Annotated in this window: 54 protein-coding genes and 1 riboswitch (2 of these 55 only partly in view); of the genes, 33 read left to right on the top strand and 21 right to left on the bottom strand. The window is 70.4% G+C overall.

The annotated features are described in order from the left end of the window. A protein-coding gene (locus IEY82_RS02085) for an SAM-dependent methyltransferase (protein ID WP_189122195.1) crosses the window boundary here: on the bottom strand, positions 1–903 show its 5' portion. It extends 60 nt beyond the left edge of the window; 903 of the gene's 963 nt are visible here — the first part of the coding sequence; its start codon is at positions 901–903; its stop codon lies off the left edge, out of view. 404 nt (positions 904–1,307) lie between these two features. Here IEY82_RS02085 and IEY82_RS02080 point away from each other — a divergent pair, with 404 nt between their 5' ends. The 5 genes from IEY82_RS02080 (at position 1,308) to lysX (ending at position 8,068) form a co-directional block, all read left to right on the top strand. After that, entirely contained in the window at positions 1,308–2,198 is an 891-nt protein-coding gene (locus IEY82_RS02080; protein WP_189122194.1) for a Rossmann-like and DUF2520 domain-containing protein, read from the top strand. A 48-nt stretch (positions 2,199–2,246) separates the two neighbouring features. After that, positions 2,247–3,080 carry a pantoate--beta-alanine ligase gene (gene panC, locus IEY82_RS02075; protein WP_189122193.1) on the top strand — a complete coding sequence of 278 codons (834 nt, stop codon included), beginning with the start codon at positions 2,247–2,249 and terminating at the stop codon, positions 3,078–3,080. A gap of 71 nt (positions 3,081–3,151) precedes the next feature. Continuing rightward, the gene (locus tag IEY82_RS02070; RefSeq protein ID WP_189122192.1) at positions 3,152–5,665 is read left to right on the top strand and encodes an L-aspartate oxidase; all 2,514 of its coding nucleotides are present in this window, start codon (positions 3,152–3,154) and stop codon (positions 5,663–5,665) included. Between the two features lie 3 nt (positions 5,666–5,668). Further along, complete coding sequence (locus IEY82_RS02065; protein WP_189122191.1) at positions 5,669–6,451, top strand: type III pantothenate kinase; 783 nt, start codon at positions 5,669–5,671, stop codon at positions 6,449–6,451. A 135-nt stretch (positions 6,452–6,586) separates the two neighbouring features. Beyond that, positions 6,587–8,068 (top strand): bifunctional lysylphosphatidylglycerol synthetase/lysine--tRNA ligase LysX, encoded by a 1,482-nt coding sequence (lysX, locus tag IEY82_RS02060; RefSeq protein WP_225262016.1) that lies wholly within the window; start codon positions 6,587–6,589, stop codon positions 8,066–8,068. Positions 8,069–8,090: 22 nt separating this feature from the next. Here the strand turns inward: lysX and IEY82_RS02055 are convergent, their stop codons facing one another. Then, a complete protein-coding gene (locus tag IEY82_RS02055; RefSeq protein WP_229697519.1) occupies positions 8,091–9,173 on the bottom strand; it encodes a cytochrome P450 in 1,083 nt (360 codons plus the stop codon). Positions 9,174–9,456: 283 nt separating this feature from the next. Here IEY82_RS02055 and IEY82_RS02050 point away from each other — a divergent pair, with 283 nt between their 5' ends. Further along, entirely contained in the window at positions 9,457–9,669 is a 213-nt protein-coding gene (locus IEY82_RS02050) for a LuxR C-terminal-related transcriptional regulator (protein WP_043615366.1), read from the top strand. Between the two features lie 63 nt (positions 9,670–9,732). Here the strand turns inward: IEY82_RS02050 and IEY82_RS02045 are convergent, their stop codons facing one another. After that, a complete protein-coding gene (locus IEY82_RS02045) occupies positions 9,733–10,773 on the bottom strand; it encodes a C40 family peptidase (protein ID WP_189122189.1) in 1,041 nt (346 codons plus the stop codon). Between the two features lie 5 nt (positions 10,774–10,778). After that, positions 10,779–10,927, bottom strand: a riboswitch (cyclic di-AMP (ydaO/yuaA leader). A gap of 257 nt (positions 10,928–11,184) precedes the next feature. Here IEY82_RS02045 and IEY82_RS02040 point away from each other — a divergent pair. The 6 genes from IEY82_RS02040 (at position 11,185) to IEY82_RS02015 (ending at position 19,161) form a co-directional block, all read left to right on the top strand. Next, entirely contained in the window at positions 11,185–11,742 is a 558-nt protein-coding gene (locus tag IEY82_RS02040) for an amino-acid N-acetyltransferase (protein WP_189122188.1), read from the top strand. 97 nt (positions 11,743–11,839) lie between these two features. After that, a complete protein-coding gene (locus IEY82_RS02035) occupies positions 11,840–13,192 on the top strand; it encodes an RDD family protein (protein ID WP_225262012.1) in 1,353 nt (450 codons plus the stop codon). Between the two features lie 108 nt (positions 13,193–13,300). Beyond that, entirely contained in the window at positions 13,301–13,783 is a 483-nt protein-coding gene (locus tag IEY82_RS02030) for an RDD family protein (protein WP_189122187.1), read from the top strand. Positions 13,784–14,302: 519 nt separating this feature from the next. Further along, positions 14,303–14,635, top strand: a complete 333-nt coding sequence (locus IEY82_RS02025) for a histone-like nucleoid-structuring protein Lsr2 (RefSeq protein WP_189122186.1) — start codon at positions 14,303–14,305, stop codon at positions 14,633–14,635. Between the two features lie 754 nt (positions 14,636–15,389). Next, a complete protein-coding gene (locus tag IEY82_RS02020) occupies positions 15,390–17,894 on the top strand; it encodes an ATP-dependent Clp protease ATP-binding subunit (protein WP_189122185.1) in 2,505 nt (834 codons plus the stop codon). Positions 17,895–18,228: 334 nt separating this feature from the next. After that, entirely contained in the window at positions 18,229–19,161 is a 933-nt protein-coding gene (locus IEY82_RS02015) for a TIM barrel protein (RefSeq protein WP_189122184.1), read from the top strand. Between the two features lie 48 nt (positions 19,162–19,209). On the opposite strand, the gene IEY82_RS02010 is transcribed toward IEY82_RS02015, so the two are convergent. Further along, positions 19,210–19,680 carry a MarR family winged helix-turn-helix transcriptional regulator gene (locus tag IEY82_RS02010; RefSeq protein WP_189122183.1) on the bottom strand — a complete coding sequence of 157 codons (471 nt, stop codon included), beginning with the start codon at positions 19,678–19,680 and terminating at the stop codon, positions 19,210–19,212. A 59-nt stretch (positions 19,681–19,739) separates the two neighbouring features. On the opposite strand from IEY82_RS02010, the gene IEY82_RS02005 reads away from it, so the two are divergent. After that, positions 19,740–20,156 carry a cupin domain-containing protein gene (locus IEY82_RS02005; RefSeq protein ID WP_189122182.1) on the top strand — a complete coding sequence of 139 codons (417 nt, stop codon included), beginning with the start codon at positions 19,740–19,742 and terminating at the stop codon, positions 20,154–20,156. On the opposite strand, the gene IEY82_RS02000 is transcribed toward IEY82_RS02005, so the two are convergent. Then, positions 20,150–21,025, bottom strand: a complete 876-nt coding sequence (locus tag IEY82_RS02000) for an HhH-GPD family protein (protein ID WP_189122181.1) — start codon at positions 21,023–21,025, stop codon at positions 20,150–20,152. The genes IEY82_RS02005 and IEY82_RS02000 overlap by 7 nt on opposite strands. Before the next feature lie 78 nt (positions 21,026–21,103). Between IEY82_RS02000 and IEY82_RS01995 the strand changes: the two genes are divergently transcribed. Next, positions 21,104–21,790, top strand: coding sequence for a hypothetical protein (locus IEY82_RS01995; protein WP_189122180.1), 687 nt, complete (start codon positions 21,104–21,106; stop codon positions 21,788–21,790). 11 nt (positions 21,791–21,801) lie between these two features. Here IEY82_RS01995 and disA read toward each other — a convergent pair whose 3' ends face one another. The 6 genes from disA to IEY82_RS01965 form a co-directional block, all read right to left on the bottom strand. Next, positions 21,802–22,884 (bottom strand): DNA integrity scanning diadenylate cyclase DisA, encoded by a 1,083-nt coding sequence (disA, locus tag IEY82_RS01990; protein ID WP_189122179.1) that lies wholly within the window; start codon positions 22,882–22,884, stop codon positions 21,802–21,804. Positions 22,885–22,925: 41 nt separating this feature from the next. Continuing rightward, on the bottom strand, positions 22,926–24,332 hold the full coding sequence (gene radA, locus IEY82_RS01985; protein ID WP_189122178.1) for a DNA repair protein RadA: 1,407 nt from the start codon (positions 24,330–24,332) through the stop codon (positions 22,926–22,928). A gap of 57 nt (positions 24,333–24,389) precedes the next feature. Continuing rightward, on the bottom strand, positions 24,390–26,639 hold the full coding sequence (locus IEY82_RS01980) for a M20/M25/M40 family metallo-hydrolase (protein WP_189122177.1): 2,250 nt from the start codon (positions 26,637–26,639) through the stop codon (positions 24,390–24,392). A 165-nt stretch (positions 26,640–26,804) separates the two neighbouring features. After that, positions 26,805–27,110 (bottom strand): thioredoxin, encoded by a 306-nt coding sequence (gene trxA / locus IEY82_RS01975; RefSeq protein ID WP_189122176.1) that lies wholly within the window; start codon positions 27,108–27,110, stop codon positions 26,805–26,807. After that, positions 27,107–27,481, bottom strand: a complete 375-nt coding sequence (locus tag IEY82_RS01970) for a MerR family transcriptional regulator (protein ID WP_189122175.1) — start codon at positions 27,479–27,481, stop codon at positions 27,107–27,109. Before IEY82_RS01970 ends, trxA begins: the two co-directional genes overlap by 4 nt. A gap of 34 nt (positions 27,482–27,515) precedes the next feature. Next, positions 27,516–28,340: a class I SAM-dependent methyltransferase gene (locus IEY82_RS01965; RefSeq protein WP_189122174.1), complete on the bottom strand. Its 825-nt coding sequence runs from the start codon at positions 28,338–28,340 to the stop codon at positions 27,516–27,518. Between the two features lie 56 nt (positions 28,341–28,396). On the opposite strand from IEY82_RS01965, the gene IEY82_RS01960 reads away from it, so the two are divergent. The 6 genes from IEY82_RS01960 (at position 28,397) to IEY82_RS01935 (ending at position 34,417) form a co-directional block, all read left to right on the top strand. After that, a complete protein-coding gene (locus tag IEY82_RS01960; RefSeq protein ID WP_189122173.1) occupies positions 28,397–29,206 on the top strand; it encodes a sugar phosphate isomerase/epimerase family protein in 810 nt (269 codons plus the stop codon). 28 nt (positions 29,207–29,234) lie between these two features. Then, positions 29,235–29,819: a TetR/AcrR family transcriptional regulator gene (locus IEY82_RS01955; RefSeq protein ID WP_189122172.1), complete on the top strand. Its 585-nt coding sequence runs from the start codon at positions 29,235–29,237 to the stop codon at positions 29,817–29,819. A 150-nt stretch (positions 29,820–29,969) separates the two neighbouring features. After that, positions 29,970–32,093 (top strand): (Fe-S)-binding protein, encoded by a 2,124-nt coding sequence (locus IEY82_RS01950; RefSeq protein ID WP_189122171.1) that lies wholly within the window; start codon positions 29,970–29,972, stop codon positions 32,091–32,093. Positions 32,094–32,241: 148 nt separating this feature from the next. Then, positions 32,242–33,039: a hypothetical protein gene (locus IEY82_RS01945; RefSeq protein ID WP_189122170.1), complete on the top strand. Its 798-nt coding sequence runs from the start codon at positions 32,242–32,244 to the stop codon at positions 33,037–33,039. Then, positions 33,036–34,106, top strand: a complete 1,071-nt coding sequence (locus tag IEY82_RS01940; RefSeq protein WP_189122169.1) for a glycosyltransferase — start codon at positions 33,036–33,038, stop codon at positions 34,104–34,106. The genes IEY82_RS01945 and IEY82_RS01940 overlap by 4 nt, the downstream gene beginning before the upstream one ends. A gap of 29 nt (positions 34,107–34,135) precedes the next feature. After that, positions 34,136–34,417: a metal-sensitive transcriptional regulator gene (locus IEY82_RS01935; protein WP_189122168.1), complete on the top strand. Its 282-nt coding sequence runs from the start codon at positions 34,136–34,138 to the stop codon at positions 34,415–34,417. Positions 34,418–34,899: 482 nt separating this feature from the next. On the opposite strand, the gene IEY82_RS01930 is transcribed toward IEY82_RS01935, so the two are convergent. After that, the gene (locus IEY82_RS01930; protein WP_372459671.1) at positions 34,900–36,306 is read right to left on the bottom strand and encodes a hypothetical protein; all 1,407 of its coding nucleotides are present in this window, start codon (positions 36,304–36,306) and stop codon (positions 34,900–34,902) included. A 151-nt stretch (positions 36,307–36,457) separates the two neighbouring features. Between IEY82_RS01930 and IEY82_RS01925 the strand changes: the two genes are divergently transcribed. Next, entirely contained in the window at positions 36,458–37,264 is an 807-nt protein-coding gene (locus IEY82_RS01925; RefSeq protein ID WP_189122166.1) for a hypothetical protein, read from the top strand. Here the strand turns inward: IEY82_RS01925 and IEY82_RS01920 are convergent. Further along, complete coding sequence (locus IEY82_RS01920) at positions 37,236–37,766, bottom strand: gamma carbonic anhydrase family protein (protein WP_189122165.1); 531 nt, start codon at positions 37,764–37,766, stop codon at positions 37,236–37,238. The two genes, IEY82_RS01925 and IEY82_RS01920, sit on opposite strands and share 29 nt — an antisense overlap. Before the next feature lie 137 nt (positions 37,767–37,903). On the opposite strand from IEY82_RS01920, the gene IEY82_RS01915 reads away from it, so the two are divergent. Beyond that, a complete protein-coding gene (locus IEY82_RS01915) occupies positions 37,904–39,163 on the top strand; it encodes a coiled-coil domain-containing protein (RefSeq protein ID WP_189122164.1) in 1,260 nt (419 codons plus the stop codon). 193 nt (positions 39,164–39,356) lie between these two features. Here IEY82_RS01915 and IEY82_RS01910 read toward each other — a convergent pair whose 3' ends face one another. From IEY82_RS01910 to IEY82_RS01895, 4 genes are all read right to left on the bottom strand, one after another. Continuing rightward, on the bottom strand, positions 39,357–39,605 hold the full coding sequence (locus IEY82_RS01910; protein ID WP_189122163.1) for a hypothetical protein: 249 nt from the start codon (positions 39,603–39,605) through the stop codon (positions 39,357–39,359). Between the two features lie 162 nt (positions 39,606–39,767). Continuing rightward, the gene (locus tag IEY82_RS01905; RefSeq protein ID WP_189122162.1) at positions 39,768–40,520 is read right to left on the bottom strand and encodes a GntR family transcriptional regulator; all 753 of its coding nucleotides are present in this window, start codon (positions 40,518–40,520) and stop codon (positions 39,768–39,770) included. A 151-nt stretch (positions 40,521–40,671) separates the two neighbouring features. After that, positions 40,672–40,932 (bottom strand): hypothetical protein, encoded by a 261-nt coding sequence (locus IEY82_RS01900; protein ID WP_189122161.1) that lies wholly within the window; start codon positions 40,930–40,932, stop codon positions 40,672–40,674. Next, complete coding sequence (locus IEY82_RS01895; protein WP_189122160.1) at positions 40,929–41,633, bottom strand: dienelactone hydrolase family protein; 705 nt, start codon at positions 41,631–41,633, stop codon at positions 40,929–40,931. Before IEY82_RS01895 ends, IEY82_RS01900 begins: the two co-directional genes overlap by 4 nt. A gap of 146 nt (positions 41,634–41,779) precedes the next feature. Here IEY82_RS01895 and IEY82_RS01890 point away from each other — a divergent pair, with 146 nt between their 5' ends. The 5 genes from IEY82_RS01890 to kynU all read left to right on the top strand — a co-directional run bounded on the left by IEY82_RS01890 (position 41,780) and on the right by kynU (position 45,776). Next, a complete protein-coding gene (locus IEY82_RS01890; RefSeq protein WP_189122159.1) occupies positions 41,780–42,586 on the top strand; it encodes a 2-keto-4-pentenoate hydratase in 807 nt (268 codons plus the stop codon). Beyond that, positions 42,583–43,014: a RidA family protein gene (locus IEY82_RS01885; RefSeq protein WP_189122158.1), complete on the top strand. Its 432-nt coding sequence runs from the start codon at positions 42,583–42,585 to the stop codon at positions 43,012–43,014. The genes IEY82_RS01890 and IEY82_RS01885 overlap by 4 nt, the downstream gene beginning before the upstream one ends. Continuing rightward, positions 43,011–43,526 (top strand): 3-hydroxyanthranilate 3,4-dioxygenase, encoded by a 516-nt coding sequence (locus tag IEY82_RS01880; RefSeq protein WP_189122157.1) that lies wholly within the window; start codon positions 43,011–43,013, stop codon positions 43,524–43,526. Before IEY82_RS01885 ends, IEY82_RS01880 begins: the two co-directional genes overlap by 4 nt. A 3-nt stretch (positions 43,527–43,529) precedes the next feature. Next, positions 43,530–44,498 (top strand): amidohydrolase family protein, encoded by a 969-nt coding sequence (locus tag IEY82_RS01875; RefSeq protein WP_189122156.1) that lies wholly within the window; start codon positions 43,530–43,532, stop codon positions 44,496–44,498. 81 nt (positions 44,499–44,579) lie between these two features. Beyond that, positions 44,580–45,776 (top strand): kynureninase, encoded by a 1,197-nt coding sequence (kynU, locus tag IEY82_RS01870; RefSeq protein ID WP_189122155.1) that lies wholly within the window; start codon positions 44,580–44,582, stop codon positions 45,774–45,776. Here the strand turns inward: kynU and IEY82_RS01865 are convergent. Next, the gene (locus IEY82_RS01865) at positions 45,769–46,146 is read right to left on the bottom strand and encodes an MmcQ/YjbR family DNA-binding protein (protein ID WP_189122154.1); all 378 of its coding nucleotides are present in this window, start codon (positions 46,144–46,146) and stop codon (positions 45,769–45,771) included. The genes kynU and IEY82_RS01865 overlap by 8 nt on opposite strands. After that, positions 46,143–47,261, bottom strand: coding sequence for a DUF2293 domain-containing protein (locus IEY82_RS01860; RefSeq protein ID WP_189122153.1), 1,119 nt, complete (start codon positions 47,259–47,261; stop codon positions 46,143–46,145). The genes IEY82_RS01865 and IEY82_RS01860 overlap by 4 nt, the downstream gene beginning before the upstream one ends. Positions 47,262–47,380: 119 nt before the next feature. Between IEY82_RS01860 and IEY82_RS01855 the strand changes: the two genes are divergently transcribed. After that, positions 47,381–48,163 (top strand): FKBP-type peptidyl-prolyl cis-trans isomerase, encoded by a 783-nt coding sequence (locus tag IEY82_RS01855; RefSeq protein WP_189122152.1) that lies wholly within the window; start codon positions 47,381–47,383, stop codon positions 48,161–48,163. 73 nt (positions 48,164–48,236) lie between these two features. Here the strand turns inward: IEY82_RS01855 and IEY82_RS01850 are convergent, their stop codons facing one another. Continuing rightward, positions 48,237–49,292 carry an N-acetylmuramoyl-L-alanine amidase gene (locus IEY82_RS01850; protein WP_225262006.1) on the bottom strand — a complete coding sequence of 352 codons (1,056 nt, stop codon included), beginning with the start codon at positions 49,290–49,292 and terminating at the stop codon, positions 48,237–48,239. Between IEY82_RS01850 and IEY82_RS01845 the strand changes: the two genes are divergently transcribed. Beyond that, complete coding sequence (locus tag IEY82_RS01845; RefSeq protein ID WP_225262139.1) at positions 49,200–51,206, top strand: tetratricopeptide repeat protein; 2,007 nt, start codon at positions 49,200–49,202, stop codon at positions 51,204–51,206. The two genes, IEY82_RS01850 and IEY82_RS01845, sit on opposite strands and share 93 nt — an antisense overlap. Here the strand turns inward: IEY82_RS01845 and mads6 are convergent. Next, on the bottom strand, positions 51,195–52,538 hold the full coding sequence (gene mads6 / locus IEY82_RS01840) for a methylation-associated defense system protein kinase MAD6 (protein WP_189122150.1): 1,344 nt from the start codon (positions 52,536–52,538) through the stop codon (positions 51,195–51,197). The two genes, IEY82_RS01845 and mads6, sit on opposite strands and share 12 nt — an antisense overlap. Before the next feature lie 60 nt (positions 52,539–52,598). Between mads6 and IEY82_RS01835 the strand changes: the two genes are divergently transcribed. The 4 genes from IEY82_RS01835 to IEY82_RS01820 form a co-directional block, all read left to right on the top strand. Further along, complete coding sequence (locus tag IEY82_RS01835) at positions 52,599–52,994, top strand: DJ-1/PfpI family protein (protein WP_189122149.1); 396 nt, start codon at positions 52,599–52,601, stop codon at positions 52,992–52,994. Beyond that, positions 52,991–53,464: a MarR family winged helix-turn-helix transcriptional regulator gene (locus IEY82_RS01830; RefSeq protein WP_189122148.1), complete on the top strand. Its 474-nt coding sequence runs from the start codon at positions 52,991–52,993 to the stop codon at positions 53,462–53,464. Before IEY82_RS01835 ends, IEY82_RS01830 begins: the two co-directional genes overlap by 4 nt. 401 nt (positions 53,465–53,865) lie before the next feature. Continuing rightward, on the top strand, positions 53,866–54,111 hold the full coding sequence (locus IEY82_RS01825; protein WP_189122147.1) for a hypothetical protein: 246 nt from the start codon (positions 53,866–53,868) through the stop codon (positions 54,109–54,111). 1,417 nt (positions 54,112–55,528) lie between these two features. Continuing rightward, positions 55,529–56,075: the 5' portion of a hypothetical protein gene (locus tag IEY82_RS01820; protein ID WP_189122146.1), read on the top strand. It continues 95 nt past the right edge of the window; 547 of the gene's 642 nt are visible here — the first part of the coding sequence; the start codon lies at positions 55,529–55,531; its stop codon lies beyond the right edge, outside the window.

Below are 56,075 nucleotides of genomic sequence, written 5' to 3'. Positions count from 1 at the left end.
CTCCTCGGAGGCCCGGGCCAGCGCCCGGAGGTAGCCGCGCGGATCGTGCTTGGCCAGGTCGAGTGGCGGTCGCGCGCCGGTGACCCCGAGCGAGCGCAGCTCGTCGCGCTGTGTGGACAAGGCTGTGGATATCGCGCCGGCCCGCTCACCGGCCTCGGCGCACGCGTCGAGGGCGACGTGGGCGGTGATGTCGCAGGTGCCGTCAGGGATGGGCGTCACGACGGAGCCGTCGCGGTATCCGGTGAGCGTGCCATGGGTCGGACGGTTATCCACAGGGTGTGCATAATCGACGGCGACCGCCCGGCCGTGTGCGAGCCGCCGCATCACCGCCGCCCAGGCCGCGTCGCGGGGGTGGCCGATCTCGGCGCGGGACCCCACACAGGACAGCGGCCACCACCGGTCGATCCACTCGCGGTCGGCGGCCCCGACCGGCTCGCCCAGCCGCTCGGCGCCGGTGCGGAGGTCGACCATGACCAGCCGCGGCCCGTCGGGGGTCTGCTCGGCCACGTCGAGCGGGATGTTGTCGAGCCACTCGTTCGCGATCGCCAGGCCGATGATCCCGGACGGGATGGCGGCGGTCCAGCTGATCGAGTCGTCCAGCCCGGCGGGCCGGGGGGAGAGGTCGACGGCCGTGATGCGCAGCCTGTCGCGCAGGGCGGGCTCGGCGGCGTCGAGAACGTGGCCGACCAGGAGGCCCTCGCCGGCGCCGAGATCGACGAGATCGAGGACGGGCGGCGTCTTCAGCTCGGCGTCGACCTCGGTCAGCAGCGCCAGGACCGCCTCGGCGAACACCGACGAGGCGGCGACCGAGGTGCGGAAGTGGCCCGATGGCCGTTCGCGGAGGTAGAAGCCGCCCTCGCCGTAGAGCGCGTGCTGTGTCGCGGCGCGCCAGGTGAGCCACATTCCTGGACTATCTCATGACCGGTCGTTGGAGACGTGAAGTTAACGAGCGAACACTCTTGGTCACGCCGTTGCGCTACCGTGTACGCGTTCGTGAGAGCTCGGGCGGCCCTGTCCAGCCTGCCCGAGCTCCCATTCCCGGCCGGTCAGTCGGCGGCTGGCCGGCCCAGGTGCGCACCTCCAAGGGGGTCGCACGACGCGGGCGTCGGGTCCGGTTCGGGGACTCGGCGCCCGCTCCTCCGCGATGCCCCCTCTCCTCATCTCTTCCGACAGGGGTGCACCGTTTTGTCTGCCCTTGTGTGATATGTCACTAACTCAACATGCGGCAAAACCCCAGTCACGTACGCAACTCCCCACAGTGGTTACGCTGGTCGGCAGTGCCATCGGGTCGACAGGGGTGGGACGTCATGGACGCAGGTGATCGCCCGGCACGGCTGGCCGTCGGCGTGCTGGGGGCAGGAAAGGTGGGCTCCGCGCTGGGCGCGGCGCTCGCGCAGGCGGGGCACCGGATCGTCGCCGCGAGCGGGGTGTCCGACGCCTCGCATCGTTGGGCCACCGACCGGCTGGGCGTCACACCGACGCGCCCCGAGGAGGTCGTCACCGCCGCGGAGCTGATCCTGCTGACCGTGCCCGACGACGCGCTGCCCGATCTCGTCAACGGGCTGGCCACGACCGGTGCCGATCTCAAGGGCAAGCTCCTGGTGCACACCAGCGGGGCCTACGGGCTGTCGGTGCTCGATCCGGCCGCCAGGGCCGGCGCCCTGCCGCTGGCCCTGCATCCCGTGATGACGTTCACCGGCAGGGACGACGACCTCAACCGCATCACCGGCTGCTCGTTCGGGGTGACCGCGCCCGATCCGCTCCGGCCGATCGCCGAGGCGCTGGTCATCGAGATGGGCGGCGAGCCGGTCTGGATCGCCGACTCCGACCGGGCGCTCTACCACGCGGCGCTGGCCGGGGCCGCCAACCACATGGTCACCCTGATCGCGGAGTCCTCCGAGCTGCTGCAGCGCATCGGCGTGGACCATCCGGGCCGGATGCTCGGCCCGCTGCTCGGCGCCGCGCTCGACAACGTGCTCAGGCTCGGCATCGCCGCGCTCAGCGGTCCCGTCGTGCGCGGCGACGCGGGCACCGTACGCAAGCACGTCGACGCCCTCATCCTGGCGGCTCCCGAGGCGGCCGACGCCTACATCGCGCTGGCCAGGCTCACCGCCGACCGCGCGCTCGCGGCGGGGCTGCTCAAGCCGGAGGAGGCCGAACGCCTGCTCGACGCGCTGGGTGGCAACATATGGACCTGACCGTGACCCGCATGGCACGGATCCGACCGCCGCCTCCGGAGGCACCACATGGCCCTGATCGTCGCCCGCAACCGCGCCGACCTGCGTAAAGCACGCGGTGACGGACCTGTCGCCCTGGTCCCCACCATGGGGGCGCTGCACGAGGGGCACCGCTCGCTGATCCGCGACGCCCGGGCCCGGGCCGCCCAGGTGGTGGTCAGCATCTTCGTCAACCCGCTGCAGTTCGGCCCGCACGAGGACTTCTCGCGATACCCGCGCACCTTCGAGGCCGACCTGGCCGTCTGCGAGGCCGAAGGAGCCGACGTGGTCTTCGCCCCGTCGGCCGAGGACATGTACGCTCCCGACCGCCAGGTCAGCCTTCACTCCGGCGAAATGGGGCGGATCGTCGAGGGCGCCGCCAGGCCGGGCCACTTCGACGGCATGCTCACGGTCGTGCTCAAGCTGTTCAACCTGGTCCAGCCCGACCTCGCGGTCTTCGGCCAGAAGGACGCCCAGCAGCTCGCGATGATCCGGCGGATGGTCGCCGACCTCGACCTGGACATCGAGATCGTCGGCGCACCCACGGTCCGCGAGCCCGACGGCCTGGCCCTGTCGAGTCGCAACCGCTACCTGTCGGCGGCCGACCGCCAGGTCGCGCTCGTGCTCTCCCGGGCCCTGCGCGCCGGGGCGGCACAGGCCGCGGCGCCGAAGATCCTGGGGGCCGCGCGGGCGGTGCTCGACGCGGCTGCGCCGGCGCTCGACCTCGACTACCTGGTGCTCGTCGATCCGTCCACCTTCGCCGAGGTGGGGGAGTCCTACTCCGGCGCCGCGGTGCTCGCGGTCGCCGCCAGGGTCGGCGCCACCCGGCTGATCGACAACGTCGTCGTGTCCGTCGGCGGATGACCCCGGGCATGCCCCATGAGTCGGCAGGCGTTATCGTCATAGTGACGAAATCGCCTCGATGAGGAGACTCCATGAGCGCACCGGCGATTCCCCTGCGGCTGACGGCCCCGGCACCGGGCTGGATCGTCGAGGCGGACGTGGTCGTCGTGGGTTCCGGCATCGCCGGGCTGACGGTGGCCCTGCGTCATGCCGAGCTCGACCCCACGGCCAAGATCCTGGTCGTCACCAAGGACGTGCTCTCGTCCGGCTCGACCAGGTGGGCGCAGGGGGGCATCGCCGCGGTGCTCGCGCCCGACGACTCGACCGACGAGCACCTGAACGACACCCTGGTCGCCGGGGTCGGCCTGTGCGACGTGGGGGCCGTGCGCACGCTGGTGACCGAGGGCCCAGGCGCGCTGCGGCGGCTGATGGACCGCGGCGCGCTGTTCGACCGGACCGCCGGCGGAGAGCTCCAGCTCACCAGGGAGGGCGGCCACCGCCGCGACCGCATCGTGCACGCGGGCGGCGACGCCACGGGCGCCGAGGTGCAGCGCGCGCTGGTCGAGGCGGTGCGGGCCACCACCGCGATCGAGGTGATCGAGCACGCGCTCGTCCTCGACCTGCTCAAGGACGCCCGAGGCCGGGCCCGTGGCGTGACGCTGCACGTCATGGGCGAGGGCGCGCGTGACGGCGTCGGCGCGGTGCACGCCAGGGCGGTGGTGCTCGCCACCGGCGGCATGGGGCAGGTCTACGCGGCCACGACCAACCCCGTCGTCTCCACGGGCGACGGCGTGGCGCTCGCGCTGCGGGCCGGCGCCGAGCTGCGCGACCTCGAGTTCGTCCAGTTCCATCCCACGGTGCTCTGGCTCGGCGAGGGCTCGACCGGCCAGCAGCCGCTGATCTCCGAGGCGGTCAGGGGCGAGGGCGCGTTCCTGGTCGACCACGAGGGCAACGCGTTCATGCGCGACGCGCACGAGCTGGCCGACCTGGCCCCGCGTGACGTCGTGGCCAAGGCGATCATGCGGACGATGCGGGCGACCGGGCGGGACCACGTCCACCTCGACGGCCGCCACTTCGGCGAGCACAGGTGGCGGACCAGATTCCCCACCATCTACGCGATCTGCCGCGACAACGGCATCGACCCGGTGACCGAGCCGATCCCCGTCGCCCCGGCGGCCCACTACGCCAGCGGCGGCATCCGTACGGACCTGAGGGGCCGTACGTCCATCGAGGGCCTCTACGCGTGCGGCGAGGTCGCCTGCACCGGCGTGCACGGCGCCAACCGGCTCGCGTCCAACTCCCTGCTCGAAGGGCTCGTCTTCGCCGAGCGCATCGCCGAGGACATCCACGCCGTACGGCCCGCGCCCGGCGAGCCGGTGGCCGGCCGGACGACCTCCGGCCTGGTCGACCCACGGGCGCGGACCCGGATCCAGGCCCACATGAGCACGGGAGCGGGCGTGCTGCGCGGCCGCGAGTCGCTCACGGCCACTGCCAGGGCGCTGCGCGACGCCCGCTGGACCCCCGTCCACGTGCCCCCGTGCACCGAGTCCTGGGAGGCGACCAACCTGCTCACGGTCGCCACCGTCCTCACCGGGGCGGCCCTGGCGCGGCTGGAGACGCGCGGCTCGCACTGGCGCGAGGACTTCCCCGATCGCGACGACAATGACTGGCTGGGGCACCTGGACGTGACCCTGACGGAGGAGGGCCTGACGATGACCTACACGCCGCACGGCGACGCCACGCCGCCGCGCCTGGCCCAGGAGCTCACCGCGTCGGGGCTGGATCCGGCCGAGGTCGGCGCGGTCGTCGACCGGGCGCTCGCCGAGGACCTCACCGAGGCCGGTGACGTCACGAGTGAGGCGACCATTCCGGCCGGGCAGCGCTCCACGGGCGACGTGGTGGCCCGCAGGGACGGCGTCGTCGCGGGCCTGGGCGTGGCCGAGGTGGTGTTCCTCCGGTTCGGGGTCCGCGCCGAGCGCAGGGCCAAGGACGGTGAGCGGGTCCGGGCGGGTGACGTGCTGATGACGGTCGAGGGGCCGACGCGCGGCCTGCTGACGGCCGAGCGCACCGCCCTCAACCTGCTCACCCATCTGTCCGGCATCGCCACCCTGACCGGCAGGTGGGTGGAGGCGGTCAGCGGCACCGGCGCGCGGGTGCGCGACAGCCGCAAGACGCTGCCGGGCCTGCGGGCGCTGGAGAAGTACGCGGTGCGCTGCGGAGGCGGCGTCAACCACCGGATGTCCCTGTCGGACGCGGCCCTGATCAAGGACAACCACGTGGTGGCGGCGGGCGGCGTGGCCGAGGCGTTCCGCGCGGTGCGCGAGCGCTTTCCGGAGCTGCCGATCGAGGTGGAGGTCGACCGGATCGACCAGCTCGAGCCGGTGCTCGACGAGGGGGCCGAGTTGATCCTGCTGGACAACTTCACGATCGAGCAGACCGCGCTGGCCGTACAAATTGTGAAAAACCGGGCGAAACTGGAGGCGAGCGGTGGGCTGACCTTGGAATCGGCCCGGGCTGTGGCTGAAACTGGCGTTGACTACCTTGCGGTGGGAGCGCTTACGCACTCGGCGTCGGCCCTGGACATCGCACTTGATCTACGGGGGTAACCGATGCTGCTCACGATCGACGTCGGCAACACGCACACGGTGCTCGGCCTGTTCGAGGGCGAGGAGGTCATCGAGCACTGGCGGCTGGCCACCGATGCCCGCCGCACCGCCGACGAGCTCGCGGTCGTGCTTCAGGGGTTGCTCGCCCAGTCACCGTTGCTCAAGGGAGCCGACGTCAGCGGCATCGCGATCTGCTCGACGGTGCCCAGCGTGCTCAACGAGATGCGCGAGATGTGCCGCCGCTACTACGGCGACGTGACCGCGGTGATCGTGGAGCCCGGTGTGCGCACAGGTGTGCCGGTCCGGATGGACAACCCCAAGGAGGTCGGCAGCGACCGCATCGTCAACGCGCTGGCCGCCATCGACCAGTACGGCGGCCCCTGCATCATCGTTGACTTCGGCACCGCGACCTCGTTCGACGCGGTGTCGGCCAAGGGCGAGTACATAGGGGCGGTCACCGCGCCCGGCATCGAGATCTCGGTCGACGCGCTGGCCGCGGCGGGCGCCCAGTTGCACAAGGTCGAGCTGGTCAGGCCCCGTTCGGTGATCGCCAAGAACACCGTCGAAGCACTCCAGGCCGGCATCATCTACGGTTTCGCGGGCCAGGTCGACGGCATCGTCGAGCGGATGGCGGCCGAGCTGGCCGAGGACCCCGACGAGGTGACCGTGGTGGCCACCGGCGGCCACGCGGCGCTCGTGGTGGGCGAGTCGCGCTCGATCGACGTGCACGAGCCGTGGTTGACGCTGATCGGCCTGCGGCTCGTCTACCACCGCAACGCCGCCTGAGACCGAACAAGCGGCCCCCGCTCGGGAAGGGGCCGCTTGAGCTCGTGGAACATGGGTAACGGAGAGTTCTTGCGGCGTTCCTGCAGCGACCCGACGAGTCCTTGCAGTTCGCCATATCCCCTACGCTTTGATGCTGTGAGCGACGAACTTCCCGAGCAGATGCGCATCCGGAGGGAGAAGCTCGACCGCCTTCGCAGCGAGGGCGTCGACCCTTACCCGGTGAACTACCCGCGTACGGCCACCAATGCCGAGGTCAGGGCCCGATACCAGGGGCTGGAGGCCGACACGGCGACCGGTGACGAGGTGGCGGTCGCGGGCCGCGTCATGCTCAACCGCGTGGGCGGCAAGCTGTGCTTCGCCACGCTCCGCGACGGCAGCGGCGATCTGCAGGTCATGATCTCGCTCGATAAGGTGGGCGAGGAGTCGCTGGCCGCCTGGAAGCGCGACGTCGACCTCGGCGACCACGTGGGCGTGACGGGCGAGGTCATCACCTCCCGGCGCGGCGAGCTGTCCATCCTGGCCGACGCCTGGCAGATCACCGCCAAGTGCCTGCGCCCGCTGCCGGAGAAGCACGTCGGCCTCACCGACCCCGAGGCGCGGGTGCGCCAGCGCTACGTCGACCTCATCGTCAACGACGAGGCCCGCGAGATGGCCCGCGTCCGCAGCGCCACCGTGCGCGCGGTGCGCGACTTCTGGCACGAGGAGGGCTACCTCGAGGTCGAGACCCCGATGCTGCAGCCGATCCACGGCGGCGCCGCGGCACGGCCGTTCAGGACCCACATCAACGCCTACGACATGGAGCTCTACCTCCGCATCGCGATCGAGCTCTACCTGAAGCGGCTCGTGGTCGGCGGCATCGAGAAGGTCTTCGAGATCAACCGCACCTTCCGCAACGAAGGCGCCGACTCCACGCACAACCCCGAGTTCACCATGCTCGAGGCCTACGGCACCTACCTCGACTACAACGACATGGCCGACCTGACCCAGCGGATGTACCAGAAGGCCGTGGTGGCGGCGCTGGGCACCAGCGTGGTCGTGCACGAGGGCGTCGAGGTCGACCTGGGCATCTCCGAGTGGCCGCGGGTCACCCTCTACGGCTCGGTGTCCGAGGCGGTGGGCGAGGAGATCACCACCGAGACCCCGCTGGAGCGGGTCCGCGCGCTGGCCGACAAGCACGACGTCCACTGGGACGCCAAGTGGGGCCAGGGCAAGCTCGTCCAGGAGCTGTTCGAGGGGCTCGTCGAGCACACGATCATCCAGCCCACGTTCGTCATGGACTACCCGCTGGAGACCTCCCCGCTGACCCGCCAGCACCGCGACAACCCGCTGCTGACCGAGAAGTGGGACCTCATCGGCTTCGGCAGCGAGCTCGGCACCGCCTACTCCGAGCTCATCGACCCGATCGAGCAGCGCCGCCGCCTGGTCGAGCAGTCGCTGCTGGCGGCGGGCGGCGACCCCGAGGCCATGCAGCTCGACGAGGACTTCCTGCAGGCCCTCGAATACGGCATGCCGCCCACCGGCGGCATGGGCGCGGGCATCGACCGGATGATCATGGCCTTCACCGGCCGCAACATCCGCGAGACCATCCTGTTCCCCCTGGTCAAGCCCACGCGCTGAGCGTCAAGCCCAGCGTTGAGCGTCAGGCCCGCACGCTGAGCGCCCGCACCGGCAGGCTCGCGAGGCCGCGCAACACCAGGTTCGCCTTGTACGGCGGGTCAGGGTCGACGAGCTCCAGCTTGGGCGCCGCCCGGGCCAGGGCCCGCAGCGCGATCTCGCCCTCCAGCCGGGCCAGCGTCGCGCCGAGGCAGAAGTGGATGCCGAGCCCGAAGGCCAGGTGCCTGCCCGGGCCGCGCGTGGGGTCGAACCGGTCGGGGGCCGCGTACTCCGCCGGGTCCCGGTTGGCGGCGCCGATCAGCGCGAGTACGGGGGTGCCCGCCGGTGTCGGCGTGCCGCCCAGCTCCGTGTCCCGCAGCGCGGACCTGAGCGTCAGCTGAACCGGCGGGTCGTACCTCAGCACCTCCTCGACGACCTCCCGGGGGTGTTCGGCGGCCAGGGGCAGCGCGCCGTGCCGCAGCAGGGCGAGCACGCCGTTGGCGATGAGGTTGACGGTCGTCTCGTGACCGGCGACGAGGAGCAGAACACAGGTGGCGAGCAGCTCGGCCTCGGTCAGCTCCTCGACCCGGGCGAGCGCGCTGAGCAGGTCGTCGCCCGGCCGGCTGCGCCTCTCCTTGATGAGCCCCCGGAAGTAGTCGCCGAACTCCAGCCGGGCGCGCTCGCTCTCCGACATCAGCTCGGTGGACAGCAGCGGGTCCAGGCCGCGGGCCAGCGCCTCGCTCCAGGCCTGGAAGCGTTCGTGATCCTCGGCGGGCACACCGAGCATCTCGGTGATCACCATGACCGGCAGCGGGTAGGCGAACCCGGAGACCAGGTCGCCCTCCTCGGGCAGCGCGGTGATCAGCTCGGCGGTGATCGCCTCGATCCGCGGCCGCAGCCGTTCGATCATTCGCGGGGTGAAGGCCCTGCTGACCAGGCCGCGAAGGCGCGTGTGGTCGGGCGGGTCCATGCGCAGGAACGACGGCACGCGCTGCTCCGGATCGGCCGTCCTGAGCGGATTGGAGTCGTGGCCGAAGGCCGGGTGGCGCAGCAGGGTCGAGCAGTGCTCGTACGTGGTCGCCACCAGGAGCCCGCCCCGGGTGCGGAGCAGCGCGCCCTGCTGCCGCATTTCCCGATAGTGCGAGTAGGGATCGCGTAGAAACTCCGGATCGAACGGATCAAAACCCAGGAGGTCGGTCGCGCTCGCCGACGAGCTGTAAGGGTCACTGTGGCCGCTCATCGCGCTCCGAAGTGTAGCGACATATCACGAGTACTTCATATATAACGGATCATGTCAATGTATAGGTCAAGTGCAGGGATTATCGCGCTTGACGACCTTTCAGATATGCGTTTACCGTCTGCGGGACGAGCAGGTGGTTCGGGGAGAATCGCTGTTGGGGGGAGGGCTCCCGATGGATGTGCTCACCGAGGGTGTTGAGCTGAGCCATGCCGACTTAGCGTTGCTGGCGGAGCTTGCCAAGGGAGTCACGGTCGATCGGGTCGGCAGACGGCTGGATATCAGCGGCCGTACGGTCCGCCGCAGGCTGCGAGGGATCTGCGACCGCATCGGGGTGGCCACGGCGATCGAGGCAGTGGCCTGGGCGGCGCGCCGCCAGCTGATCTAGCGGAGAACCGGCGCCCGGCCGCCGGAGCCTCGCCGTGAGATCGGGCGCCCTGGGCGAAGGCGCTCAGTCGGCGATGCGTACGGCGCCGGCGAACGGCCGCCGGGCGATCGACGCGATGCGCACGACGTCGCCGGTGCGGGGCGCGTGGACCATCATGCCGCCGCCGAGATAGATGCCGACATGGTGCAGGTCGCTGTAGAAGAACACCAGGTCGCCCGGCCGCATCTCCTCTTTGGAGACATGCCGGCCGGCGGTCCACTGGCTGCCCGTGTAGTGCGGCAGCGAGATGCCGACTCGCTGGTAGGCGGCCATGACCAGGCCGGAGCAGTCGTAGCCGCTCGGCCCCTCGGCGCCCCAGACGTAGGGCTTGAGTTGCTGCGTCAGCGCCCACCTGGCGGCCTCGGCGGCCTTGCCGCTGCCCGCGATCGGCAGGTTGACCCGCACGGCGCGGGTGCCGGGACGGCCGGCCTCGCCGAGCGCGCGGTTGAACAGGTTGCTCTCGACCTTGGCGACCAGCGTCACGATCTTGTCGCGTTTGGCGCCGAGGTCATCGACGAGCTTCCGCACCTCGTCGATGCGCGAAGCCGCACTGTCCCTGGCCTGCTCGGCCGTCGCCCTGGCCCGGTTGACCTGGTTGACCTGCTCGCCCTGCTGCTGCTCCAGGGCGTAGGTGGTGGCGGCGCGGTCGAGGAACCGCTCGGGGTCGTCGGAGCTGATCAGGGCCATGGCCCGGCCGAGGCCGCCGGTCATGTACTCGTTCTGGGCCAGCAGGCTGGCCTTGGCGCGCTTGGTGGCCAGGTCGGTCTCGCTGGCGGCCAGTGTCTTCTTCGCGGCCGCGGCCGACTTCTGGGCGGTCTTGAGCTTCTCGCGCTGGCCGTTGTACTCCTCGGTCAGCGTCGCGATCCGCGTGTGCATCTCCTCGACCTGCTTGGACAGCTCGCTGAGGGATGGCGTGGGATCGGCGGCGACCGGAGCCGCGGGGAGGGCGAAGACGAGCGCGGCGATGGCGGCGCCGAGGACGGCGAACCGGCGGGGCCCGGAATGTTCCGGGGGGCGGGCGTGCTCGCCCGCGATCTTCCTCCCGCGATCGCGCGTGCGCTTCACCGACCAGCTCCTCTCATCGACGCCTACCGGGTTAGCTGACGGGTTCGGGCCGGAGCAGCCCTACCGAGCGTCGCGCTCGGATTCACCCCAGTGGTGGTTGGCGGCCACCGGCGGGTCCCCGGCTCCCCCGTGGGGGATTGGGCGCGTCTCCACGCGGCGATCGCATGGGTGACATCGTCGCTGGACATTAGTGCACCTTGGGTTCTTGCTCAACCAGAACTGCCAACTCGGTTGAGATTGCGCCACCGATGGGTCACAAGGTGATGTCGGGCCCAGGCGACCCTGACTGATTTTATGCCGTGTTTGCCCCTGCTTGAGCTGGCCTTGTCCTTCTGGGAGTGACATGTCGGGAGAAGGGCAAGAGGAGAGATTTACGGGCGAGCCCTAATGCGATCTGTACTCTGGAGAGCCATGGAACAGGCCACCGAAGTGACGGTCCAGGACACCGGCATTCTCGTGCGCCGTGCCCGCACCGCCGATGTCAGGACCATCGGACGCCTGGTCGCCACCTACGCGGGCGCCGGGCCCCGCCTGCTGCGGAAGGCCACGGTCACGCTGTACGAGGACGTCCAGGAGTTCTGGGTGGCCGAGCGGTCAGGAGAGGTCGTCGGCTGCGGGGCGCTGCACGTGCTCTGGGAGGACCTCGCCGAGATCCGCACGGTGGCCGTGGACCCCGAACACCGCGGGCTCGGGATCGGTCACCGCATCGTCTCCGCGCTGCTGGGCACGGCCCGGGAGCTCGGCCTGCAGCGGGTCTTCTGTCTCACATTCGAAGTCGACTTCTTCGGCAGGCACGGATTCCATCCCATCCAGGGCACGCCTGTCTCCCCTGAGGTCTATGCCGAACTCCTGGCCTCGTACGACGAGGGTGTGGCGGAGTTCCTTGATCTCGAACATGTCAAGCCGAACACCTTGGGCAACACCCGCATGCTGCTCCACTTGACATCAGGTGACTCGGGTCTTGACTAAGGCGAAAGGTGATTGTTGATACCTATGTCGATACGTTGGGCGACACAGGCATGTGTCCTGACACGTGCCACATGCGCACTCGAAGCGAGGTGACACGGTGAGCACAGGACAGCCACCGTATCCTCAGGACGAATCCGGCGAGAATCCTGGATCTCCTGAATACGGACAGCAGTACCAGGGTCGTCCCCATGGCGAGCCCGACCCCGATGTGACGGTCGTCGGCTACCGTGCCGACGACTACGGCCAGCAGCAGGGCCAGCCCCAGTACGGCCAGCAGGGCCAGTCCCAGCCGGGCTATGGTCAGCAGCCCCAGTACGGCCAGCAGCCCGACTACGGTCAGCAGGGCTATGGCCAGCAGGGGCAGCCCGGCTACGGCCAGCAGCCCCAGTACGGCCAGCAGGGTTACGGGCAGCAGAGCCAGTCCCAGCCCGGTTACGGTCAGCAAGGTCAGTCCCAGCCTGGTTACGGTCAGCAGGGCCAGTCCCAGCCCGGCTATGGTCAGCAGCCCCAGTACGGCCAGCAGCCGCAGTACGGCCAGCAGCCCGAATACGGTCAGCAGGGCTATGGCCAGCAGCAGGGGCAGCCCGAATACGGCCAGCCTGGTTACGCCCAGCAGCCGGAGTACGGCCAGCAGCAGCCTTCGGGCCAGCAGGGCTACGGTCAGCAGGGGCAGTCGCAGCCCGGCTACGGCCAGCAGCCGCCCTCGGGCCAGCAGTACGGCCAGCAGCCCGGTTATGGTCAGCAGCCGCCCTCCCAGCCGGAGTACGGTCAGCAGCAGTACGGCGGGCAGCCCGGCTACGCGCAGCCCCAGCAGGGCTACGGCCAGCCCGGTTACGGCCAGCAGCAGTACGGCCAGCCGCAGCAGGCCTACGGTCAGCCCGGTTACGGCCAGCAGGGCTACGGTCAGCCCGGTTACGGCCAGCCGGTGGGCGTGCAGCCGCCGGGCGCGCCGGCGCCGCTCGCGGAGTGGTGGCAGCGGTTGGTGGCGAGGCTGATCGACGGCGTCATCTTCGGCGTGACCTCGACCGTGTTGTCGCTGATCATGGGAGGCCTCTTCCTCGCCAGCTACAACTGGACCACCGGCCAGACGACGGGCCTGATGGGGCCCTTCGTGTTCGGCCTCATGATGGCCATCGTCATGACCGCCCTGTACGTCGCCTACGAGTTCTTCCTGACGAAGGCCAAGGGGCAGACGGTCGGCAAGATGGTCATGGGCATCAAGATCGCTCAGGTGGGCGGCCCGGTGCCGCTGGAGGGCATCCCCAATGAGGTGGCCCTCAAGCGGGCCGGCGTGACGTGGGGCGGCTACCTCCTCACCTTCATCCCGTTCGGGACTCTGCTCGCCGCGGTCGCCGTGGGTCTGAACGGCGCGTCCCAGCTGTGGGACAAGCCACTGCAGCAGACCTTCGCCGACAAGGTGGCCGGCACCGTGGTGGTGAAGATCAAGTAGTCGTCGTCCACGTCAACAGAGGCCGGCCTCTGGCCGGCCTCTGTTTTGCGTGCACCTCCCGTACCAATATGGGAGTCGACCGGATCGCCGATGGGGCGAGGTGGGGTTATGGCGGGGACGTCGGCGGGCGCGAAGCCCGCGGAATGGTGGGAACGACTCGTAGCCCGACTCATTGAAGGCCTCGTCTTCGGGGTCTTCTATTACATTCTGTTCATTACGTTGTGGGGCGCCTTCCGGACTGTCGGGGTCTTGGACGCCCTCGACGGCCGTCTGCCGGGGGTGTTCGCCTGGTTACTGGCAGGTCTGGGATATACGGTCTATGACTGGGTCGCGCATTGCACGCGCGGTCGCACGTTCGGCAAGGCGATCATGAAGATTCACGTGACGCCGGACGACCTTCCTCGCAGGGCCCTGCTGAAACGCGCCCTGGTCTATCCCGGGCCGGTCATGCTGATGGGCATTCCGGTGGTCAATGTGCTCGCCGGAATCTTCGTGTTCGCTGTGGGGTTGCTGATCCTGGTGGACAAACCGCTCGAACGCGGTCCGCACGACAGGCTGGGACGAACCCGGGTGGCCAAAGATCTTGGTTGACCCGGCCGGGGCCCTCGGCTGAAGCCTTTCCGCAAAGTTTTCCCTTGATCCGGTAAGGAGCCTGGAGAGACTGCCATTAGGCTATGGGCGTCCCTGATGTCGGACGTTGGTGCCCCTGACACGCCGAGTGCGTCTCTGTGCCGCTATGGTCGGGTGCGGGGGTTGTCCATCCCACGCGGTGTGCGAGCCGCTCCTGCTCCCGCTCGCCGCGTCGGCGATCCGAAAAGACGCCCCTGAAACCCCGTCCGCTGTGGAAGCGAGGACGAATGGAAGCCGTAACCGACGTATTGTCAGCGCTCATCCCCCCGGTGGTCGTCGCCGGCGCCTTCATCTTTGGCGTTGTGAAGTTGGTCCGCGCGGACGGCCCCCGGCGAGGCCCAAACCCCGAGGATCAGGTCGAGAACCACAACTGATCGGCGAGTCAGCCGAATCCCCGTAGCGTTGAATTGTCTCCGCGCCTTTTCGGGTATATGTTTGGCCTCAGCGAATGAAACAATGCTCCGCGAAAGGATTGCGTAGATGGCCAAGCAGATCCAGGAGATTCTCATCGATGACCTCGATGGGGGCGAGGCCAATGAGACGGTCAGCTTCGCTATTGACGGCTCCTCCTATGAGATTGACCTCAGCGACGTAAACGCCAAGAAGCTGAGGGACGCGCTCACACCTTTCGTGCAGCACGCTCGCCGGGCTGGTGCCGTGGCCGCGCGGCGACGGGGGCGTGGTGGGCAGCGTGCGATGAGCCGCGAGAAGAGCTCGGAGATCCGGCAGTGGGCAAAGGCTCACGGCCTGCCGGTGAGCGAGCGAGGCCGCATCGCCTCCACCGTCGTGGAGAAGTACGAAGCCGCTCACTGAGCGACCTCGCCTCCGACCATGCGCTTATGCCGTTCGCCTAGGACCCCGGCGAACGCCATAAGCGCATGATCATTTTACCGTCCTTCTCAAATGCTGGACGGTTCGGTTTGTCGATCTTCCCACTGCTTCGTATGGGGACATTTGGGCCTGTGTCGCTCCCGTTACTGAATGCCACGAACGTAAAGCCTTTTGTGACGACCCCCACGAATGCGGGTTTCTCCGCCCTGGCGCGTTCCACGGTGCGTTCGGACGCCCGGATCCGGCGTGCGCGCCGAATGCCGGCGCCGACCCCGTCTCCGGCGGGAGTTCGGAGGCTCGGAGCGCCTTCGGTAACCGGGCTGACCAGTCCGCGGATTTGCGTGTGGAGAGGGCGGCCGTCCCGGGCGGTTTGGCATGGTTTGAAGCGCGACATAGGATGTTTGCGTATGAGTCTCGGGCGCGACATCCGCGACGGCCTCCCCAGGCCCACTCGCTCCCGCGTCCGACGGCGATCCACGTCGATCCGCCCCCGCTGCGGCGGCCATTTCGAGCCGCTTCCCGCAGTCCCGCTAAACATCGTTCGCTTGCGGCGTATCGGGAACACGCCACCCCCGAACGGTAGTTGGATAGAGGGTGAACGCCCTGCTCTCGGGGAACGTCTCTGCTATAGAGCGTGTCAGCGGCAGTCGGCGCGGTTCGCCGAGCCAGGGCTAGCATGCGGGATGACGGGACCGGATTAACCGGCCTGACTGACCGCTCTGTGAGGAGCGACGAGATGTTCGAGAGGTTCACCGACCGAGCGAGGCGGGTTGTCGTCCTGGCCCAAGAAGAGGCCAGGATGCTCAACCACAACTACATCGGCACTGAGCACATTCTTCTTGGCTTGATCCATGAAGGTGAGGGCGTGGCCGCCAAGGCTCTGGAGAGCCTCGGCATCAGCCTTGAAGGAGTGCGCCAGCAGGTCGAGGAGATCATCGGCCAGGGCCAGTCGGCTCCGTCGGGGCACATTCCGTTCACCCCGCGGGCCAAGAAGGTTCTTGAGCTGTCGCTCCGTGAGGCTTTGCAGCTGGGTCACAACTACATCGGCACCGAGCACATCCTGCTCGGGCTCATCCGTGAGGGTGAGGGTGTGGCGGCGCAGGTGCTGGTCAAGCTTGGAGCAGATCTCAACCGTGTCAGGCAGCAGGTCATCCAGTTGCTCCACGGCTACCAGGGCAAGGAGCCGGCCGCCGCGGGCGGTCCGCAGGAGTCGGCCCCGTCGACCTCCCTGGTGCTCGACCAGTTCGGCCGCAACCTGACCCAGGCGGCCCGTGAGGGCAAGCTGGACCCGGTCATCGGCCGCGAGAAGGAGATCGAGCGGGTCATGCAGGTCCTCTCCCGGAGGACCAAGAACAACCCCGTTCTCATCGGCGAGCCCGGCGTCGGCAAGACCGCCGTCGTCGAGGGCCTGTCTCAGAAGATCGTCAGGGGCGAGGTGCCCGAGACGCTGAAGGACAAGCAGCTCTACACGCTTGACCTCGGCGCCCTGGTGGCCGGCTCCCGCTACCGCGGTGACTTCGAGGAGCGCCTGAAGAAGGTCCTCAAGGAGATCCGAACGCGCGGCGACATCATCCTGTTCATCGACGAGCTGCACACGCTCGTGGGTGCGGGCGCCGCCGAGGGCGCGATCGACGCCGCCAGCATCCTCAAGCCGATGCTGGCCCGTGGCGAGCTGCAGACCATCGGCGCCACCACTCTCGACGAGTACCGCAAGTACCTCGAGAAGGACGCCGCGCTGGAGCGCCGCTTCCAGCCGATCCAGGTGGCCGAGCCCTCGCTCAGCCACACGATCGAGATCCTCAAGGGTCTGCGCGACCGCTACGAGGCGCACCACCGCGTGTCCATCACCGATGGCGCGCTGGTCGCCGCCGCGCAGCTGGCCGACCGCTACATCAGCGACCGCTACCTTCCCGACAAGGCGATCGACCTCATCGACGAGGCCGGCTCCCGGATGCGTATCCGCCGGATGACCGCTCCGCCGGACCTGCGCGAGTACGACGAGAAGATCGCCAACGTCCGTCGCGACAAGGAGTCCGCGATCGACGCGCAGGACTTCGAGAAGGCGGCTGCCCTCCGCGATCAGGAGAAGCAGCTCCAGCTCAAGCGCGAGCGCCGGGAGAAGGAGTGGAAGGCCGGCGACATGGACGTCGTGGCCGAGGTCACCGAGGAGCTCATCGCCGAGGTCCTGGCGACGGCCACCGGCATCCCGGTCTTCAAGCTGACCGAGGAGGAGTCGCAGCGCCTGCTCCGCATGGAGGACGAGCTCCACAAGCGGATCATCGGCCAGGACGACGCCATCAAGGGCCTGTCGCGGTCCATCCGGCGCACCCGCGCCGGTCTGAAGGACCCGCGGCGTCCCGGCGGCTCGTTCATCTTCGCGGGGCCGTCCGGTGTCGGTAAGACCGAGCTGTCCAAGGCGCTGGCGGAGTTCCTCTTCGGTGACGAAGACGCTCTGATCAGCCTGGACATGTCCGAGTTCATGGAGAAGCACACCGTCTCCAGGCTGTTCGGCTCGCCTCCTGGCTACGTCGGCTACGAGGAGGGCGGCCAGCTCACCGAGAAGGTGCGGCGCAAGCCGTTCTCCGTGGTCCTGTTCGACGAGATCGAGAAGGCCCACCCCGACATCTTCAACTCGCTGCTGCAGATCCTGGAAGACGGTCGCCTGACCGACGCCCAGGGGCGCGTGGTCGACTTCAAGAACACGGTCATCATCATGACCACCAACCTCGGCACCCGGGACATCTCCAAGGGCATCGGGGTCGGGTTCGCGAAGTCCAACGACGCCGACTCCAACTACGACCGGATGAAGTCCAAGGTCCAGGAAGAGCTCAAGCAGCACTTCCGGCCCGAATTCCTCAACCGTGTCGACGACATCGTGGTCTTCCACCAGCTGACGCCGGCCGAGATCATCAAGATCGTGGATCTGATGCTCGCCCAGGTCGACGCCCGCCTGAAGGACCGCGACATGGGGCTCGACGTCTCGCCCGACGCCAAGCAGCTGCTGGCCGACCGCGGTTACGACCCGGTCATGGGCGCCCGCCCGCTGCGGCGCACCATCCAGCGCGAGCTGGAGGACTCGCTGTCGGAGAAGATCCTCTACGGCGAGCTCCGTCCGGGGCAGGTCGTCAAGGTCACCATCGAGGGCGAGGGCGACAACGCCAAGTTCGTCTTCGTCGGTGAGGACGCGGCCTCCCAGGTTCCCGACTCGGCCGCCGCGATCGCCGCGCCGATCCAGCACTGACAGCCGCCAGGCTCGTCGAAGCCCCCGTGTGAGTCATCACACGGGGGCTTTCGCGTACCCAGGACGCCTGGCCGGTGGTTGTTGCTGAATTGTTGGTCAGCGAGGTGTATCGCCACCACAAGTAGTACTACACTGCGTAGAGTACGTTCAGCCTGCTCCAAGTAAGCCACAAGATCGAATTCCTAGGCTGTCACTGCTCCCACGGGAGTAGTGAGCCGTCAACTCAGGGGGGACGCGTGTGCCCGCCCGGAGCAGGCATGCTCGGCAGGGCCCCCGTGTGATCCCTGAGGCGGGCGACGGGAACGATCTCGAATGCAAGCCGTGGAGGAAACCGATGCGCCTGCGTCACAACGACGGAACGCTCGTTCACCTCGCCTACAACGCAGGCGTCCACCCCGCTGAAGACCTGGAGAACTTGATCGCTCACCTCACCCGCTACGCCGTGCCGGTGCGCAAGAGGCTCGGCGTCGAGCGGATGGGCATCGGGCTGTGGCTCTCGTCCAGCGTGGCCGACCACCTCACGGCCGACCGCATCGAGCTCGTACGCCTGCGCCGCTCCCTGGAGGAGCGCGGCCTGGAGGTGGTGAGCCTCAACGGCACCGGCGGGCGCAACCAGGAAGTGCCGGGCCCCGACTGGGCCAAGCCCGAGCGCTACCGTTACACGATGGCGTTGGCCAAGATCCTGGCCTTTCTGCTGCCCGACGACGTACGGTTCGGCAGCATTTCCACGATACCGATCGGCTGGCGGCGCGACTGGCCCGCCGATCTTCACTCGATCGCCACGCGCCGCCTGGAGCGGCTGGCCAGAGAGCTGCGCGGCATCTACAGCGTGACCGGCAAGACCATCCGCGTCGGCTTCGAGCCGTGGCCCGGCTGTGTCCTGGAGACCACGGAGCAGGCGCTGGAGCGGGTCTGCGGCATCGACTCCGAGCATCTGGGCGTCGTTCTCGACGCCTGCCACCTGGCCGGCGGCGCCGAGGAGGCCGGTGAGGCGCTGCGCGGCCTGGCCGCCGCGGGCGCTCCCGTGGTCAAGCTGGGCCACGTCCACAGCCACGAGACGCCCGGCACGGGCGCTGTGCTGCACGACACGCTCACGGCCATGTTGTCGGGCGCGGTGAGCGGCACCGCGCACATCGAGGTCGAGACGCACAACCTGTCGGTCCCGGGCCGGGCCAAGGGGCCGGGCGCCCTGGTGTCCTTGCTGGCGGAGGAGCTCGACTGGGCTCGCAGCAACCTCACGGGTCTGGGTCTCCAGCTCGCCGCGTAGCGGCGCGTCCCTCGGCCCCGGCGGGTCTTCACTCGTGCGGTGCGGCCGTCACATGGTGCCGAACCAGCCGGGGGCGTCGAGGCGCCACAGGTCGGCCGGTGTCACCTTGCGGAGGTCGGACTCGAGTGCCTGGAGGCGGTCCTCGCCCAGCGTGGCGGACCACCGGGCGCGAAGGTCGTCGAAGATCTGGGCCGAGCGGGCCAGGGCGTCCATGCCGTAGGGGGTCAGGCGGACGATCTTCCGCCGGGTGTCTTCGGGGTCGCGCGTGCGCTCCACGTAACCGATGCGTTCGAGGGTTTCTATGGTCTTCCCGGCGGCCTGTTTGGTCACGCCGAGGGTGTGGCCGAGGTCCACCGCCGTCGTGCCCTGAGGGCCGATGGCCTGCATGACGAAGCCGTGCATGGGCCGGATGTCCGGGTGGCCCTGCCGTCCGAGCTCGGCGTGGAGCTCGTCGATGAGGCTCCGGAAGGCCAGAAGGAGACGGAGTGGCAGCTCGAAGCCCGGGGGGGCGCTTGACATGATAGACAACCTGGTTCACTATCTAGACAAATGTGTTGTCTATCTTAGAGGGGACAGTCATGGCTGTCATTCGTGACGCGCAGGCTCGCCGGATCGAGACGCCCAACGGGGTGATGACCACTCTCGCCTCGCCCACCCAGGGCGCGGCCGGGCAGGCCATGTGGCGGGTCGACGCCACGCCGGGCATGGCAGGGCCCGTGCACGCCTTCGACGGCGAGTCCGTGTGGACCTGGCTCGCCGGGGCGGGCACCGTGGACCTGGGCGGCGAGCGGTTCGAGCTGGCGGCGGGGGACACGATGGTGCTGCCCGCCCACGTGACGCGGCGCATGTTCGCCGACCCGGAGCATGGTTTCGCGGCGATCGTGACGGCGCCGGCCGGGATCCAGGTCTACAACCAGGAAGGGCTGGCGGCTCCGGGCGCCTGCGACCTCGTCCCCGAGGGGACCGTCCGGATGCCGCTCCCGTGGGCTCAGTGACCGGGTAGGCGGTAGGTGCCGTCGTCGAGGTGCTCGGCCAGGCCGTCGGCGATGAGGCCGTCCAGGGCGCGCTCGCGTTGCACGGCGTCGTCCCACACCGTGTCCAGCGCCGCCTTGGGCACCGGGCCGTGGGCGGCGCGCAGCACCGCCAGCAGGCGGCCGCGACACTGGCGGTCCGTGCCCGCGTAGGTCTGGCCCTTGCGGGCGGGGCCGGCGTGCGGTGGCTTTCCGGCCAGACGCCAGGCGCAGGTGTGGGCGATCGGGCAGTCGGCGCATCTCGGGCCGCGGGCCGTGCAGACCAGGGCGCCCAGCTCCATGACCGCGACGCCCCAGCGGGCGGCGCCCAGCTCGGGCAGAAGCGCCTCGGCCAGCCGGCGTTCGGCCGCGGACGTGGCCGTCGGTGGATACTCCTCGGCTCGCACCGCCCGCGCGAACACCCTGCGCACGTTCGTGTCGAGCACCGCGTGCCGGCCGCCGTACGCGAAGCTGGCGACCGCGGCGGCGGTGTATTCGCCGATGCCGGGCAGCGCCAGCAGCGTCGCGTGGTCCGCCGGGACCTCGCCGCCGTGATCATCGGTGATGGCCCGGGCGCACGCGTGCAACCGGAGCGCCCGGCGGGGGTAGCCGAGCCTGCCCCAGTGGCGGACGGCCTCACCGGACGGCTCGGCGGCCAGCGCCTTGGGCGTGGGCCAGCGGTCCATCCACTCGTGCCACACGGGCAGCACGCGGGCGACGGGCGTCTGCTGCAGCATGATCTCGCTGACCAGCACGCCCCAGGGCGTCGCCTCGGCGGCGCGCCACGGGAGATCCCGGGCGTTGGAGTCGTACCACTCCAGAATGGGTAGGTGCAGGAGGTTCGGCTCAACCACGCGCCCCAGCGTATGCCGAGATGGCCAACAGCGGCGTGTCGTCACCCTAAGTAGCCAACGAATTACCATGCTGTGCGTATGGATCCGGAAGCGATGCGTGGCGACGGCGGCGATGGAGACGGCGACGTCTATTGGCGACGGCGGATGAGCGTGCTCATCGCGGTCCTGGTAGTGGTGGCCGTGGTGGCGTGGGCGTGTTCCAGCGGGGCCGACGGGCCCGAGCGCACCTCCAACGCCGAGACCTCGCCGTCCGCCTCTCCGAGCACCGACCCCCTGCTGGCCGGGCTCCGCACCCTGGCGTTGGGCACGGCCACCCCGACGCCCAAGCCGAGCGTCACCAAGGCCACGCCGTCCGCCAAGCCGTCGCAACGGGCAGGACAGCCCTGCGCCGAAGGCGATCTGGTGCTCAGCCTGCAGGGCGAGCAGGAGGTCTACGGGGCCGGCGCCCGGCCCACCTTCCTCGTCACCGTGGTCAACACCGGGCCGGTGATGTGCAAGGCCGACGTCGGGCCGAGGGCGATGGAGATCCGCATCACCTCAGGTGACGATCGGATCTGGTCGACGGTCGACTGCGTCAGCGGGCCGGGCACCGACATGAAGGAGCTGCAGCGGGGCGTGCCCTACGTGCGCTCCATGGAGTGGGACCGCCGCCGTTCGAGCGAGACCTGCGGCACCCAGTCGTCGGAGGCGCTGCCGGGGACGTACGTGGCGGTGGTGCGGATGGGCGGGCTACGGAGCCCCAAGGGGGTCTTTCACCTGCGCTAGCCCGTGAGGGCTCAGACGTAGCGCTCGAGGATCGACGACTCGGCCAGGCGCGACAGACCCTCGCGGACGCTGCGGGCGCGGGACTCGCCGACGCCGCCGACCGCCTGCAGGTCGTCGATGCTGGCCGCGAGGAGCTTCTGCAGGCCGCCGAAATGGTTGACCAGGCGGTCGACGACCGTGGCGGGCAGGCGGGGGACCTTGGCCAGCAGGCGGAAACCGCGCGGGCTGACCGCGCTGTCGAGCGTCTCGCCGTCGTCGTGGCCGAGCACATGGGCGACCGCCGACAGGTCGAGGAGCTCACTGCCCGAGAGCTGGTCGAGATCGTGCATGGCCTCGGCGAACCGCCGGGTGCGCCGGCCCGTGGGCGACGGGAGATAGTCGCGCACCACCAGCTCGCGCTCGGAGTCGACGCCCGCCACCAGCTCGTCGAGCTGGAGCGAGAGCAGGCGGCCGTCGGTGCCCAGCTCGACCACGTAGCCCTTGATCTCGTCGTTGATGCGCCTGACCATCTCCAGCCGCTGCGCGACGGCCGCCACGTCGCGGACCGTGACCAGATCCTCGATCTCCAGGGCGGACAGCGTGCCCGAGACCTCGTCGAGGCGGTGTTTGTAGCGCTCAAGGGTGGCCAAAGCCTGGTTGGCCTTGGACAGGATGGCCGCCGACTCCTCCAGGACATAGCGGATGCCGTCGAGGTAGAGGGCGATGATGCGCATCGACTTGCTGATCGCGATGATCGGCAGGCCGGTCTGCCGGGCGACGCGCTGGGCGGTGCGGTGACGGGTGCCGGACTCGTCGGTGGGGATGGCCGGATCGGGCACCAGGTGCACCGCCGCCCGGATGATCTTGTGCTCGCCGTTGACCACGATCGCGCCGTCCATCTTGGCCAGCTCGCGTAGCCGGGTCGCCGAGAAGTCGACCTCGAGCTCGAATCCGCCGCTGCACACCTGCTCGACCACGCTGTTGTAGCCGAGCACGATCAGCCCACCGGTCTGCCCGCGAAGGATCCGCTCGAGCCCGTCGCGCAGTGGTGTGCCCGGAGCAACCGAAGCAAGGGCTATGCGACGACGGTCGTCGAGACTCCTGTCGTTTGCCACCTGACCCCCGTGTCCGATTAGTCAAGGCCAGCTTAGCCGTGCTATGTGACGTGTGTGAGCGCGTCCCAGACGTTCTCCGCCTCCACGACCTCGAAGCCGGGGGCGAAGGCGACCGGCCCCACCGGCACGAGGCTGCGCCCGCCGCCGCGCTTGCGGGTGCTCTCGTCGAGCGAACCGGCGGGCACCAGCGCGCGTTTGAAGCCGAGCCGTGCGGCCTCGGCGAGCCTCCGCCGCACGTCCTTGACCGGTCGCAGCTCGCCCGCCAGCCCGACCTCGCCGAGCGCGACCAGCCCTGCGGGCAACGGCTTGTCGCCCGCGGCGCTCGCCACGGCCAGCATCACCGACAGGTCGATGGCGGGGTCGGCCAGCTTGATGCCGCCGACGGTCGCGGTGAACACGTCGCAGCCGCCGAGCTTGGCGTTGAGCCGGCGCTCCAGCACCGCGAGGATCATCTGGACCCGGTAGGTGTCGAGCCCGGAGGAGGAGCGCCTGGGCTGCTGGGCCTCGGTGCGGGCGACCAGGGCCTGCACCTCGGCGGGCAGCGGCCGGGTGCCCTCGACGGTCACGGTCACACAGGTGCCGGGCACCGGCTCGCTGCGCCGCGAGACGAACAGGCCGCTCGGGTCGGTGATGCCCTCGATGCCGCGCTCGTGCAGGTCGAAGCAGCCGACCTCGTCGATGGGGCCGAACCGGTTTTTGATCGCGCGGACCATGCGGAGCCGGGAGTGCCGGTCGCCCTCGAAGCTGAGCACGACGTCGACCAGATGCTCAAGTGTGCGCGGGCCGGCGATCGAGCCCTCCTTGGTGACATGGCCCACCAGGACGGTCGCCATGTTGCGCTCCTTGGCCAGCCGCACCAGGTTGGCCGCGACCTCGCGCACCTGGGTGACCCCGCCCGGCACGCCGGTGGCCTGCGCGGAGCCGATCGTCTGCACCGAGTCGACGACGAGCAATCTGGGCTGGACCTTCTCCACGTGGGTGATCAGGGCCGACAGCTCGGTCTCGGCCGCGAGGTAGAGATCGCGCTCGATCGCGCCGATGCGGTCGGCGCGCAGCCGCACCTGGGCGGCCGACTCCTCGCCCGTGATGTAGAGGACGGTGTCGCGCTCGGCGATGCGGGCGGCGGCCTCCAGCAGCAGCGTCGACTTGCCGATGCCCGGCTCGCCCGCCAGCAGCACCACCGCGCCGGGCACCAGGCCGCCGCCCAGCACGCGGTCGAGCTCGGCCACGCCTGTCGTGCGGGCGGTCGCCACCTCGGCCTTGACCTGCCCGATCGGCATGGCGGGAGCGGTCGTGGCGCCCGCCTGGACGACGTGCGCGCCGGCTCGCGCGCCCTCCTCGTCGACCGTGCCCCACGCCTGGCACTCGCCGCACCGGCCCACCCATTTGGTGGTGCGCCACCCGCACTCGGCACAGCGGTAACCGGGCTTCTGCGCTGACTTGGCCATGCGGTGCAGGCTAGCGGGCACCGCCGACAATCTTCGACCACCCCGTCGTGCCGTCGCTCAAAACGTGTACGTCCGGAAGGCGGTCGTCTGCGGCGCCAGGTACGCGGTGTGCGGCTGAGCGGTGAAGCCCGGGACCACCGAAAGATCGTGGCCGCGGGTGAAGACGCGGACCTGGGTCTTGGCCGGCGGCAGCACCAGCGTGACCTCCAGCGACCCGGCGGGGACGTGATAGGCGAAGCCGCTCCGGCTGCCCAGCTCTCTCCCGTCCACCGTGATGGGCACCGGCTCCGCCAGCCTGAGGCCGGTGGCCGGAGCGCCTGCTCCAGGCGTCAGCCTGAGCGTGAGGGTGCGGCGGTCACCGGACGTCTCGTCCTTCAGCACGTCCACCGAGGGCGCCCGTAACCGGGTGGACGCCTGGGCCGGAGTGGTGGCCCAGCCTCCGTCGTCGAAGAACTTCTCACTTTCCGCGCTCTGTTCCGCGGAGCGGGCCCCCCAGACGGCCGTGCCGGTCGCCGTGTCCATGGCGTAGGCGACGCGCGTCTGGCGGGGATGCTCGGCGTCGAAGCGGTCGACGGCCAGGCCCGCCCCCAGCAGCGCCACGGCCGCGACCAGGCCGGTCACCGGCACCAGGACGGCCCGGCGACGCGCGGACGGTCGTGACCCCGCCAGTGGCGGCAGGGGCGTCGGGCGGTGTGCGGACGGTGGTGACCCGGCCGGTGGCGGCAGGGGCGTCTGACGGTGTGCGGACGGTGGTGACCCGGCCAGCGCCAGCAGGAGCAGCGCCAGGAGGGCGAGGTGCGGAGCGGACAACATGCCGCCGATCCGGAGGCCCACGTCGAGCGAGCCCAGTGCGGTGCCGCCGAGCAGCACGGTGGCCGGAGCCAGCCCGACCGTGAGCGCGAGGACGGGCCATCGCACGCGCAGCGAGACCAGCCAGCCGAGCGCGACGAACAGCGCGGACCAGGCCAGGGTGTGGGACCCGCCAGGCAAGGCGGCTGCGGAGGCCGCGCCCAGTAGGGCCACGAGCAGCACCGCGCCGGCCGCGAGCTCGACGGGCCGCCCGAGCAGCCGCCAGGCCGCCACGATCGTCGCCGTGAACACCAGCAGTGCGACCTGGTAGAGCCACGGCCGATAGGGGTCGCCGGTGAGCAGCTCGGTGTATTCGGGTCTGATCAGCCCGAGTAACGGCATGATCGCGTAGCCGGCGGCGCCGGCGGCCAGCACCGGCAGCAGGGCCAGCCCGGTGGCCGCGGCCAGGCGGGGCAGGGTGAGCAGCGCCCGCCGGCGCAGCGCCCACACCAGCGCGCCGGCCGCCACCAGCGCGCCCAGCGCGACGGGCAGCTCCAGCCAGGCCGGATAGCGTACGAACAGGCCGGGCACGGTGAAGTAGACGGACTCTCCGGCGGATCGGAGCGTCGCCAGGTCGGCCCCGCCGAGCGCGCGGGTCAGGGCGAGGGCGTTGTCGCCCATCTGCTGCAGGCTGCCCAGGTCGAGGTGGGCCGGGTCGTCGAGGGGCGTGTGATAGTAGGCCCCGCCGCCCAGGAAGGCCGAATCGAGGCCCATCCAGCCGGCCTCGTCGAACACGTGGTAGTCGGTGTTGTTGGGCAGCAGCGCCAGCAGCGCGGCGAAGGCCGAGTCGGCCGACGGATGGGGCGCGGCCGAGCCGTAGACCTCGACGGCGCCGGGCGAGCCGCGGAACATCTGCACGGTGCCGCGCACCCCGCGGGCCTCGTTGTTGAGCACCACGGTCGTGCCCTTGGCCAGGGCGTCGTGCCTGATGAAGGCGTCGGCGCCGAGCAGGCCGAGCTCCTCGCCGTCGGTGATGAGGAAGATGACGTCGTTGCGCAGCGGCCCGGGCAGCGCCCTGGCGACCTCCAGCATGGTGGCCACGCCCGCGCCGTCGTCGGAGGCCCCGGGGCCCGCGGCCACCGAATCGTAGTGGGCGGCCAGGACCACCCGGCCGGTCGGATCGGTGCCGGGCCGGACGGCGACGATGTTGCGCATCCGGCCCATCGACGTCACGCCGTCGTGGTCGAGGGGCAGCACTCCCACTTCTTCCTGGACCCTGGTCTCCAGGCCGAGCGCGCGCAGCCGGGAGACCAGATGTTCGCGGACGCGGTCGTGCTCGGTGGAGCCGGGCGGATGGGGAGCCTGGGCGATGGCCTCGACATGCTCGAAGGCCCGGGTGGCGCTGAAGGAGCCGGCGGGGGCGCCGGCCGGGCTGGGGTTGGGGGGCGCGAGGTCGAGCATGGTGACCGCGAGCAACGCCGCGAGCGCCGCGAGCCCGATGAGAACGTTGCGGGTCATGGGCACCACGTTAGGCGGCCGGATACCGCCTGTGATCAGCCCCGAGCATGATCTTCGGGTCAGCCCAAGGGACTACGCCGACGGACTGCGAGCCTCGGACTGCGCCGACGGACTGCGAGCCTCGGACTGCGCCGACGGACTGCGCCGACGGACTGCGCCGAGGGACTACGCCAGGCCGAGCTCGGCGACCAGCATGCGCTTGGGCCTGGCGCCCACGACCTGCTTGACCGGCTCGCCGTTCTCGAACAACACCAGTGTGGGCAGGCTCATGACGCCGTAGCGCGCCATGAGCTCGGGGTGCTCGTCGGTGTTGACCTTGCCGACGGCCAGGCCGAGCTCGGTCTCGATCTCGGCGAGCACCGGGGCGACCATGCGGCACGGCGGGCACCACTCGGCCCAGAAGTCGACGAGCACCGGCTCTTCGCTCCCGAGGACCCGCTCCGTGAAGTTCTCCGTGGTCAACGTGATCATGTCTCTCCCTTGAGTACGCAACCTGGACAGGATTCGGCCAGTTGGGCGGCCACTTCCGCGCGACGGGCGAGCAGGACGCGGATCTCGTCGTCGATCTGGGCCAGCTTGCGCCGGTAGACCGCGACGGACTCGCGGCAGGACCCGCCCGTCGTGTTGCCCGCGCGCAGGCAGTCGACGAACGGCCGGGTGTCCTCGAGCGTGAAGCCCACGGACAGCAGTGCCCGGATCTCGTCCACCAGCCTGACGTCGTCCTCGGTGTACTGCCGGTAGCCGTTGGCCCCCCGCCGGGTCGTCAGCAGGCCGTGCTGCTCGTAGTAGCGGAGGGAACGGCTGCTCACCCCGGTCCGCCGGGCCAGCTCTCCGATGCGCATGCGGCCACGGTAATCCTTGACACCGACGTCAGGGTCAAGCCGGGAAGTGGCGCCAGCGCAGCACGTTGGGGTAGGCGAGCTCCAGGCCGGGCGTCTCGGCGATCGCCTCCTCGGCCACCCGCGGAGCGAACTCGATGCGCAGCACCGCCTCCAGGTCGGCCCTGCGTTCGAAGACCATGCGCAGGTCGAGCGGCTGCCGCTGCCAGCCCTGTCGCAGCCAGAAGTCCTCCACCCGCTGCGCGGAGTAGGTGGGCACGGTACGCGAGAACCACCGTCCGAACGGTCCGCGCCCGGCGTCGAGGTCGATGACGAACGCCGTGCCGCCTCGGCGCAGCACCCGGGCCAGCTCGCGCAGGCCGGGCTCGCAGCCGGGGCCGAAGAAGTAGGCCCAGCGGGCGACCGCGACGTCCACGGAGGAGTCGGGCAGCGGGAGATCCTGCGCCGTGCCGGCGTGCACGGTGACGTTGGCCAGCCGGGCGCACCGGCGGCGGGCCAGCGCGACCAGGTCGCCGTGCGGCTCGACCCCGATCACCCGCGCCGCGCCCATGATGTCCCCGGGCACGCTCGCCGCGCCCGCGGCGACTTCCGCCATGCCCGCCGCGCCCGTGGCGACCCCGGGCACGCTCGCCGCGCCCCTGGCGACCCCGGGCACGCTCGCCGCGCCCGTGGCGAGGCCGGGCAGGTGGTAGCCGGTGCCGCAGCCGATGTCGAGCACCGTGGCGCCGGCCCACGGACGCAGCGCCCACATGGCCGCGTTGGCCGCGCCGTCCGGATCGACGGCGCGATTCTCCAGCTCGTAGACCTGCGGAGAGTGCCAGATGTTGGGGCTCGGGATGGCGCCCTTGGCGATCCGGGACATGCCTCAACCGTAGGGGCTCGCGCGCCAGAACGGCTTCACCGGCTTAGGCTGGCAACGTGGCTGACGTCATCCGTGTGCCCAATGCGAAGATCGCATTGTCCACCGCTTCGGTATATCCAGAGCGCACTCCCGACGCGTTCGAGCTGGCCGCGCGCCTGGGCTACGACGGTGTCGAGATCATGGTCGGCGCCGACCCCGTGAGCCAGGACATCGACGTGATCGAGCGGCTCTCGGATCACTACGAGATCCCGGTCCTGGCCATCCACGCGCCGTGTCTGCTCGTCACGCAGCGGGTGTGGGGGCGTGACCCGTGGGCCAAGCTGGTCAAGGCCCGGCAGGCGGCCGAGCGGCTCGGCGCCTCGACGGTCGTGGTGCATCCGCCGTTCCGCTGGCAGCGCGACTACGCGCGCGACTTCGAGACCGGGCTGGCCCGCATGCGCGACGAGACCGACGTCACGTTCGCGGTGGAGAACATGTTCCCGCTGCGCGCCAGGGGCAACGACGTGGTGCCCTACTCGCCCGACTGGAACCCGCTCGACTACGACTTCCCCCAGGTCACGCTCGACCTCTCGCACACCGCCGTGTCGGGCTCCGACGCGATGGAGCTGGCCACCAAGCTCGGCGACCGGCTGGCCCACCTCCACCTGGCCGACGGCCTCGGCGTGACCAACAAGGACGAGCACCTGGTGCCCGGCCGCGGCAACCAGCCGTGCGCGCCGATGCTGGAACGGCTGGCGCGCTCCGGTTACGGCGGGCTGGTCGTCCTGGAGGTCAACACCCGCAAGGCGACCAGCCGCACCGAGCGCATCGACGATCTCGCCGAGGGGCTGGCGTTCGCCCGGCTCCACCTGGCGGCGTCCACATGAGCGCCGGCCCGGTGCGCGGAGTGTGGCTGTGAGCACCATCAAGCGGCGTCCCGGCCGCCGGCCCGGTTCGGCCGACACCCGCGGCGAGATTCTGGCGGCGGCCAGGCGGGTCTTCGCCGAGATGGGGTTCGACAAGGCCACGGTGCGGGGCATCGCCAGGGAGGCCCAGGTCGACCCCGCTCTCGTGCACCACTATTTCGACACCAAGGAGGGCATCTTCGCGGAGGCTCTGCGCCTGCCGCTCAACCCCGAACTCGTCGTGTCGACGCTGCTGGAGGGCCCGCGCGAAGGCATCGGAGAGCGGTTGGTACGGTTGATCCTGAAAGTGACGGCGGTCCCCGAGACCCGGGAGCCGATGCTCGCCCTGATCCGTTCGGCCATGACGCATGACCATGCCGCGTCGATGTTCAGGGACTTCGTCACCAATGCCCTCCTCTACCGGGTCGCGGACGCGCTCGGCGTTCCCCACCTGCGGATCGAGGCCGCGTTCAGCCAGATGTTCGGCGTGCTGATGGCTCGTTACGTGCTCAAACTCGAACCGATGGCCGGCGCCGACCCGGAGGAACTCGTCGAACTGCTGGCTCCGACCATCCAGCGCTACTTCACCGAGTAGAGCATTGTTCTAGAATAGGTCCTGGCCATAGGGTAAGGTCGCGTAACCTCGGCGATGTTACCGATAGGTAGGATTTAGAGGACACCTGGTCATTACGTGGATGACCGGCGACCGTACGCTGGCAGCCAACGTCGTCTGTGGGAGGACCCCGTGCTCTGGGTAGCCATCATCGGGCTCGTCATGACCGTCCTGGCGGTGGCCGTCGCGGGCCGCAGGGCGATCTTCCTCTTCAAGCTCGCGACGGTGGGCCCACCCGCGCCCGAGCGCATCGAGTACGCCAAGGACAACGCGGGTGCCGAGCTCAAGGCGCAACTCGTCGAGGTGTTCGGGCAGAAGAAGCTGCTCAAGTGGACACCGTCCGGCGTCGCGCACTTCTTCGTCATGTGGGCGTTCTTCATCCTGCTGACCGTCTACATCGAGGCCTACGGCGCGATCATTCAGGGCGCGATCACCGGCAGCCCCGACTTCCACATCCCGCTCGTCGGGACCTGGCCGATCCTCGGCTTCCTGCAGGACTTCATCGCCGTGGCCTGTCTTCTGGGCCTGGTCGCGTTCGCCGCCATCCGGATCAAGAACTCACCCAAGACGCTGGGCCGCAAGTCGCGCTTCTCCGGCTCCCATCTCGGCGGCGCGTGGCTCGTGCTGTTCATGATCTTCAACATCATCTGGACGCTCTTCCTGGCGCGCGGCGCGGCGTCGGCCAACGGCAACCTGCCCTACTCGGCGGGCGCCTTCGTGTCGATCCCGCTGGGCGAGGTGCTGCCGCGGAGCACCCTGCTGGAGGAGATCGCGCTGCTCCTGCACATCGGCTTCATGCTGGTGTTCCTGGTCATCGTGGTGCACTCCAAGCACCTGCACATCTTCACCGCGCCGCTGAACGTGCTCTTCTCGCGCCGCCCCGACGGCCTCGGGGCCGCCTCCGAGCTGCGCATCGACGGCAAGGCCGTCAACTTCGAGGACGAGGACCTCGACCCCGAACGGCTGGGCCGCGGCAAGATCGCCGACACCACCTGGAAGGGCTTCCTCGACTTCTACTCGTGCACCGAGTGCGGTCGCTGCCAGTCGCAGTGCCCGGCCTGGAACACCGACAAGCCGCTGTCGCCGAAGATGCTCATCCTCGACCAGCGTGACCACGCGTTCAAGGTGGCCCCGTACCTGATGGCGGCGGCCAACGGCGGCTCGACGGCCGAGGCCAACCCGCACGCCGACACCGACGTGCTGGCCCTCCTGGAGAAGCCGCTGGTCGGCGAGGAGGGCGTGATCCACCCCGACGTGCTCTGGGCGTGCACCAACTGCGGCGCCTGCGTCGAGCAGTGCCCGGTGGACATCGAGCACATCGACCACATCCTCGACATGCGCCGCTACCAGGTGATGGTGGAGTCGTCGTTCCCGTCCGAGGCGGGCGTGATGGTGAAGAACCTGGAGAACAAGGGCAACCCGTGGGGCATGTCCGAGATGAAGCGGGCCGACTGGATCGAGGAGCTGGACTTCGAGGTCGAGGTCGTCGACGAGAGGATGCCCGAGGACACCGAGTACCTCTTCTGGGTCGGCTGCGCCGGGGCCCTGGAGGACCGGGCGAAGAAGACCACCAAGGCCGTCGCGGAGCTGCTGCACATCGCGGGCGTGAAGTTCGCGGTGCTCGGCCCGATGGAGGCGTGCACCGGTGACCCGGCCCGCCGGCTCGGCATGGAGTACCTGTTCAACATGCTGGCCCAGCAGAACATCGAGACGCTGAACGAGGCCGGCGTCAAGAAGATCGTCGCGACCTGCCCCCACTGCTTCAACACGCTGGCCAACGAGTATCCACAGCTCGGCGGCACGTACGAGGTCGTCCACCACACGCAGCTGCTGGCCAAGCTGGTCGACGAGGGGCTGCTCACCCCGATCACGCCGATCGAGGAGAAGATCACCTACCACGACCCGTGCTTCCTCGGCCGCCACAACAAGGTCTACTCCCAGCCTCGCGACATCATGTCGAAGGTGCCGGGCGTGCAGACCCAGGAGATGCACCGCCACAAGGATCGCGGCTTCTGCTGCGGCGCCGGCGGCGCCCGCATGTGGATGGAGGAGCGCATCGGCAAGCGCATCAACACCGAGCGCGTCGACGAGGCCCTCACCACCGATCCCGACACCGTTTCCACCGCCTGTCCCTTCTGCATGGTGATGCTCGGCGACGCCATCAACGAGAAGAAGAACAACGGCGAGGCGAAGGAGTCGCTGGAGGTTGTGGACGTCGCACAGCTCTTGATCAAATCGGTTAAAAGCGCATCTTGACCGGATAAAGTCGGACTCCTCCATGGTTTCTGTGGGGGAGTTCCGCCTGTCAGGAGCGCTTCTCGCCGGAAATCTGCCATCCACATAACGGGAAAATCACGGTAACCTCAACGTCGCATGGCTTCATTCGACGGGGAGGGGGCTCGCGATGCGCGTCGTCGTCACAGACGCGGAAGTCACGCTCGCGGACGTGCTCTCCCTGCGACTCGCCATCGAGGAGCCGTTGGTGGACGGCACGGAGCTGGTGCTCCGGCACCGCACGACGGGGGTCGAACGCGGGGTGCTGCTCGGCACGCCGGGCGCCAGGGCCAGCGACGCCACGCTGGCCGTCTCACTGGCGCCGCTCGTGCTCACCGCCGGGCGCTGGGACGCCTACCTGCGTCACGACGGCAAGCGCACGCGGCTGCGCAGCGTCGACCCGGGCTTCTCGCTCGACCACCTCGACACCTACGCGCTGTGCAGGCGCACCCTGGCCTACCGGTCCTACCGGACCCGCAACGGATTCCTGGCCCTGAAGATCGACGATGCCTCGCCGGCCGCCGAGGTGCGCGCGATCTGGTTCCGCGAAGGCCGCTTCGAGGTGACCGGCGTGCTCGCCTTCACCGGGCTGGAGGACGACGACTGCCGCCACGAGGCTCGCCTGGCGCTGCACCGCAGGCAGTCCGAGGACTTCATGACGCGCACCTCCGCGACCGTGCAGGGAGTCCGGTTCCATGCCGCGTTCTCGCTGGTCGACGTGCTCGCGGCCGACCCCGACGGGGCCGGCACCTGGGAGCCGTCGCTGAAGGTCGAGGGCGTCCCGACGGCGATGAAGCTCGGCTCGCGCCTCGACGACGTCGACGGCAAACGCCGCCGCCTGCACTACCCGTCGGCCCGCATCGACGGAGTGCCGATCCGCCCCTGCTACACCGCCGACGACGAGCTGCGGATCGAGGTGGGCGGGTGAAGATCACCCTCGTCCTCGCCTCCGCGTACGGCATGCGCGGCGACGTGCGCTCCACCCTCAACCTGGCCAACGCGCTGGCGGAGCGGAACGAGGTCGAGGTGATCAGCGTCCGGCGGCCGAAGGAGAAACCGTTCTTCCCCGTCGCGTCCGGAGTGACGATGCGCTCGGTGATCGACGCCCGGCCGGGGAGCAGGCGGTTGTTCCCGCGTGGCCAGGTGCGGGCCGAGGTCGCGCTGTGGCGACTGCTCCGCGGCCTCAGGTCCGACGTGATCATCACGACCCGGCCCGGTCTCGGCGTCCAGGTGGCCAAGCACGCGCCGCGCGGCATCCTCAAGATCGCCCGTGAGTGGAGCCGGCCCACCGTTCCCGGCCCGGTGCAGCGGTTCTACCCACGGCTCGACGCGGTCGTCACCGCTACCGAGACGGCCGAGGCGGAGTGGTCCGAGCTGCTGGAGGACGAGGGGCCGGTCGTGCACACCGTGGCCGACGCGCTGGCCCACGGGCCGTGGCCGCGTTCGCGGATGGACAACCGCATCGTGGCGGCGGGCGGCCGGTGGGTGCCCGTCAAGGGGTACGACCGGCTGATCAGGTCGTTCGCCGTCGTCGCGGACAAGCGGCCCGACTGGCGGCTCCGGCTCTACGGCGGCGGGCCCGAGGAGAGGCGGCTGCGTGCCCTGGTGCGCGAGCTCGACCTGCACAACCACGTCTACTTCATGGGCACCACGCCCGACCTGCCCGGTGAGTTCGCCAAGGCGTCGATCGTGGCCAACACCTCGCACACCGGCGACCTGGGCATGACCGTGCTGGAGGCGATGGGCTGCGGGGTGCCCGTGGTGGCGGTCGAGGGCGCCAGAGGGCCGATGGAGTTCGTGGCGACCGGCTACAACGGCGTGCTGGTGCCCGAGGTCGAGGACGAGCTGGAGCTGTTCGCCGCGGCGTTGCTGGCGCTGATCGACGACGAGCGCAGGCGGCGTTCGCTGGCAGCGGGGGCGCTGGAGACGGCGGTCCGCCATTCGGCCGACGAGATGGCCAGGCAGTGGGAGACGCTGATTTCCGGCCTCCGCTGAGAGATACCTGATACGGGTATCGTGGAGGTATGCATGGGTACAGCGGAGACAAGCAGGCCTATCTGACCCGGCTGAGGCGGATCGAGGGGCAGATCAGAGGTCTGCAGCGGATGGTCGATGACGACTCCTACTGCATCGACGTGCTCACGCAGGTCTCCGCGGCGACGCGGGCGCTGCAGGCGGTGGCGCTCGGGCTGCTGGAGGATCACATCTCCCACTGCGTGGCCGACGCGATCAACACCGGCGGGCCCGAGGCCGAGGCGAAGGTCAAGGAGGCGTCGGCCGCGATCGCGCGTCTCGTCCGTTCGTAGGAGATCGGCGGCTTGACTGACTAGTCATATTGTGGGAAGCGGCACACCCCCCAAAATGACTGTCCCGGACCCCTGAGGAGCCCGGGACTAGGTCCAGTGATGGTCCTTCAGCGGCTCGCCGAAGTCCGCAATCCGAGCGCGTCGTCGAGCTCGTCCAAGGTCAGCCGCCGCTCACTGACTGCGACGGCGGTAAGCACCTCGGCGTAGAGCGCAATCTCGTCCAACGCGACACGGTCGTGGACCCGAGAGTCCAGGTCATCGTGCCCCACCGCGTCGTCCTTCCTTCCGCAGCCCACACCCTCTACGAGGTTACGGCTGAGGCCCTTCCGGCGACATGGCCCATCGGAGTCATTCCTTTCGGCGCCACTCCGGTCCCTCCAGGATCGTTTCCGGAAACCGAGATCACAATTCAGCGAATTATCTGTTGCCTGAAGTGGCGACACGATACGGGACGGGTAAGAGTTAATACCGGTATTAGTGGGTTAAGAGGGAACATCATCGCGTTCGTGGGCGACCCGCCGCACGAGCGCCGACTGGCCGGCGAACCCGCGCTCCGGCACCCTGGCCCCGCTCACCCTCGCCCACGCCAGCCCGACGGCGTACGCGGATCCCAGCACCGCCGCCGCGCTCACCCGGTCGGGCGGCTCGATCTCGAACCCCGACACCACGTGATGACCCGGTGCCCGGGCGGGCACATGCCACCCCTCGCCCTCCCGCGCCACCTGCCCGTGACGCTCGTGCGGGCCGGCGGGCAACGGCTGGGCCGGCCCCAGCACCGGGAACCCGTCGGGCTCCGTCGACTCGGCGGCCGAGGTGCCGGTGAGACCCGCGCGGGCCAGCTCGCCGTAGGCCCGTCTGAGCCGATGGTCGAGCCGGCCGGGCAGCATGCCCCTGGAGTCGGACAGATCGGCCAGCAGCGTCGCCGCCGCGTGGGCCGGATCGCCGGTGAAGGCGAGCGCCTCGGACAGCTCGTAGACGGTGTGGCAGAAGTGCGCCGAGGGATCGGTCTCCGCCAGCACCGCCCTGGACAGCCGGGCGGGGCAGCGTTCCAGCCACGCCCGGCGTACGGTCTCGTCGTCGCGCAGCGCCGCGCGGTCGTCGAGGCCCGGCCGGTCGAGGGCGGGCTCGACCATCGTGAGCAGGGCGAGCGCGCGCGGCCGGAAGCGGGGGTCGGCGAGCAGGACCTGGGCCGTGTCGGCCATCACGGCCGTCAGGCGGAGCGCCTCGCGCGAACGGCCCGAGCGCACCCGCTCGGCGACGAGCGCGACGAGGTCGAGCAGCGGCGGCGCGGGCAGCCAGCGCACCCACTCGTCACCCGGCAGCGGCCGCCGCAGGTACTCGCCGAAGATCGTGATCAGCCCCTCGTTGCCGTCGAAGGCGGGCGCGTAGGCGCACCACATCACCGTCCCCCAGACGGCGGCGACCGTCCCGGGCACGTCGGACGCGAAGATCTCGCCGAAGGCGGTCAGCGGGAAGTCGTGCTCGGACCTGCGGCCACTGGCCCGCAGCAGCACCCGGACCTGGTCGGTCAGCGCCGCCGGCACGTCGGGGCCGATGAACGCCTGCGTGGAGCCGGGCTCGGCGGCGAAGTCGGGGCCTTGGGGGATCACCCGGGAGGGCAGCGCCGCGGCGGCGTGGCCGACCCGCCGGGCCCGCCCGCCTTTCGGCGGCGGGGACAGGTGCCAGCGGCCGTCTGCCGGGTCGTGCAGGTGCCACCGCGCGTGCGCGCCGAACAGCCACCGGTCGCCGTCGGGTGTGCCGAGGCCGCGCGCGGCGATCGCGCGGGCGCGCGCCGGCGCCGGAAGAGTGGCCCAGCGATGGTCGGCGACCATCGCCCGGACCTCGGCCTCCGCCGCGGCGAACGCGTCCCAGGTGCGCACGGCGGCCATCGTACTGTCCGGGTTAGGAAATCAGCAGTGACCATGACACGGCAGAATGTCCACTATGAGGGCGAAGATGGCAGCAATCGTGTCGGTCGCGGGCATGCTCGCCGGTTGCGGGACAGCGACGTCGGCGCAACCTTCGCCCACGGGACCGGGCGTGCTCACCTTAGAGGCGGCCATCCCGCCCACGCCGGGAGGCGAGGTGGGCGCCGCCTCCGCGGAGTTCGCCATGGCCACGGACCTGGCGATGTGGAAGAAGCTGAGCGACGTCGAGAAGGACCTCGACCGCATCGCCAAGCTCGACGTGAATAAGACGGCGAAGGGCGCGATGTACCTGGAGCCCAGGACCTCCGCCTGGTTCGACGGCTTCCGCGGGCCGTTCGTCTTCCAGGAGCTGGCCGGAGACATCGTCATGCACGCCCGGGTCAAGGTCGAGGGCAGGAGCGGCGGCGTACCCAAGCGGAAGTTCTCGCTCGGCGGCCTGATGGCCCGCCAGCCCGGTTCGTACGCAGTCCCCAACTGGGTGTCGGTCACCACCGGCACAGCCGACAAGGGCAGCCAGGTCGAGGTGAAGTACACCAGGGAGGGCAGCTCCAAGCCGCAGGAACTGGCGGTGAAGGCCGGCTGGGTCGACCTCGTCCTGGCCAGGGTCGGCCGCGTCGCCGTGGCTCTCTACAAGGAGGACGGCGGCAGCTGGAAGGTCGGCAAGCGCTGGGAGTCGAACCTGCCCGAGGTGCTGCAGTGGGGCATCACGGCCTACACCGACTGGGACAGCTACAGCACCCTCAAGAAGGACGCCACGAAGGGCAACGCCACGCAGGTCAGGGGGGTGCCGGACGTGAAGCTGACCGTGGACTTCGTCAGATTTCTGCGCCCGGAGCTGCCTGACTACGCGGACCCGCTCAACACCGCCTCGGTGCCGGACGCGGCGCTGATCAAATCACTGACGCCTGCCCGTGCCTGATCGCCTTGGCCAGGTAGTTGTCGGGCGTGCGGGCGAAGGACTCGCGGTCGTCGTCGGTGAGCTCGCGGACGACCCGGCCCGGCACTCCGGCGACCAGCACCCCGGCCGGGATCTTCTTGCCGGGCCCGACCAGCGCTCCGGCCGCCACCAGCGTGCCCGCGCCGACGCGGGCGCCGCCGAGCACGATCGCGCCGATGCCGATCAGCGCGCCCGTCTCGATGTGGGCGCCGTGCACCATCGCCTTGTGGCCCAGGCTTACCCTCGACTCCAGGATCGCCGGCTCGCCCGGATCGGAGTGCAGGCAACAGAGATCCTGTACGTTGCACTCCTCCCCGATCTCGATCCGCTCGTCGTCTCCCCGGAGAACGGAGCCGTACCAGATGCTGGACGCCCGGCCCACTCGCACCCGCCCGACCACGACGGCGCCAGGGGCGATGTACGCCTCGGGATGAATGTCCGGGACTGCTCCGTTGTTCAATGCAGCGATGTACACCCGTCTCATCGTAATTCCCGCCCAGGTCTGGTGTTCCGGTTGCGGACGTGGGCAGATGGCAGGAAAGTCGTTTCCTGACGTCTCGTCACCAGACCCTTACCAGCCGCAGTTCTCCCCCGCCTCACGCAAACCCTTAGGTAACCCCCATGACAAACCAGCACGAGAGCTTTCCCGATCTGATGCAAGAGGACACCTTCGAGGTCGCGCTCCGCGGCTACAACCGTGCTCAGGTCAACGACTACGTCAACCGCACCCGTAACCAGATCCGCGATCTGGAGGAACGGCTGGTCCGGGCGATCGACCAGGCCGAGCAGGGCCGGCTGGAGCTCGCCGAGGCCCGGCGGCGCATGGTCGAGGCGCCACAGAGCTACGAGGACCTCAGCCCCAGGCTCGCGCAGATTCTCAAGCTGGGCGAGGAAGAGGCCGCGCAGAAGAAGGAGGACGCCGAGGCCGAGGCCATCAGCGTGCGTGACGCGGCCAAGTCGGAGGCCGAGCGGCTGGTCACCTCGGCCCGCGAGACGGCCGACAGCATCCTCACCTCAGCCCAGGCGGAGGCCGAGCGGCGGGTGGGTGAGGCCACGGCGGCGGCCGAGCGGATGCTGGCGCAGGCGGGCGCCGACGCCGACGAGAAGCTGACCAGCTCCCGCATGGAGGCCGACGCCACCCGGCTCGAGGCGCGCGAGGAGGCCGAGCAGTTGGTCGCCTCCGCCCAGGCCGAGGCCGAGCGGCTGATCGAGAGCGCCCAGGCCGAGGCCGCGCAGGGGCTGGCCGCCGCCCGGGAGGAGGCCGAGTCGACCCTCGCGGCGGCGCAGCAGCGCGTGGCCGCGCTCGACGAGCACGCGGGCCGGCGGGTCGAGTACCTGGGCAACACCCACACCGAGGTCGTGCGCCGGTTGACCGAGATCAGCTCGGTGCTCGGCGACCTCATGCACGCCGAGAAGGCCGCGGGCCCGCTGCTGGTCGAGCAGGCGGACGCGCCGCGGCTCGAGCGCCCGCAGGAGGCTCGGTCCCTTGAGGCCGGATCCGACGAGCGGCCGACCGAGGACGCCCGCCACGACGAGCGGCCGACCGAGGACGCCCGCCACGACGAGCGGCCGACCGAGGCTCGCTACGACCAGCGGCCGACCGAGGAGGCCCGCTACGACGAGTCGCGGACCGAGGACGTCCGGTACGACGGGTCGCCGACCGAGGAGGTCACGTTGGCCGACCCTCGCGCGGAGCCGCTGGACCCTCAGGGGCGGGAGGCCCACCACGAGGAGCCTCAGACGCGCGACCTGACGCTGCCGGCGAACGCGCAGGACGACGTGCGCGTCATCGTCGAGGAGGACGAGGCGGCACGGGTCCGGCCCGCGGTCTCCGATGACACCGACGTGACCCTCGGCCACCTGTCCGACATCCGCAAGTAGCACGCGTCCCCGGGACAGCCTTCGCGGGCGGACGTCCCGTGAGCGGAAGCCTCCGCCCCCGATCGGGTCGGAGGCTTCCGCGTGTGCGGCCCCCTGGGGGCCCGGTGCCGGGGCCGCCGAGACGCTGGACCCGGCACCGGGCTGTTCGTGTGCGCCTGCCGCCGGGCCGTCTTCTGACGGCCGGCGGCCCGCGCTAGGGCGGGGCGGGGCCGGTGCGGCGTCGTGGTCCCTCCCGCTCCGCGGCCCTGCTCTCCTGGTCCCGGAGCTGCTCGCGCAGGTCTTCCGGGTCGTCGGCGTCGATGGTCATCGCGCATCCGGCGTCGCGTTGCCCGGCGCTGAGTGGATGGTGCCTGGTGGCCCACCAGCGTCCGGCGTCGCTTCGCCAGATGGTCCATTGCGGGAACTCCCGGGCGATTTCGGCGAGATGCCGGTCAAAGGACATCTGGTCATCCTTCCGGGGCCCCCTTTACGAGGTTCCGTCTCCCTGAAGGATCCGTCACCTCTCTAGAGAAATCTATGATCGGGGAGGACAGGTCAACCTATCGCTTGACATATCCGCTTGAACTACGGGCTGGACTGCGGGTCGGATGGGACTAGAGCACAGCTACGCGTCGAAGTCGTACTGAAGGACGTAGGCGGCGGAGTCGAGCACCATCTCGTTGTGCTCCACGGGCCGCCCCTCCTCGGTGTAGGCGGTGCGGCTGATCACGATCACCGGCGTGCCGCCCGGCAGGCCGAGTAACCGGGTCTCGCGCGGAGCCGGCATCCGGGCCCGTACCTCCTCGGTGAAGTGCGCGGGCGACAGGCCGAGGTCGCGCAGCCGGGCGTAGACGCCGCCGGGGCCGGTGTCGGGCAGCGTGATGGGGGTGCCGTCGACCAGAGGAGCGGGAAAGTAGGAGGTCGCCAGCTGCACCGGGCGGTCGTCGACCGAGTAGCGGCGGCGCCGGACCCACGCTTCCTCGGTCGCGAGCAAGCCGGCGATCTCCTCGGACGCCTCCTCGCGCACCACCTCCACCTCGTCCACGGTGAACGGCCGGCCGCGGGCGTCGGCGTCCCAGATGGCCCGCCCGCCACCCCATTGCTCGCGTGACAGGCGGCGGGAGCCATGCCTGCGGATCGGTTTGAACAGCCTCACGTAGACCCCCGAACCTCGCTTGGGCACCGCCAGCCCTTCGTTGATGAGTACGGCGAGCGCCTGCCTCGCTGTGGCGCGGGCGATCGCGTGGTCGGCCATGAGTGTGTTCTCGCCCGGCAGCCGGTCCCCGTCGCGCAGTTCGCCGGACAGGATCCGGGCGCGGAGGCCGTCGGCGATGCGTCGGTAGATTGGGGGATCGTGGGCTACCGGGGATTCAGACACGTTTGACCACCCTCTGTCACCAACCGGGTTCGGCGTCTCCAGAGAACTTGCCCCGTCTTGTCCACGATCGCACAGATACGGAGGTTGGTCGCGAGCTTCTTTTCAGCAGATCGGGCCTATGTGGTGATAGGTGATGGGTTTCAGCCATCCGTTATGGCGAAATGACTCCGGCCGCTGTTCTGCGGGCCCGCCAGCGGCGAGTAACCAGCGCGGCCGGCACCGCCCCCAGGGTGTCGAGGAGCACGTCGTTGATCAAGGTGAACCCGCCCGGCCGTAAGCCGTACCGATGGGCCTCGACGGTGACCGAGGCGGGAGCCGCCGCGACGCTCGCTCCGCCCCCTGACTCCCGGGTTCGCCTCACGCGCACCCCGATGAGGTACGGGAAGGTGTCCTCGCGGACAGGGTGGCTCACCGTACGGGCAGGTGCTCCCCGAGGAAGTCCAGGGCGATCCGCCAGGCGCGGTCGGCCGCCTCCGGCTGGTGGAACATCGGCGCCTCGCTGTTGAGGAAGGCGTGCCCGGCCTCCTCGTCCACGTGCAGGCGCACGTTGGGCCGGCCGGCGACGGCCTGCTCGACCTTGGCCACCTGCTCGCGCGAGATGAAGGGGTCGCTGCCGCCGAAGACCAGCAGCAGGGGAGAGCCGATGCGCTCCACCAGCCCGGCCGCATCGGGCACGGCCGAGCCGTAGAAGGACAGCACCGCGTCCAGCTCGGTCTGGGTGGCCAGCATGAAGCTGAGCGAGCCGCCCAGGCAGAACCCGAGCACGCCGGCGCCGCCGGTCACCTCCGGCAGCCGCCGCAGGTGGCCGAGGGTCAGCGCGCAGTCGGCCACGCCCTGCGCGACCTCGAATCCGCGGGCCAGCTCGATCGAGGCCGCCGTGCCCTCCGGGGTGTGCTCGCCGACCCAGCCCCTCTGGAGGCGCCAGAACAGGTCGGGCGCGGCGACGACGTAACCTCGGGCCGCGAGCTCCTCGGCCACCTTCGTGATGTACGGGCCGACGCCGTAGATCTCGTGGATCAACAGGATGCCGGGGCCGCTGCCGCCGGGAGGCAGCCAGACGTGGACGTCGAAGGAGCCGTCGTGGGCGGTGACCTGATCGAGGCGTGTCTGCATGATGTCCAGGATGTCTACTCTGTTGCGGGCAAGCGGCCGGTTGCCCCAGCCGCTCGTCCTGTTCTACCCAGAAATGCGGGAAACCGGGAAACTGTGGTGATGCTCACCCTCTGCTGGAATCCCCTGACGCCCCCTGGAGCCGCGTGATGAACGACGAATGGTCGGAGGCGGTGGACAGCCGCACCCAGGCGGCCGACCGGCTGCTCGACGCCGCGCGCTCCGGCAAGCCGTGCCCGCCCGTCCGTGACCTGATCGGCACCGAGCGGGACGCCTACGCCGTACAGGAGATCAACCGGCGGCGGGCGCTGGACGAGGGGCGGCGGCCGGTCGGATGGAAGATCGGCCTCACGAACGCCGAGAACCGGCGGCGGTTCGGAGCCGACGAGCCGAGCTTCGGGACGCTGTTCGCGGACAGGTCGCAGCTCGACGGGCTACCCGCGCCGATGGACGGGTTCCTCCAGCCGCGCGCCGAGGCCGAGATCGCGCTGGTGCTCGGCCGCGACCTGGAGGGCGGGCCGTTCACGGCGGCCGAGGTGATCAGGGCGGTGGAGTTCGCGCTGCCCGCGATCGAGATCGCCGACTCCCGCGTGGCCGCCTGGGACATCACGCCGGTCGACACGATCGCCGACAACGCCTCCAGCGGCGCGTTCGTGCTGGGCAACACGCCAGTCCCGCTCGCCGGCCTGGACCTGCGGCAGGCCGCGATGACCATGACGCGTGGCGACGCCCCACAACAGGAGGTCTCGACCGGCTCGGGCGCCGCCTGCCTGGGCCATCCGGTCAACGCCCTGGTCTGGCTGGCCGGGCGGCTGGGCCGTACGGACCGCCCGCTGCGGGCCGGCGAGGTGGTGCTGACGGGCGCGCTCGGGCCCGTGGCGCCCGTCGAGCCGGGTGACGTGTTCGAGGCGCGCATCGCCGGGCTCGGGTCGGTGCGGGCGGTGTTCGCGCCGTGACAGGGTCCGGCGACGCCCTGCTGGTGCCCGGCAAGGCCACTCCGAGGGGAGCGTTCCCGCACGTCAAGCGGGCCGGCGACTTCCTCTACGTGTCGGGCACCAGCTCACGCAGGCCGGACGACACCTACGCGGGCGTCGAGGTCGACGAGCGCGGGGCCGTCACGCTCGACATCCGGGCGCAGACCAGGGCGGTGATCGAGAACGTCGGCGACATCCTCACCGCCGCCGGCGGCTCCCTGGCCGATCTCGTGCAGATCACGACCTATCTGGTGAGCATGTCCGACTTCGAGGGTTACAACGAGGTCTACGCCGACTACTTCGACGTGGCCGGACCTACGCGGACCACGGTGGCGGTGCGCCAACTGCCCCATCCGCACCTGCTGATAGAGATACAGGCTGTCGCCTACCGTCCCCAGGAGCCATCATGATGCCCCCCATCGACTTCACGAAGTGGATCGACGAGCACGCCCACCTGCTCAAGCCTCCTGTCGGCAACAAGCTGGTCTTCGAGGGCGCGAGCGACTTCATCGTCATGGTCGTCGGCGGGCCGAACGCCCGCACCGACTTCCACGTCGATCCCTATGAGGAGCTCTTCTACCAGGTACGCGGCAACATGCACGTCAACGTGATGACCGAGGACGGGCCCGACACCGTGCACATCCGCGAGGGGCAGATGTGGCTGCTGCCACCCGGGGTGCCGCACTCGCCGCAGCGGCCGGAGGCCGGGTCGGTGGGCCTGGTGGTGGAGCGGATCCGGCCGGAGGGCGAGCTGGAGCGGTTCCAGTGGTACTGCGCGGAGTGCGCGGCCCTGGTGCACGAGGTGCAGTTGCAGGTGCGTGACATCGTCAAGGACCTGCCGCCGGTGTTCGAGGCGTTCTACGCGGACCCGGCCGCCCGCACGTGCGGCGGCTGCGGCGCCCTGCACCCCGGTAAGGGCTAGCGCGTGGTCATCGACGTTCACACGCACTACGTGCCCAGGGGCTGGCCCGAGCTGGGCTGGCCCGGGGCGCCCCGATTGCGGGTCGAGTCCGAGCGCGAGGCGATGATCCTTGTCAACGACCGCGATTTCCGGAAAATTCAGGATGACTGCTGGGATGCCGGGGAGCGGCTGCGGCAGATGGACGAGGACGGGGTCGACCGGCAGGTGGTCTCGCCGACCCCCGTGTTCTTCGCCTACGAGCGTCCGCCGGAGCAGGGCGTACGGGTCTCGAAGATCTTCAACGACCTGGCCCTGGAGATCTGCTCGGACGAGCGGCTGATCCCGTTCTGCCAGGTGCCCCTGCAGGACCCCGACCTCGCCTGCGCCGAGCTCGACCGGTGCGTCGACAACGGCCACCGCGGAGTCGAGATCGGCAACCACGTCGGTGACCGCGACCTCGACGACGCCGGGATCGTGCAGTTCCTGCAGCACTGCGCGGCCAGGGACGTGCCCGTCTTCGTGCACCCCTGGGACCTTCCCGGCGGGGCGCGCATGGGCAGGTGGATGGCGCAGTGGCTGGTCGGCATGCCGGCCGAGACCCACCTGTCGATCCTGTCGATGGTCCTCGGCGGCGTCTTCGACCGGGTGCCGCCCACGCTGCGCGTCTGCTTCGCCCACGGCGGCGGCTCGTTCGCGTTCTGGCTGGGGCGGATCGAGAACGCCTGGCACCGCAGGCACGACGTGGTGGGCGGGTCGGAGCTGCCGCCCTCCGGCTACCTCGGTCGGTTCAGCGTCGATTCGGTGGTCTTCGACGAGCGGGCGCTGCGGCTGCTCGTCGACACACTGGGCGAGGACCGCGTCATGCTGGGCTCCGACTTCCCGTACCCGTTGGGGGAGTCTCCGGCGGGCGACCTGATCAGGAAGGCGGCCTTCCTCACCGAGGAGGCCCGCGCCAAGCTGCTCGGCGGCAACGCCGAGAGCTTCCTGAGGTGAGAGCGACCCTCCCGCGCCTGGCGCGGACAAGAGGGATGAAAATGGGGTGATTAGCCACTATCGCTATGAAAGAGTGACCGCATGCTCGACCGCGATCGCTGCCTCGCCCTCGACGCCGACGACCCGCTGCGGGAGTTCAGGGCGGAGTTCGTGCTCCCCGAGGGAGTCATCTACCTCGTCGGCAACTCCCTCGGCGCGCTGCCCCGCCACACCCCCGAACGGGTGCGGCGGGCGGTGGAGGACGAGTGGGGCGGCCGGCTCGTCGGCGGCTGGAACGACGCCGGCTGGTACGACCTGCCCCTCACCCTCGGCGACCGCATAGCGCCCCTCATCGGCGCGGGCCCCGGCCAGGTGGTCGTCGGCAACACCACGTCCATCGCGGTGCACCAGGCGGTGTCGGCGGCCGTCAGGCTGCGTCCCGAGCGGCGGGTGATCGTCTCCGACACGCGCAACTTCCCGACCGACCACTACATGATCCAGGGGCTGGCCCAGGCGCTCGGCGGCTACGAGATCCGCGACTTCGCCGAGGGCCGGTTCGACGACGCGGCCGTGGTGCTGCTGTCGGAGGTCGACTACCGCACCAGCGAGCGGCACGACGTGCCCGCCGTCACCGCGCGCGTGCGGGAGGCGGGGGCGCTCATGGCATGGGACGTGTGCCACAGCGTCGGCGCCCTCGACGTGGACGTCTCGGCAGCCGACTTCGCCGTGGGGTGCACGTACAAGTACCTCAACGCGGGGCCGGGCGCGCCCGCGTTCCTCTACGTCAACCCGCGCCACCACGCCGACGCGGTGAACGTGCTGTCCGGCTGGCACGGCCACGCGGAGCCGTTCGCGTTCGAGGAGGGGTACCGGCCGGCCGAGGGGATCAGGAGGTTCGCGGTGAGCACCCCGCACGTGCTGTCGATGGCGTCGCTCGACGCCGCCCTCGACATCTGGGAGCGGGTGCCGCTCGACCTGCTGCGCGCCAAGAGCATGGCGCTCGGCTCACTCTTCGTCGACCTCGTCGGCGACGCGCTGGAGCTCGCCTCGCCGGCCGACGCGGAACGGCGCGGCAGCCACGTGAGCTTCCACCACCCCGACGGTTTCCCGGTGGTGCGAGCCCTCATCGACCGGGGCGTCCAGGGCGACTTCCGGGCGCCCGACATCCTCCGCTTCGGCATCGCGCCGCTCTACACCCGCTACGTGGACGTGTGGGACGCCGCCCACACCCTGGTCGAGGTGCTGGACAAGGAGCTGTGGAAGGACGAGAGGTACGCCCGGCGGCCGGCCGTCACGTGACCGGGCCGTCCAGCAGCCTGATCGCCCGCTTGGGCGCGATCGCCCGGTAGCTCTCCTCCACCCAGTCGATCAGCACCTCGGTCTCCGGCAGCTCGGCCAGGAACGGCACCGTCACCCACCCGGCCTTGCCCAGCCCGTAGCCGCTGGGCTTGGCGCCGGGCACGGTCAGCGCGTGCCCGTGCGCCTCCGACAGCAGCTTCACCCCGAACGTTGGATCCCACTTCTCGGTCGGCTCGTCCAGGCCGAGGAAGAGGAACACCTTCTTGTTCACCTTGATGACGGTCTCGCCCCACGGGTGGTCCTCGTGGGTCTCGGGCAGTCCGAGCGCGAACGCCCGCAATTCCTCGCGTACGTCGTGCCAGTCGTTCATACCTCTCCTCGGGACTCGACCGCTCGGGACTCGACCGCTCGGGACTCGACCGCTCGGGACTCGACCGCTCGGGAATTGGTCGCTCGGAACTCGGCGAGTTTGGCGTCGATCCGATGCCTGATCCGGTCGCGCGCCTCCATCCGCGGGACACCCGACATCAGCAGGGCGTCGTAGTCGGTGTCGAGATGGCGGATCGACGCGACGACGGCCAGGGTGATGGCGCCCGCATCGAGCGCCCTGGCCGCCGCCGTGCGGCCGACCCGGCCGCTGCCCCGCTGACCGGCGTGCGCGGCGATCTCCTGGGCCCGCTCGGCCGGGCAGGCCGGGAACAACCGGGCGATCTCGGCCGCCATCCGGGTCTGGAACTCGACGTCCTGCTCGGCCCTGCGCTCCCTGTCGCGCTCGCGGCGGCGCAGGCGGACCTCCTCGTCGGCCAGGCAGCGGTCCTCGGCCGCCTCCCGCGCGCGCTCCTCGACCAGCAGGCCCTGGCGCTGGTAGACCTTGCGCCGCCGGTTGTACCGGACGACCACCGCCGACAGGCCGCTCTCCTGCTTGGCCCGGCGGCTGAGCGCGGCGTTGCCCGCCGGCAGGAAGACCAGGTGGTCCATGTCCGCGCAGGTCAGGCAGTGCGGTCGGTCCTCTTCCATGATCAGATAGGGGCCGGTGTCGCGGCAGGTCGAGCACGTCCACACGTCCAGGGGGGCGACCACCACCAGGTCGGGAGCCTTGGCCTGGCGCTCGGTGAGCCGCTTCACCCGCGTCTCGCTCAGGTCGGGCGACAGCCAGTGCACGCGGAACGGCTCCTGCTCCGGCGAGGCGGTGAAGCGCAGCTCGCGCCGGTCACGGCTGCCGGCCAGATAGGGCGTGGCCACCGGCCGCAGCCCTCTGGCCTCGGCCCAGTCGCGCAGCAGGGCGGCGGTCGCGCGCAGCCGGTCGTCGTCGACCGCGGCCAGCTCGGCCAGCGTGGCGACCCGGCCCTGCCGCCACAGCTCGACGTGCCGGGTGTGCAGCCAGCGCAGCCCGGTCACCACGTCGATGAACGTCACGTACTTCTGGTTGGTCAACGCGATCTCGGCCGCCTCCGCGACCCTGCGCGCCAGATTCGGCTTTCCCACGCCCCTCAGTGTGCCGCCTCTTTGTCGTCCGATCGGCTTTCCTTTTGCCGATCGGGGCTAGGAAACAGGCCGGATCCGGCTGCCTGAGGGGACAGGCCGGGAGCTATCTGGGAGAAAACGTGCGTCTGTTCTGGCCTGCCGTGCTCGCCACCTCTGACGTACCGACCGTGACGGGCGGGTTCGGCGGCCGGCCGGTCATCGCCGTTCCCGACGCCAAGCCGGGACACACCCCCCGGGTCATGGTGCTGTCGGCGGGCGACGGCCGGCGCACGGTCCCGGGCGACGTGGTGCTGACGGACGTCTCCGTCCACGAGTGGTCCGGCGACCGGCCGTACATCAGCACGTACGACTGCCACCGGCCCGTCGCGGTCGCCTTCGACGGCCGCGACCTTCCCGGCACCTGGCACGAGGCGCTCATCGACCGGCCGGCGGGCTCGCGCGTCATGCTGATCAGCCCGGCGGCACACGCGGCCGGGCCGGGCGTGCCGCTCACCGGGATAGCGCCCCAGGACGCGGTGGTGCTGGTCTTCGACATCATCGGCGGCTACCCGCCGGACGCGCGCCTCGTGGGCCGGCCGCTGCCGGCCGTTCCCGCCGACCTCACGCCCACCGCCGCCCCGCGCGTCCTCATCGACGGCTCCGGCGCGGAGGTCCGCCCCGGCTCGAAGGTGGTGGCGCAGTACGTGACGGCCGAATGGCCCAGCCGGCGGGTGGTGGACTCGTCCTACCGCCGCGGCGGCCCCGCCGCCTTCGACCTCGCGGCCGGGACGGCGCCCGCCGGCTGGCCGGACGCCCTCCAGGGCCGGCGGATCGGCGCCCGGCTCGCCTTCGGCGCCCCCGAGGAGGCCAGGATGTACGTCGTCGACGTGCTGGACGCGCTCGACCTCGCCGGACAGGCGTAGGCGGCCCCGGCGGCAGGAGGGACGCCGGGACCGCCTGGACCAAGGCGGGACCCACGGGGGATCCACGAGGGGATCAGCGGCAGTGCTCGAACGGGCTCTCGTAGCTCGTCGAGCCCGCCCTGCCACCCCACTTCACGCAGGTGCCTGCGGCCGTGGCGCGGACCGGGCCGGCGTAGTAGCCGAAGTTGCCCGAGTCGGTGACCCGCGTCCTGCCCTGCACCTCCAGGAACGCGCTCGTGGCGGTGGCCGTGCCGAGCGAGGTCGCCTTCATGGTGGCCACGCAGTTGGCGCCGGTCGAGCCGTTGTAGAGCAGGTAGACGGTGCCCGCGGTGCCGAGGCCCTGCGAGTCGTTGACGCGGAAGCCGGAGCCGCAGACCTCCTCGGGGCTGTGCGGGTTGCCGCCGCCGGTCACGTAGCTCATGTACTTCGTCCAGTTCCAGTACGAGCCGGGGTCGGTGTGGTCGGACCCGGGCACCTGGACGTGCCCGATGATGTGGGTCCGGTCCTTGGGGATGCCGTGACGGTCGGCGATGTCGCGGGTCAGCGCCGCCGAGGCCCGGTACATCTGCTCGGTGAACCACGAGGCGTCACCGACGTAGCCCTCGTGCTCGATGCCGACCGAGCGCCGGTTGTAGTCGCTGTTGCCCGCGTGCCAGGCCCGGTCCTTCTCCCTGACCATCTGCGTGATCTGGCCGTCGGACGAGCGCACCACGTAGTGCGCCGACACCTTGGCCGCCGAGTTCTGGAACCACGAGATCGTCCCGGCGTACGAGCCCTGCGTCACGTGCACGATGATCCGGTCGATCTTGTCGCTGGCCGGTCGGCTGGACACCGCGTAGTTGGACGGGCTGGCCGCCTTCCACAGCGCGCCGGCGTAGTCGGTGGCCGCGGCGAGCATGCGCGGCTCGTCGGCGTACGCCCCCCGATCCGGCTGTACGGCCCGTGGGGCGACCCGCACGCCTGCCGCGTCGATCCCGGCGGCCAGGGTCTCATAGACGGCGTCGGCGTAGATCCTGGCCGCGTCGTCGTTCGGAGCCTGCCCGTACGCCGCGACCGCCGAGTACCAGCGGGCGACGTCCTTGCGGGCCTTCGCGTCGAGCTTGAGCGCGTCGGCGCGGGCGCGGAGCACGGCGGCGCCGCCGAGCACGTTGGCCGCGTCGTCCGACTTCAGCTTGGCCACCGGCTGCGAGGTGAGCTTGGCCGCGTCCTCGTGCTGGCCCTGCAGCGGAGCGGCCGCAAGGCCGAGGCGCTGCGGTCCTACGCCACGATCAGGGCGCAGCTGGTCGACGAGCTGGGCGTGGAGCCGGGCGCCGACCTGCGCGGCATGTACGAGTCGATCCTCGCCGACGACGCGCCGGCCCCCGCCGCCCCCCGGCAACTGCCGCCCGACCTGCCCGACTTCACCGGCCGGGCCGACGCCCTCGCCGCGCTGGCCAAGCCGTTCCAGGTCGCCGTCGTGTCCGGCCCGCCGGGAGTCGGCAAGTCCGCGCTGGCCGTGCACGCCGCCCACGCGCTGCGCGAACGCTTCCCGGCCGGTCAGCTCTACCTCGACCTGGACGGCCGCGAACCGGCCGAGCTGCTGGCCGAGGCGCTGCGGGCGCTCGGCGTCGAGGCCGCGCCGCCCACGCCGCGCGAGCGGTCGGCGCTGCTGCGGTCACTGCTGGCCGAGCGGCCCATGCTCCTCCTGCTGGACGACGCGCTCGACGCCGGGCAGGTGCGACCGCTGCTGCCGGGCAACGCCTGCTCGGTGATCGTCACCAGCAGACGCCGGATCACCGAGCTGCCCGGCGCGGTGCAGATCGACCTCGCCGAGCCGCCCCAGGACGAGGCCCTGTCGCTGCTCGACCGGCACCGGGCCGACGACGTCACCGACCTGCTGGTGGACGTCAACCTCCTGGAGCTGGTCGGCACCGACCCGGTCGGGCAGCCGCGCTACCGGTTGCCCGACCTGATCCGTCACCACGCCCTCGAACGCGGCCACGACCGGGAGGCGCTGTCCAGGGTGCTGGCCGCCTGGACCGTCACCACCGAACACGCCATGGCCAGGCTGCCCACGACCGTCTTCAGCCTCACCGCGGCCCGCGCCCCGCGCTGGCGGCTGCCGGACCAGACGCTCGACCGGCTGACCGCCGACCCGCTCGGCTGGTTCGAGGCCGAGCACGACTCGCTGGCCGGAGCCGTGGCGGTGGCCGCCGAGGCGGGGCTCGCCGAGTCGGCGTGGGGCCTGGCCGCCGCGATGGTGCCCTACCTCGACCTGCACTGCCGGCTCGACACCTGGCAGCGCACCCACACGCTCGCCCTGGCCGCCGCCCGCGCGTCCGGCGACACGTACGGCGAGGCCGCCATGCTCCGAGGGCTCGCCCAGGTCGCCCTCTACCAGGACCGGTACGACGAGGCGGCTGGAGGGTTCACCCGTTCCCGCCGGCTCTTCCACGAGCTGGGCGACGTCCGGGCCGAGGCCACGTCGATCTGCGGGCTCGGCGCGGTCAGCCAGTTCAGCGGCCGGCAGGCCCGGTCGCTCGGCCACTTCCGGCGCGCGCTGGCCATGTTCCTGGCCGCGGACGACCCGCACGGCGAGGCGTTCGTCCGCCAGGCGATCGGCCGGGTCCATCTCAGGGCGGGCGAGCTCGCCCAGGCGTCGGAGTCGCTCCGCCAGGCCATGCGGCTGGCCCAGGAGCTGGGCGACTCCCACCGTGAGGGCTGTGTCTGCCTGCAGATGGGCAACCTGCACGGGGCCATGTCCTTCCACCGGCACGCGCTGGACATCTTCGAGTCGCTCGGCGACCGGCACTGCGGCGCCTACGCCCTGCAGAGCATGGCCGGGCTCCAGGTCACCCGCGGCGAGCTGGCGCCCGCCTCGGCCGCGCTCGAACGGTCACTGGAGATCTTCCAGGAGCTGGGCGACCGGAGCGGCGCGGCCTCGACCACCCAGCTGCTGGGCGAGCTGCACCGCTCGGCCGGTCGCACGGTGCTCGCCCGCGACTATCTCAAGCACGCCAGCGAGCTGCGGCGCGACCTGCCCGTCCGCACGTCAGGGGCCTGACACGATGCGGCGCACCAGGCGTCGCAGGCGGGACACCTGCTGCATGCCCTGAAGCGCCTCCAGTGACTCGGCGGCGGTCGGCCGCTTGGCGGGGGAGTGGTCGAGCATCCGCTGCACCACCTCGGGCACATCGGGGCCGTGAGCGTCGGCGCTGGTCGGCAGCTGGCCGGTGAGCAGCTGGTAGGCGATCACCCCGGCCGCGTAGACGTCGGAGGCGGCCGACATCCGGTCGGACCGGTCCTGGCACTCGGGCGCCACGTAGTGGGCGTCGAGCACGTTGCTCAGCTCGTGGGCCACCGTGAAGTCGCGCGGCCCCGGCTTGGCGTAGTCGAACCCGGTCAGCACCGCGTGCCCGTCGTCGGTGACCAGCACGCAGGCCGGCGTCAGCGCCCGGTGGATGACGCCGTGGGCGTGGGCATGGGCGAGCCCGCGGAGCAGGTCCTGGATCACGCTCAGCCGGACGCCCCGGCCCAGGCTCAGCTGCAGCGTCTCGCCGTGCACGTCGTCGAGCACCAGCACGAACCGGCTCTCGTCGTCGATGGCGAAGAAGTCGCGGGAGCGCACCACACACGGGTGCGGCGGGATCCTGGTCAGCGTCTGGTAGGCGTTGGCGATGCGCTGCCGCTCGGCGGCCCGCCACTGGTGGTCGGCGAGCGGGTCGGCCTGGTAGACGCGGAGCAGCACCGTCTCGCTGCCGGGCAGCGTGGCGTTGAAGGCCCGGTATTCGGTGACCTTGGCGTCGCCGCCGAGTTGCTCCTCGACCTCCCAGTTGCCGAACCTGGGTGGCGCGGTGCTGCGGCGTACGGTCTGGTTGAGCGCGTCGAGGATCGCGGTGAGGTAGGGCCTGATGTCGGGGCTGCAGCCGCGCCTGACCCGCGTGACGTCGCTCAGCGTGGGGATCAGGCCGGGCAGGTCGGTGACGTTGACCACGTCGCGCCCGGCGGGGTCGATCAGCTTGGCGTCGGGCGAGGTGAGCACGACGAGGCTGTCGACGTAGACGCGTTCCAGCTGGGTGGCCTTGGAGACGAGCAGGCCCTTCAGCGCTCGCGCGGTGCCTCTCAGCTTGGTGACGGGCGAGCCGTACGCCTCTCTGCGTGGGGGGAACCACCGCGAACCCGACACCTCGATGCGCCCCCGCGTGCCCTTGACGTCGACGACCACCAGCGCGTGGCCGGTGAGCACGAGCAGGTCGACCTCGAACACGTCCTCGCCGCGAGGCACCTCGACGTTGTGCAGGAGCAGCCACTCGGCCGGCGCGTGGTCTCGCAGGTATGTGATCACCCGGCGCTCGGCGTCGTTGACCGGACGTCCCCCGCCGACGATCTCTGCCATGGAGCTATCCTCGCACGTGATCTCATTGACAGTATGTTGTCGTTATGACAGCATATGGTCATGAAGAGACCGGTGCATGTGGGTGTTTACGACACGGTGGCCGATTGGGAGACCGGTCACGCGACCGCCCACCTCCGCAGCGGACGCTTCCACCGTGAGCCCGGCGGCTACGACCTGGTCACGGTCGCACTGACGGCCGAGCCGATCACCACCATGGGCGGCCTGCGCGTCACCCCCGACCGCACGCTCGACCGGCTCGACCCGGCCGGCAGCGCGCTGCTGATCCTGGCCGGCGCCGACCTGTGGGACCAGGGCGACGAGCCGGCGCCGTTCGCCCGCAAGGCTCGCGAGATCCTCCGCCGTCTCGACGCGTGCCGGCCGGACGTGCTCGACGCCTGGTTCCGGCTCCACTCCAGGAGCGACGCGTCGGCCTACGAAGTGCTCAGGTCGGCATGAACGAGTCAGCCGACCTGCTCTCGGCGGCCGCGTTGACCGCCTTCCGGCTCAACGGCCAGTTCCTGGACGTCTCCGAGAAGCTGGCCCGGCCGGTCGGGCTGACGGCGGCCTGGTGGCAGGTGCTCGGCGCCGTCCTGCCCGAACCGCTGCCGGTGGCGGGCATCGCCCGCGCCATGGGCATGACCCGCCAGGGCGTGCAGCGGGTCGCCGACCTGCTGGTGGAGAAGGGGCTGGCCGAATACCGGCCCAACCCCGCGCACCGCCGCGCCAAGCTGCTCCAGCCGACCGCGGCCGGCCGGGCGGCCATCGAGAAGATCAATCCCAGCCACCAGGCGTTCGCCGACCGCCTCGTGGCCGAGCTCGGCGCCGCCGGGGCCCGGGAGTCCCTGGAGGCCCTGCGCAGGCTCTCGGCCGCCCTCGACCGCCTCGCCGAACCCGGCGCGGACGGCAAAACCGGCTATACGGACTGACGACACCGGCGTGCCGGTCGCCGGACGCACGCGCGGGCCCGCCCACGCCGGCGCCGGTCACGGCCGCCTGCGGAAAACGCCAGGCGATAGCCACGCCTTCACCGGCCGCATCAGTCGATCCCGGCGAACGTCCACCGGCCCGGATGGAGTTCGCCAAGCTTCGGGTGATCATGCTTAAACCGCGCGGTGGAGCGGGCCATACATTCTGTATATGACTCGGCCTCTTCGGCAGCGCGAAACTCGTGTGCCAAGAAAACGAGGCGGCTATTTGACTCCGGCCAGATCTTCTTGGGTTGCGGACCTCGTCGAGTGTCGGGATCGTTATTGACGGCACCTCACCGCCCTGCACAAACGACAATGGCGCTGGAAATTCCGCGCCCAACAAACGGAGGAAACAAATCATGATCCGTCGCATTCTCGTCGGCGCAGCCATGGCAGGCATCGCGTTCGGTTTCTCCGCTTCCGCGGCCTCCGCCGACGTCGGCCCCAACCCGGTCAACACCGGCAACAGCCTGCTGAGCCAGATCAGCGTCGTGGACGACGCCTACGTGCTCAACAACGTGCTGAACGACTCGATCAAGAACATCGACGTCCTCACCATCGCGCACCTGGAGAACGTCGCCGTCGACGTCGCCAACAACAACTGACGTTCCCCCATGGCACGGACGCGAAGGTGCGTCGCCGGCTCGTCGGCCGCATGGCCGGACGAGCCGCCGAGGCCGCCATCCCTTCGCTCTCCGGGCCGGGGTGCACATGGCACGCCCATGTGCGGACCGCTGGATCTACCGTGGATTCTCGCGAGGCCACGGACCGGCTCGGTGCGCACCGAGCACGAAGCGTCTTCGGCCCGGGCCGGCCCGCTCTCTCAGCGGACCGGTCCGGGCCGCCGCCTTTCCTCCAGGGCTGGTACGACCGCCCCAGGCCGCACCACGCCCCGTCATCCGCGACCGGTCTCACGGCGAGAACGGCGACTCCGAGGCCTCCCATCCAGGCCCGCAGCCCCGTTTCGCGCTCCGAGACTCCCGACTCGGAACCACCCCACCGCCCGACCTCTTCACCCCCACCGTTACCCCTCCCCACCATCTCCCCGCCCGCGGTCGTTCTTGCCTTTGGTCCCGTCGGACCCTCCTCACCTGCGGTCGTTCTCGCCTTCGGTCCAGTCGGACCCTTCTCGCCTGCGGTCCCGCCGGGCCCTCCTCACCTGCGGTCGTTCTCGCCTTCGGTCCAGTCGGACCCTTCTCGCCTGCAGTCTCGCCGGGCCCTCCTCGCCCGCCGTCCTGGCAGGGCTTTTCTCGCCTGTGGTCCTCGCCGGGTCTCTTGCTCGCGGTCACCGGTTGTTCCTGGCAGGGGCCCTTTCGTGCGCTGTCGGCCGGCGTCCCCCGCGCCTTCTCGTCCGCTGGTGTCGCCCGTCGCCGGCCATCGCCCGGTGGTTCAGACGGGGCATGCCGAACGCCGCTCATGGCGCGACCGGCCCGGTCGGCGAGCGGTTCGCGTTGGCCTGGTGACGTGGGCACATGGCGTGGCAGCCGCGTCCCTCGCCGCGCGAGGGGCGTCAGCTGAAAGTTGTGCGCGCTCGGCGAGAGCCGTCAGTTGAAGCTGTGCGCGCCTCGCAGCAGCCGTCAGCGAGAACTGTGCGTGCTCGGCAAGCGCTGGACGCGCTCGGCGAGTGACTGGCATCGGCTCCGCGACGTGGTGGCATGACGCGGTGGCATGACGCGGTGGCCCGCGAGAGCCGCTTGCGAGAACCGTCCGGGCCCGGCGAGAAGCGACGGGGAGTCGCCTGCGGACTGCGAGACGGGGTGTACGTCGTATTGGCAACGCTGCTTTTCGTACCACCTCAGTGGAATTATCGCGGCCTTACGCCGACGACATCTCGCAAATCTGGACCAATCGCATCAAGACGACCCCCTACAAGGAATTGGGGCGCGTATTTGACTTCGGCTTAGCTCTTTCAGCTTGCGCCGTTCGGCCGTGCGGTGGATCGTTATTCGCGCCTCTCGCAACCCTGTGAGAGTGAATTAGATGACGCGCATTCAGCGCCGATTCCAACGAAGGGGAAGTAAAATGATGCGTCGCATTCTCGCCGGTGCAGCCATCGCCGGCTTCGTGATCGGGTTCTCTGCCGCGAGCGCCTCGGCGGACGTCGGCCCCAACCCCGTCAACACCGGCAACCAGCTGGGCAGCCAGCTGTCGGTCATCGACGACCTCGCGCTGCTCAACAACGTGGGCAACAACTCCCTCAAGAACATTGACGTGCTCAGCATCGCGCACCTGGAGAACGTCCGGGCCTCGGCGCTGAACAACAACCGCGGCACCGGCACGTCCCGCAACTGCGGGGTGCGGATCTGCGACTCGACCACCACCACTCCGCCCGTCCGCACGCCGGGCACCACCACTCCCGGCACCACGACGTGCACCACCACCACCACCTGCACCACCACACCCAGCACCACCACGACCTGCACCCCGCCCGTCCGTACGCCGGACATCATCCTGCCGTGCGTCACGGTGCCGCCCGTGCCGCCCGTGCGCGTCCCGAACGTGGTGCCCTGCACGACCACCACCAGCAGCAGCACCAGCACCACCCCTGGCACCACGACGACCACCACCA

The organism is Nonomuraea cavernae (genome assembly GCF_014646355.1).
GTDB classification, from domain to species: Bacteria; Actinomycetota; Actinomycetes; order Streptosporangiales; family Streptosporangiaceae; genus Nonomuraea; species Nonomuraea cavernae.
Note: the sequence above shows the minus strand (reverse complement) of the source record. Positions and strands in the feature narration are given on the sequence as shown.

Coding starts and splice junctions, on each gene's coding strand:
- IEY82_RS02080 (WP_189122194.1), top strand. CDS start 1,308: ATGGACGCAGGTGATCGCCCGGCACGGCTGGCCGTCGGCGTGCTGGGG.
- panC (WP_189122193.1), top strand. CDS start 2,247: ATGGCCCTGATCGTCGCCCGCAACCGCGCCGACCTGCGTAAAGCACGC.
- IEY82_RS02070 (WP_189122192.1), top strand. CDS start 3,152: ATGAGCGCACCGGCGATTCCCCTGCGGCTGACGGCCCCGGCACCGGGC.
- IEY82_RS02065 (WP_189122191.1), top strand. CDS start 5,669: ATGCTGCTCACGATCGACGTCGGCAACACGCACACGGTGCTCGGCCTG.
- IEY82_RS02055 (WP_229697519.1), bottom strand. CDS start 9,173: ATGCGGCAGCAGGGCGCGCTGCTCCGCACCCGGGGCGGGCTCCTGGTG.
- IEY82_RS02050 (WP_043615366.1), top strand. CDS start 9,457: ATGGATGTGCTCACCGAGGGTGTTGAGCTGAGCCATGCCGACTTAGCG.
- IEY82_RS02040 (WP_189122188.1), top strand. CDS start 11,185: ATGGAACAGGCCACCGAAGTGACGGTCCAGGACACCGGCATTCTCGTG.
- IEY82_RS02030 (WP_189122187.1), top strand. CDS start 13,301: ATGGCGGGGACGTCGGCGGGCGCGAAGCCCGCGGAATGGTGGGAACGA.
- IEY82_RS02025 (WP_189122186.1), top strand. CDS start 14,303: ATGGCCAAGCAGATCCAGGAGATTCTCATCGATGACCTCGATGGGGGC.
- IEY82_RS02020 (WP_189122185.1), top strand. CDS start 15,390: ATGTTCGAGAGGTTCACCGACCGAGCGAGGCGGGTTGTCGTCCTGGCC.
- IEY82_RS02015 (WP_189122184.1), top strand. CDS start 18,229: ATGCGCCTGCGTCACAACGACGGAACGCTCGTTCACCTCGCCTACAAC.
- IEY82_RS02010 (WP_189122183.1), bottom strand. CDS start 19,680: ATGTCAAGCGCCCCCCCGGGCTTCGAGCTGCCACTCCGTCTCCTTCTG.
- IEY82_RS02005 (WP_189122182.1), top strand. CDS start 19,740: ATGGCTGTCATTCGTGACGCGCAGGCTCGCCGGATCGAGACGCCCAAC.
- IEY82_RS01995 (WP_189122180.1), top strand. CDS start 21,104: ATGGATCCGGAAGCGATGCGTGGCGACGGCGGCGATGGAGACGGCGAC.
- radA (WP_189122178.1), bottom strand. CDS start 24,332: ATGGCCAAGTCAGCGCAGAAGCCCGGTTACCGCTGTGCCGAGTGCGGG.
- IEY82_RS01980 (WP_189122177.1), bottom strand. CDS start 26,639: ATGACCCGCAACGTTCTCATCGGGCTCGCGGCGCTCGCGGCGTTGCTC.
- trxA (WP_189122176.1), bottom strand. CDS start 27,110: ATGATCACGTTGACCACGGAGAACTTCACGGAGCGGGTCCTCGGGAGC.
- IEY82_RS01970 (WP_189122175.1), bottom strand. CDS start 27,481: ATGCGCATCGGAGAGCTGGCCCGGCGGACCGGGGTGAGCAGCCGTTCC.
- IEY82_RS01965 (WP_189122174.1), bottom strand. CDS start 28,340: ATGTCCCGGATCGCCAAGGGCGCCATCCCGAGCCCCAACATCTGGCAC.
- IEY82_RS01945 (WP_189122170.1), top strand. CDS start 32,242: ATGCGCGTCGTCGTCACAGACGCGGAAGTCACGCTCGCGGACGTGCTC.
- IEY82_RS01935 (WP_189122168.1), top strand. CDS start 34,136: ATGCATGGGTACAGCGGAGACAAGCAGGCCTATCTGACCCGGCTGAGG.
- IEY82_RS01930 (WP_372459671.1), bottom strand. CDS start 36,306: ATGGCCGCCGTGCGCACCTGGGACGCGTTCGCCGCGGCGGAGGCCGAG.
- IEY82_RS01920 (WP_189122165.1), bottom strand. CDS start 37,766: ATGAGACGGGTGTACATCGCTGCATTGAACAACGGAGCAGTCCCGGAC.
- IEY82_RS01915 (WP_189122164.1), top strand. CDS start 37,904: ATGACAAACCAGCACGAGAGCTTTCCCGATCTGATGCAAGAGGACACC.
- IEY82_RS01910 (WP_189122163.1), bottom strand. CDS start 39,605: ATGTCCTTTGACCGGCATCTCGCCGAAATCGCCCGGGAGTTCCCGCAA.
- IEY82_RS01895 (WP_189122160.1), bottom strand. CDS start 41,633: ATGCAGACACGCCTCGATCAGGTCACCGCCCACGACGGCTCCTTCGAC.
- IEY82_RS01890 (WP_189122159.1), top strand. CDS start 41,780: ATGAACGACGAATGGTCGGAGGCGGTGGACAGCCGCACCCAGGCGGCC.
- IEY82_RS01880 (WP_189122157.1), top strand. CDS start 43,011: ATGATGCCCCCCATCGACTTCACGAAGTGGATCGACGAGCACGCCCAC.
- kynU (WP_189122155.1), top strand. CDS start 44,580: ATGCTCGACCGCGATCGCTGCCTCGCCCTCGACGCCGACGACCCGCTG.
- IEY82_RS01865 (WP_189122154.1), bottom strand. CDS start 46,146: ATGAACGACTGGCACGACGTACGCGAGGAATTGCGGGCGTTCGCGCTC.
- mads6 (WP_189122150.1), bottom strand. CDS start 52,538: ATGGCAGAGATCGTCGGCGGGGGACGTCCGGTCAACGACGCCGAGCGC.
- IEY82_RS01835 (WP_189122149.1), top strand. CDS start 52,599: ATGAAGAGACCGGTGCATGTGGGTGTTTACGACACGGTGGCCGATTGG.
- IEY82_RS01830 (WP_189122148.1), top strand. CDS start 52,991: ATGAACGAGTCAGCCGACCTGCTCTCGGCGGCCGCGTTGACCGCCTTC.
- IEY82_RS01825 (WP_189122147.1), top strand. CDS start 53,866: ATGATCCGTCGCATTCTCGTCGGCGCAGCCATGGCAGGCATCGCGTTC.